Source organism: Mesorhizobium sp. M0016, from assembly GCF_040324035.1.
In the GTDB taxonomy this organism is placed as follows: Bacteria; Pseudomonadota; Alphaproteobacteria; order Rhizobiales; family Rhizobiaceae; genus Mesorhizobium.
Map to the genome: position 1 here is coordinate 280561 of NZ_JAMYVM010000002.1, position 54086 is coordinate 334646.

A 54086-nucleotide genomic window follows, 5' to 3' on the forward strand; every position below is an offset into this window, starting at 1 on the left:
AGGCCGCGTTCGATGGCTGCATTGAGGAACTTGACCACCTTGTCGTGGCCGCGTTTGGGGCCGCGTTCGTAAAACCGCGCGCCCATGTCCGGTATCCTGTCGGAGGCGCCGATCACGGTGCGTTGCGCCTGGATGACCTTGGCCGAGGTGATCTTCATCGACAGCACCTTGCCGAATTTCACCAGCGTCTGGCGCAGATCGTCGGCGCGGTCGAGCATGTCGTACATGTTCTTGAAGATGGTGCCGCGCTCTTCCTCGATCAGCGCCTCGAACAGCTCTTCCTTGTTGGCGAAGTAGACATAGATCGTGCCCTTGGAGACGCCAGCCTCGCGGGTAATGTCGTTCATCGACGCCGCTTCGAAGCCCTTGTCGATGAACACGCGCCGCGCGCCCTCGATGATCTGGCTGCGCTTGACCGGATCCTGGCCCGCCGCCGGGCGGCCGCGACGCGCACTATCCAGCACATCGCACGGATCATTTTCGACGTCGGGTAACGTGTCGGCCATTAAAGTCACACCTCGCGAAATAATTCGAACCGAGCGGTTCGATTGCTCTTGATATGGGCCTGCTTTAGCGCTATGTCAACGTTCGCATCGAACCGAACGGTTCAGTATAACACATTTTCCTTATGTAGCTACGGTAGCGAGATATCATGTCCTCGAACACGCCAACCACCGCCGAAGTCCGCCCCTTTCCCAACGCCAAGGTCTCGCCGGTTATCGAAGCGCCGGAAGCGCCCATCAAGCCTGCCGCCGAAGTTTTGGCCGAGGTGCCGGCCAAGAAGAAGCGGTCGGCTCGCTCGTTCATGCTGCCGATCATCGGCCTCGCTCTGCTCAGCGCCGGCGCCTGGTATGGCTATAATTACTGGACCGACGGCCGGTTCCTGATCTCGACCGACGATGCCTATGTCCAGGCCGACATGTCGTTCGTCTCGCCGAAGATTTCCGGCTATGTCGATCAAGTCAAGGTCTCGGAGAACCAGCAGGTCAAGGCCGGCGATCCGCTGCTGACGATCGACGACGGCGACTACAGAATAGCCGTTGCCCAGGCGGAGGCGCAGATCGCCACGCTGGCCAAGACGCTCGACCGTATCGACGCGCAGACCAAGGCGGCGCAAGCTTCGCTGCAACAGGCGCAGGCGCAGAAGGTCGCCGACCAGGCGGCAGCCGACAACGCCGCTCGCGCCCAGCAGCGCGCCGCGCAACTGGTCAAGACGCATGTCGGCACACAGGCGCAACTGGACGATGCCCAGACCGCTCTCGACCAGGCCAATGCAGCCCTCGTCGGCGCCGACGCGCAGATTGCAGCCGCACAGGCCAATATCGGCGTGTTCGAAGCGCAGCGCGCCGAATCGGCCAGCACGCTGGCTTCGCTGCGGCTGAACCGCGACAAGGCCGCGCGCGATCTGTCCTTCACCGTGCTCAAGGCGCCTTATGACGGCGTCGTCGGCAACCGCTCGGTCGAGCAGGGCGACCTCGTCAGCCCCGGCCAGAAGCTCGCCGTCGTGGTGCCGCTGGACAAGCTCTACATCGTTGCCAACTTCAAGGAGACGCAGCTGGCCAAGCTGGTGCCCGGCGAGAAGGTGCGGGTCTCGGTGGACGCCACGGACGGCCATGATTTCGAAGGCACGGTGTCGTCGCTGGCGCCGGCTTCGGGTGCGGTGTTCTCGCTGCTGCCGCCGGAAAATGCCACCGGCAACTTCACCAAGGTGGTGCAGCGCATCCCGGTTCGCATCGACGTGCCGGCCGATGTGCTGAAGGCCGGCAGGCTGCGCGCCGGCCTGAGCGTCGTCGTCGCCGTCGACAGCCGCACGGCTCCGGCCGCGGCGAACTGAGCGGCCGCAAGGGGATAACGCCATGGCAACCGCAACCATAACAGCAGGAGCGGCCCCTGCCATGCCGGCGGTACCGACGACCATCTCGACGCGCCGCCTCATCGCCTTCCTGGCGATGGTGTTCGGCATGTTCATGGCGATCCTCGACATCCAGATCGTCTCAGCCTCGCTGGCCGAGATCCAGGCCGGCCTCAGCGCCAGTTCCGATGAAATCCCATGGGTGCAGACCGCCTATCTGATCGCCGAAGTGGTGATGATCCCGCTGTCGGGCTTCCTCAGCCGGATGCTGTCGACGCGCGTGCTGTTTGCAGGCGCCGCGGCCGGCTTCACGGCGGCCAGCGCGCTGGCCGCGACCGCCACCAACATCGACCAGATGATCGTCTACCGAGCCATCCAGGGCTTTATCGGCGGCGGCATGATCCCGAGCGTTTTCGCCGCCGCCTTCACCATCTTCCCCCCGTCGCGCCGCGCCATGGTGTCGCCGATGATCGGCCTGGTGGCGACGCTGGCGCCGACCATCGGCCCGACCGTCGGCGGCTATATCAGCCATGCCATGTCGTGGCACTGGCTGTTCCTCATCAATGTCATTCCAGGCATTCTGGTGACGGTCACGACCTGGACCCTGATCGATTTCGACAAGCCCAATCTCGGCCTGTTCAGCAAGTTCGACTGGTGGGGCCTTGCCGGCATGGCGGCGTTTCTCGGCTGCATGGAATATGTGCTCGAGGAAGGTCCGAACCATGACTGGCTGCAGGAACAGGCCGTGTTCATGTGCGCCATCATCATGGTTGTCGGTGCGGCGCTGTTCTTCTGGCGTGCCTTCACCGCCGAGGAGCCGATCGTCGATCTCAGGGCCTTCACCAACGTCAATTTCGCCTTCGGTTCGCTGTTCTCCTTCGTTATCGGCATCGGCCTGTACGGTCTGACCTATCTCTACCCGGTGTTCCTCGGACGCATCCGCGGCTACGATTCCTTGATGATCGGCGAAGCCCTGTTCGTCAGCGGCCTGGCGATGTTCGTCACTGCGCCGATTTCCGGCATCCTGTCGAGCAAGATGGATTTGCGCATCATGATGATGATCGGGCTGTTCGGTTTCGCTGCCGGCACATGGTGGATGACGCATCTGACCGCCGACTGGGATTTCTGGGAATTGCTGATCCCGCAGATCCTGCGCGGCAGCTCGATGATGCTGTGCATGGTGCCGATCAACAACATTGCGCTCGGCACCTTGCCGCCGGACCGGCTGAAGAACGCGTCGGGCCTGTTCAACCTGACCCGCAACCTCGGCGGTGCGGTCGGCCTTGCCGTCATCAACACCGTGCTGATCGATCGCAGCGCCTTCCACTACGCCAGGCTGGCCGAGCATGTGGAATGGGGCAGTGCGGCGGCGCAGACCAAGCTGCAGAACATGACGCTCGACTTCCAGCAGACTCCCGGCCTCGACGCCACCAAGGCGGCGATCTCCAAACTGTCGGGCATGGTCCAGCAGCAGGCGTCGCTGCTGTCGTTCATGGACGTGTTCACCATGCTGACCGTGCTGTTCGCGACCATGGCGGTCTTCACCCTGGTCATCGCCAAGCCGGCGCCGCCCGCGGGCAGCGGTGGCGGAGGCCATTGAGCGCGCCGGATCCCCCGCCTGGCGCCCTCATGTGTGACCCCGGAAATCACCCCCGATTTCCGGGGTCACGCTTAAGCATCGATCGTTGTCAAGCTCCTTGGTCGAGGCGGCCCAAACCATTTGGTCAGCGAGTCGGTTAGCCCGGCTGCTTCAGGGCCGCCGACCCAGGCCACATAACCGTCAGGCCGGACCAGCACTGCGCGTGGGGCTTCGACTGCCCCCAGCACCGGAAGCTCCCATGCGCCATCGTAGCTGGCGTCGACCAGCTGAATCCGCTCCACCCACTGGCCGATACCAAAAGCGCCGGGCTCACCAAGATTAAGCAGCAGCGGCCGAGCGTCGTGCAGCAGGGCGAAAACCGGCAGCGGACCGGCAGCGGTGACGAGGTCGAGATCCGGCATGCGACGCCCCAGCAGCGGATGCCCCTCGCCAAGATCGTAGTGGATGTCCAGGCCGGACAACATGCCGGCAAAACGCTTGCGCGGCTCTTCCATGCCGAGAAGTTCCGACACTGTATCGCGCAGCGCCTTGGTGCGCTCGTCTTCGCGACGGAGCACGACCGACGCCATGGTGTTTTTCATCACACGCGCGGCAATCGGGTGGCGCTCTGCCTGGTAGCTGTCGAGCAGGCTTTCGGGCGCAGTTTTCCTGACCACTTGGGCGAGCTTCCAGCCCAGATTGACCGCGTCCTGCACGCCGGTCTGCAGCCCCTGTCCACCGTCCGGTGGATGCACGTGCGCGGCGTCGCCTGCCAGCAGCACCCGCCCCTTGCGGTATGAGGCTGCCTGCCGGGTCATGTCGGTGAAGCGGGCCAGCGATGTTGGATTGTGGACGCCGTAATCGGTGCCGTAGACGGCAATGAGCGCCTCGCTGAGCTCATGCAATGTGGGCACGCCGCCGGCCCCGACCTCGCGTTCGGTCACCAGCACCCGCACCGTACCGTCTTCCAGTCTGCTGAGGCCGTGAATTCCGATGGCATCGCGGTGGATACCCCATTGCGGCTCTTCCGTTACCTCGATCTCGGCGATCAAATTGCTGGTTGTCGGCTCGGAACCGGGGAACTCGATGCCCGCCGCCTTGCGCACGAGGCTTCTGCCGCCGTCGCAGCCGACGAGATAATCGGCACGAAGCGACCCGCCATCGCTCAGCGCGACATCGACGCCGCCGCCATCCTGCACCAAGCCTGTCACCTCGCGGCCACGGTAGAACGTGACGCCAAGCTCCTCGACCCAGTCAGCAAGGATGCGCTCTATGTGCTTTTGCCACAGCGCCAGCCCGTAATTGTGGCGGGTGGGGAAGTCGCTGATATCAAGCGAAACGCCGACGAAGCCTGCGACCTGTGCGGTCTGGCCTTGCGACAGGAACCGATCGGCAATGCCGCGCTGGTCGAAGATCTCGATGGTGCGCGAATGCAGGCCGCCCGAGCGCGCGCCGGCGAGGTCCTGGTTCTCGCGCCGCTCGACGATGGCGACATCGATGCCGGCCAGGGAAAGCTCGCCGGCCAGCATCAACCCGGTCGGGCCGCCGCCGGCGATCACCACGGAATGGGATATTCGCGGCCGGTCCGCATCAACACCGTCGGTCGATTTGGCGGTCGATTTGGGCTCGCCGTCGCGAGCCCGTGCTTCAGTTCGTTGCATAGGTTCTGGCCCTCTCGTTAAGGGCTGCGGAATCTACGCATAAAAAGCCGTCTGCCAATTCTTGAAGTTGACTGTTTTCGCCCCATTTCAAGAGATAGGAGGCGGTCGTCACACCGGCGCCAAATCCCCAATCCCGCTAAAAGACGCCGAACGGTCAGGCAGTGGCCGGCTTGAAGCTGAGCGCCACGCCGTTGATGCAATGGCGCAGGCCGGTCGGCGCCGGGCCATCGTCGAAGACATGGCCGAGATGGCCGCCACAGCGGCGGCAGTGGACCTCGGTACGCGTCATGCCGAGCGAACGGTCCTCGGTCTTGCCGACGGCGTTGGCAATCTCCTGCCAGAAGCTCGGCCAGCCGGTGCCGGATTCGAACTTGGTCTCCGAGGAATAGACCGGCAGGTCGCAGCCGGCGCAGGCGAAAATGCCCTTGCGGTGCTCGTTGAGCAGCGGGCTGGTGCCGGGATATTCGGTGCCTTCCTTGCGCAGCACATTGAAGGCTTCATCCGACAGGATGGCGTGCCACTCGGCGTCGGTCTTGGTGACCTCGAAGGTTTCGGCAGCTCTGGCGGACTGGGTTCCGCCCAAGCGTAGCGTTGCCAAGGCGCCGGCGACGGCCGCAAAGGCGACGCCACTCAAAAGCAAGTCGCGACGGTGCATGACGGAAATCCTCCTGCGGATCATTTTGCCAGATTTGGCCGCCACTGGAAAATCAAAAGCCGGTGACGGTTGCCCTGCAAACCGAACGCTCCAAGCCGGCTCCGCGTTTTGTGGCGGACGGCGTGGAGCGCTCGGAAGATTGCGCGGCCCGCGAAGGGGGAGCCGCGCAATCAGAGAGCTTACCGCCTGTTCGTCGGCGGCAGGGGCTTTGTTACATCTTCGGCAGCAGGACCTTGTCGATGACGTGGATGACGCCGTTCGACTGCTCGACATCGGCGATCGTGACATTGGCGACATTGCCGTTCTCGTCGGCTACGGTGACCTTGCCGCCATCGGCCTTGAGCGACAGCTCGCAGCCGCCGACCGTCTTGACCTTGTGGGTGCCGCCATCGGCCTTGGCCATCGAGGCGACATCGGCGCCCATCGCCTTGGCGCCGATGACATGGCAGGTCAGGATCTTGGTGAGCTTGTCCTTGTTCTCGGGCTTGAGCAGCGACTCGACCGTGCCAGCCGGAAGCGCGGCGAAGGCCTCATTGGTCGGCGCGAAGACGGTGAACGGGCCGGCGCCCTGCAGCGTCTCGATCAGGCCGGCAGCCTTGACGGCGGCGACCAGTGTCGTGTGATCCTTCGAATTGACGGCGTTCTCGACGATGTTCTTGTTGGCGTACATGGCGGCGCCGCCAACCATCGGATTCTCGGCATAGGCGATTGTGGCGAGGGCGGAGACGGCAATGGTACCGGCGAGCAAAAGGGTGGCGATTCTACGCATAGTGTTCGAACTCCTCGGGGTTATTGTTTCCTCTTTCGGAACAGAGGAGATACGAAATAGAACTGCCTGAGTTTCCGCGCGCCGGGAAAAATTTCCTTTATTTTGTCGGCGAATTAATCTCCCAGATCGAACCTCTAATCTCCAGCAGCGTATCCAAAACGAAAACAGCGGAAGATGTACTTCCGCTGTCTTCATTGTCACGTCATGGTTTTACGATCTATCAGATGCCCTTCAGGTCGCCCGCGGCAACGACCGGTCCGGTCGGCTGTCCCGTCGTCGAACCGCCCGTCGGCTCGACGCTGACAGCAAGCACGGCGCCTTGCGCCAGCTTCTGCTGCACGGCCGGGGTAACCGGGATATGGGCGACCTGGCCGGCGGGGATGACGCCCATCGAGACCGGCGCATTCTTGCCTTCGATCATCCACAGTTCGAAGTCCTTGCCGGCGGCGCGTTCGCCCGAAACCAGCGACAGGCCGACATCGCGGCGGGAAGCGTCGTAGACGACAAGGTATTTGACATCGCTGCCTTCGGCAGCCAGCGAGGCGACGAGGCGCTCCTGCGGCACGACGACCGGCGACCTGACGTAAGGCACGGCGACATAGAGCACCAGGGCCGCGAGAGCCGCTGCGGTGAGGCCGCGCCAGAAGCTAAGGCTGGACCACAGGCTGCCGCTCGGGGCCGTCGTCGACGCCGCGGTGGAGGAGAACAGCCGGCGATCGATAGCCGGCTTGATGGTGGCCGGCGGCTCTACCTCAGCATAAGCGGCAGCCATCGGCGAGAGGTTTACTTCCCAGGAATCGACGAGACGGGCAAAGCCGGTCTCCGCGTCGATGCGTCCGGAGGCTATCTGGCGCTCATCCGCCGGCAGCACGCCGAGAACGTATTCGGCTGCGAGCAGGTCGTCGCCTCCACGTTCCGGTCCATTTTCTTCTGCCAGGGTCATCTTTCCAGACATTCTCTAAGTTTCAACAGGCTGCGGCGCAGCCATGTCCGCATCGTGTTGAGCGGAACCTTGTGACGTTCCGCGAGCTCGGCGTAACTTTCGCCGTTCAAATAAGCACCCCGAACGGCTTGCGCCCGGTCTTGTTCCAACTCTTCAAGGCACTGATAGATGCGCTCGGATTCACCGCCCGCAACAACCATAGCCTCTGGCCCCGGACCGGGGTCAGCCACGTCGAGCGCGGCATCGATATCGGCAGCGGGCTTGCGTCGCGACCGGATGCGATCAATCGCATGATTGCGTGCTATGGCCACCAGCCAGGAGATTGGGCTTAGATCGGAAACAGCGAAACGGTCCGCCTTCGTCCACACTTTGACGAAGACCTCTTGCAGCGCTTCTTCCGCATCTCCGCGATCCTTCAATACACGAAGGCACACGCCGAAAAGTTTCGCACTGGTTTGCCGGTAAAGCAGATCGAACGCAGTCCGATCCTTCATCGAGGTCCGGACAATCAGGGTGGAGATATCCTGAGGCGTCATACGGACAAGCTAAGCGATCACGATTTATTTGCAAAGGCAGAAATCTTGTTGTCCACGCAATCGATGTCCGCGCCCGATCGCCAGTAATCGCCGGTCGGTTGCCAAGGAAATCGGCTGTCGTTAGCCTCCCGCAGATAGGGGAACAGCAATGTCGGCCGAACGGATGCTGTGGGAGAACGATGCGACCGGCTTGGCAGAGCTGTTGCACAGAGGCGAGATCTCGCCGCCAGACCTTGTCGATGCTGCGATCGCGCGCGCCGAGGCAACCCGATCATTGCGCATCCGCCGCTTGCCTGAGGCGCCATGGACCCGAAGGGGGCCGACGAGCTCATCGAAAACCTGCTCGACAAATTGCATTTGACCCGTCTCTTAGAGATCAGATCCTTGTTTGGGCAATTGATGGACAAGAGCCTGTGGTTCACCACTGGCCGGCGATCCAGAATGTCAGCGGCCAGCCGTCGATCGCGCTGCCGGTCCATGTCACCGATGCCGGCCTGCCGCTCGGCATCCAGGCCGTCGGCCGCCCCGGCGACGAGCAGGACGCTTTTGTCGCTTGCTGCGCAGATGGAGAAGGTTTCCGGGTGGCTGACGCGGCGGGCGCCGCTCAAGGTGCCGGCCTGATCCGGCAGATTTCATCATCGTGATAGCAAAGCTGTTTGCGGCCTGGGCCAATTCCCGCTAAGACGCCGCCGTCCTTACCCACATCCAGGGAACCATGCCGATGACGGAGATCACCGCCACCGCCGAAATGCAGGCCGCCCTGCTCTCGCGGGCCCTGCCCTATATGCAGCGCTACGAGCACAAGACGGTGGTGGTGAAATATGGCGGTCATGCCATGGGCGATATCGAGCTCGGCAAGGCTTTCGCCCGTGACATCGCGCTGCTGAAGCAGTCCGGCGTCAACCCGATCGTCGTCCATGGCGGCGGGCCGCAGATCGGCGCCATGCTGGCCAAGATGGGCATCGAATCCAAGTTCGAAGGCGGACTGCGCGTCACGGATCAGAAGACGGTCGAAATCGTCGAGATGGTGCTGGCCGGTTCGATCAACAAGGAGATCGTCGCGCTGATCAACGCCGAGGGCGAATGGGCGATCGGCCTGTGCGGCAAGGACGGCAACATGGTGTTCGCCGAAAAGGCGCGCAAGACCATGATCGACCCGGATTCCAACATCGAGCGTGTGCTCGATCTCGGTTTCGTCGGCGAACCGGTCGAAGTCGACCGCACCCTGCTCGACCTGCTGGCGCGCTCCGAAATGATCCCGGTGCTGGCGCCGGTGGCGCCCGGCCGCGATGGCCATACCTACAACATCAATGCCGACACCTTCGCCGGCGCCATCGCCGGCGCCTGCCAGGCGACGCGCCTTTTGTTCCTGACCGACGTGCCCGGCGTGCTCGACAAGAACAAGAAGCTGATCCACGAGCTGACGGTGGCCGAAGCCAAGGCGCTGATCAAGGACGGCACGGTGTCGGGCGGCATGATCCCCAAAGTCGAGACCTGCATCGAGGCGATCGAGCGCGGCGTCGAAGGCGTCGTCATCCTCAACGGCAAGACGCCGCATGCGGTGCTTCTGGAACTGTTCACCGAACACGGCGCCGGCACGCTAATCGTGCCCTGATCGGCAACTGGCTTGGCGGCCAGTTGGTCGGCTGGCCAGCCCTTAGGCAGGCTGGGGCAGGCGCGCGATGACCTTTATCTCGAAGTCGAAGCCGGCTAACCAGTTGACGCCGACCGCCGTCCAATTGGTGTAGGGCGGTTCACCGAACACCTTCAGCCGAACGGCATCGATCACGGGCCATTGCGTTGCCGGATCGGTGTGGAAGGTGGTCACGTCGACTATATCGTCGAACGTGGCGCCCGCTGCTTTCAGCACTGCCGCGAGATTGTCGAAGGCAAGCTGGACCTGCTTTTCGAAGACAGGTTCGGGCGACCCGTCCTCGCGGCTGCCGACCTGGCCCGAGACAAACAAAAGATCGCCCGATGGGATTGCAGCAGAATAGCGATTGATCTCGTAGAGAGCCTGCCTGCCGGCAGGAAAGATCGCGTCACGTTTGGTCATTTTCACTCCATTGTCCGGGACACTCACATACGTCCCGTATGCATGAGGTGGGTACATACGCCGCGTATGTCAATACGCATACGGTACGTATCTATGAATGGCAGCGAGCCGGTCAGGTGCCGGCCGAGATCGCGACAGCCGCTTCGGCCGGCTTGAGCGGCGGGCGCATGACGACCATGGATTCCTCATCGGCATCCTGCGGCGCGCCCCAGAACTCAGCCAGCGTCGGACCATCCTTGAGGCGGCGGTCGCGGGCCAGGAAACCCCAGACCTCGCGGAACCACACGCGGCGGCCCATTTGGGTGTACCAGCGCATCGAATGGCGCTGTTCGGGATCGGGGTGGAAGAGAATGCGCGCCAGCGCCTTCGGCCGCGACTGCACCGCGACCTCGATCAGCTTGACCGAGAAGAACAGCATCCACGGTTTCAGCCGGGTCATCTGCAGCACCTGGTGCTTGTAGTCCCACAGCCGGGCATCCGTCTGGATCACCTTGCGGTCCTTGGCGATGCGGAAGAACGGCGTCCAGCGGTGCGGCGTGACATAGAGCGCCTGGATCTGGTCGGGGTCGTAGGCAAGCAGCTGGCGAAAGCCGCGCCACAGATCGCGAAAGGTCTCATCCTCGAACCCCGCCACCCAGGTCGCCATGGACAGTATGCCATGCTGGCGGAGCAGCCGGATCGCCTCGCGGTCGGATGAGGTGCTGCCGCCCTTGCGGATCAGTTGAAGCGTCTGCTGGTCGGTGTTTTCCATGCCGAGCAGCCAGCGGATGACGCCGGCCTTGCGATAGAGGTGCAGGATGTCGGCATCGCGCACGATGTCGTCGGCCCGGGTCGAGCCGACGATCAGCACCGGCACGTTCTCGGCGATCAGCGCATCGAGAAAGGCGCGCCAAACCTTCTTCGATACGGTCGGGTTTTCGTCGGCGAGGTTGATCAGTTCGACGCCGTGCTGGCGGTGCAGCCAGGCAATCTCCTGCGCAAATTTTTTGGGGTCGCGGTGCCGCCAGCGGGTCCAGAAACCGCGCTGGCCGCAATAGTTGCACAGATGCGGACAGCCCCGCGAAAACTGCATGACCACGGCGCGCTTGCCGCCCCAATAGCTGTAGCGGCGGTGATCGATCAGCTCCCAGCCGACGCGGTACTCGTCCAGATTGGCAGTGGTCCCGGCCGGCCGCGTCGCGAAGGGGCGGCCGAGATCGTCGCGATAGGCGATACCCGCGACATCGCCCAGCGGCCGGCGATTGTCCAGTGCCACGACCAGGGCAAGGATGGTTGCCTCGCCCTCGCCGCGCACGATGAAGTCGAAGACATCGCTCGCCGCCAATATGTCGCGCCAGTGATAGGTCGGGAACACGCCGCCATAGATCACCAGCGTCGCCGGCTCGAGCGCCTTGACCATGCGGGCGATCGCGAGCGCGGTGGGATGCGCCGAGGTCGAGCCGGAGTGGCCGATCAGGATGCAATCGGGCTGGCCGCTGAGCGCATCGCGCACCAGAGTTTCCAACGGCATCGGCCCGAATTCGGCATCGACCAGCCGGACTTTATGGCCGGCGTCGATAAGCGGGCCGCCCAGTGCCAGCAGGCCGAGCGGTGGCAGATGGTCATCGGGCACGCGGCTGCCGATGGCGGTGTGCGGCGGATTGATCAGCACGATGTTCATGACGGACCTTTGAGCGACGGTCCGCATGGCGTAGCCGGCGTTTCAGTTTCGCATTTGGGCTCCGTTCAGCAGTTTGCGTGCAGCTTTTCCGCAGAAATGGCGGTGCGTGTCCTACCGCCTGAGGTGGGCGAGCGGCACGTGGCCCGGGCCCTTGATGTTCTGCAGCACCAGCTGGGTGTGAACGTCGCGCACGCCGGCAAGGCGCATCAGGCGGTGCATGACGAAGGCGTTGAGTTCGTCGACCGACGGCACCATGACGTGCAGCAGGAAATCGTGGTCGCCGGTCATCGTCCAGCATGACGACACTTCGTCCATGCGTTGCACGGCGGCGATGAAGGTTTCGGGCGAACCGTCGCTGTGGCTGGTGAGCCGCACCTGGATGAACACCTCGACCATCAGGCCGACGGCGCGGCGGTTGAGCACGGCGGCAAAGCCCTTGATGATGCCGGCCTCCTGCAGCGCCTCGAAGCGGCGGGCGCAAGGCGTCGTCGACAGGCCGATCTCCTGCGCCAGTTCGGACACGGGCTTGCGTCCATCGCGCTGAAGCACATCCAGCATCTTGATCTCGAAATCGTCGAACTGAGGCATTTTCACTCTCTTTCAGCTTCTGCTTGGTGATTTTTACCTCAAATCATGGACCCAAGCCATCATCAAAGCTGAATTGCCTCGCCGGCCGCCGCTAGACTCTGCGGACAGATTCAAGTGTCACGATCAGGGGAGAAGAACCATGACGACGATGAGCGTTGCCGAATATGCCCGTGATTGCGCGGCGCAAGGCCTGCGTGGCGACTATTCAGTGTGCCGTTCCGATTTCACCGTGGCGCAGGGCTATGATTACAGCGCCGACGAACAGGCGGTGTGGCGCACGCTGTGCGACCGGCAGACCAAGCTGACGCAGAAGCTGGCGCACCATTCCTATCTCGATGGCGTCGCCGCACTCGGCCTGCTCGACAAGATCCCGGATTTCGGCGCGGTCTCAGACAGGCTGCGCAAGCTGACCGGCTGGGAAATCGTCGCCGTGCCTGGCCTCATCCCGGCCGCGCCCTTCTTCGACCATCTCGCCAACCGGCGCTTTCCGGTGACCAACTGGCTGCGCACCAAGGACGAGCTCGACTACATCGTCGAACCCGACATGTTCCACGACTTCTTCGGCCATGTGCCCATCCTGACACAGCCGGTGTTTGCCGACTTCATGCAGATGTATGGCGAAAAGGCTGAGAGCGTGATTGCGCTGGGCGGTGACGAGATGATCACCCGGCTCTACTGGTACACCGCCGAATACGGGCTGATACAGGAGGAGGGCCAGAAGCTGAAAGCTTTCGGCGCCGGGCTGATGTCGTCGTTCACCGAATTGCAGTTCGCCGTCGCGAGCCCGGACGCGCACCACGTGCCCTTCGACCTCGAAACGGTAATGCGCACCGGTTACGAGATCGACAAGTTCCAGCGCGCTTATTTCGTGCTGCCGTCCTTCGACGTGCTGCGCGATGCGTTCCGGACCGCCGATTTCAAGGCGATCGTTGCCCGCCGCAAGGGGCAGCCGACCCTGGATCCAGCGACGGTTTAGCAAATCCTGAAGGGTTTGCGCGGCACCTATCCCCACCCTTAATCCTCCCCACAAGGGGGAGGGAGATCTCGTTGGCGCTGATTTCCGAGGGTTTCGACACCAAGGCATGGGTAGCGCCGGTAGAAATCCTGTCGCGCCGTTCGCTTTTTTGACAATCAGACGGTGATGACTTCGTCACACCGGGGGGATGACTTCGTCACACCGTGATTACTTTGGTCAGATGGTCGCCTAGCCGGCAGGCAAGTGCGGTGATCGTCGTCGTCGGGTTGCATTCGCCCGACGTGCAGAATACCGAGGAACCGCCGACATAGAGATTGTCCATGCCGTGCACCTTGCAGTTGGCGTCGACCACGCTCTTGGTGACATCGGTGCCCATGCGCGTGCCGCCCATATGATGGTGGCCGGCCAGTTCCTCATCCGTCGGGTAGTCCTCGCCATTGGTCAGCCAGTCCATGATGCGGACGCGGCCGAGGTCCTTCTCGATCAGCGTCGTTCCGAACAGCTTGAGCCCCTCAAGGATGGTGCGGCGCTCCAACGGCGACTTCTTCCAGTGCAGCTCGATGCGCGGCACGCCGGCACGGTCGACATCGGTCTTCGACAATTCGATATGGTTCGAGGCCAGCGGCGCCTGTTCCCAGGCGACGTAGAGCTGGGCGGCGCAGCGCAGGTTCTGGCTGAGCTGGTAGGCGATCCATTCGGCGGCCTCGGGCGCGGTGCAGGCGAGGTCGGCAATCAGGCTCTTGACGCCGGCATAGGGCGTCTCGATCAGGCGTATGCCGAAATTCATGATCTGCAGCCGCTCCATGGCGGCGAGCGTCGGCGAGAAGAACGCCTCGTTGACGGCATCAACCTCGAACTCCCTGTAATCGGCCAGGATGGCATTGCCGCCCTCGAAGGTCGGGTGCTCCATCCAGTAGCGGCCAAGTGCCGTGGCGTTCGGCACCACGCCGCCATTCGAGCGCTGGTTCGACCATAGAAGCAGCCGCGAATTCTCCAGCCCGCCGGCGCAGACGATGAAATAATCGGCGCTGAAGGCGCCGGCATCCTTGCCGTTCGACCACAGCCTGGCGCCGGTCACTCGTTTGCCGTCCCCGGCAAGTTCGGTGGCATAGGTGTTGAGCACGAGCGCTATGTTCTTGCTCTTGTCGACCTCGTCGGAGAATTTCTCGCCAAATCGCACGGCCGGGCTCTTGATCAGCTGCACCCAGCGTATGTCGTCTGAAATCGGCACATCGGGCTTGAAGTCGGGAAGCTCGAGTATGTCGTGCACCTCGGACAGATAGGGCTCGATGTCGGTCCGGGCGATTGGCCAGCCGGTGTCCGGCGCCCATGCCTTGGGCTCAAAGTCCTGCTTGTCGAGCACGCGGCACCAGCCGGCCCAGTGGTTCGACGACCCGCCCATGAAGCGCAGCCGGGTGATGTCGAGATCGAAATATTGATCGCCGACCGTGGAGCCGCGGTAGAAATCCTGCGACTCGTCGCTGAATTCGCGTGCGCCGGCCTCCAGCACCACGACCGGAATGCCGGCGGCGCTGAGCTTTCTGGCAATGGTGGTGCCGGCCGGCCCGGAGCCGAGAATGCAGACCTTGGGCTTGAAATCCGAGGCTCGAAACGCCTCATAGCTGTCGAAGATCATGCCAGGTCGCTCCGCTTCAGGATCCAGCCATTGACCACGACGATCTCGTCGGGATCGGACGGGGGGCGGTCGCTGTCAGGCTGCTTGCGAAAAAGCTGTAGCGCCGGCATCGCAATCAGCGCCTGCACGATGGTGCGGCGCGATATTTTCCTGATGAAGAAACTCATGACACGTCTCTGGATGGGGGCTTCGATCCACGCATGGCGTTCCCTGAACGGCACACGTACCGGCCAGACATGCCATTCCCGTGCCAAGCCTTGCCTATAAACGAGTTACAACCCGGTAAACGGCGCAGTTGCGTGGAAACAATGTTGGCGATCCGTTAACAGCCCCACCACCAACACCTCAGGCAGCTTCGGAAATATCCCGGTCTAGGATCGACAAATTGCGGCCGCGGTGCTTGGCCTCGTAGAGCCGGCGGTCGGCGGCGCGCATCAGGTCCGAGACATCGGCATCTTGCGCACAGGTGATGCCGCCGATCGAGACGGTCAGCGGCACCGTGCGCTCGTCGACCGGACGAAAGCGGACCAGCTCGACTTCACGGCGGATGCGCTCGGCCACGCGCCGGGCTTCGGCTTCCGTAGCGCCGACCAGGAAGGCGCCGAACTCCTCACCGCCAATGCGGCCGAGCACGTCGCCGCTGCGGACGCCGCGCTCGATGGCGCTGGCGATCAACACCAGTGCGTCATCGCCGGTCAGATGGCCGAAACTGTCGTTGATCGCCTTGAAATGGTCGGCGTCGATGATCAGCAGCGCGCCGCGATCGGATTTGCGCCGCGAGCCGTCCAACGCGGCAAAGAAGCTCTCGCGGTTGAGCATGCCGGTCATGTCGTCGCGGCTCGCCTTCGCCGACAGGCGCCGATGCGCGGCGGCGAGCTGGGCATGCGCGCGGGCGAGATCGCGATGCGCGTTTTTCAGTCGGTCGCTCTGCCAGAAGGTGCTGGCGCAGGCGATCCAGGCGAGCGCCAGCGGGCACACCGTCGATGTCAGCCAGACAGTGCGGTCGACCGGAAAACCCATGGCGGGAACGATGATCAGCGTCAGCAAAAGCGAGATGGCTACCGAGCCGAATGCGACCGCGGCGGACTTTAAGACTATGCGACTCATCGCTGGCTCCCACTGAACCGTCTCTGTGCCAGCAAGCCCTGAAGGCCACCTTTCCGTGATGGCTAAAATTTGAATGGTGAGCCCATTTTTACAACTCTAGATGCACATAGGTTGTGGATAAGCTCTACATCAGAAAGGGGTTCGAACGGCAGATATTTCATGCCATAAGGACGCCATGACCACGCTGCCCGATCCCGCCCGCTTCGCCCATGTCACCGACTGGGTGTTCGACCTCGACAACACGCTTTATCCGCACCATTCGAATCTGTTTTCGCAGATCGACGTCAAGATGACGGCCTATGTCGGAGAACTGCTCACGCTGCCGCGCGAGGAAGCGCGCAAGCTGCAGAAGGAACTCTATCTCGAATATGGCACGACGCTGAACGGGCTGATGACGCGCCACGGCATCGACCCCGACGATTTTCTCGAAAAGGTGCACGACATCGACTATTCGTGGCTGGTGCCGGATCCGGTGCTGGGCACCGCCATCCGCCAGCTGCCCGGCCGCAAGTTCATCTTCACCAATGGCGACCGCAGGCACGCCGAGCGCACCGCGCGCCAGCTCGGCATACTCGACCATTTCGACGACATTTTCGATATCGTCGCCGCCGGGCTGACGCCGAAGCCGTCGCGGCAGACCTATGAGAAGTTTGCCGAACTGCACGCCGTCACCGGACACAATGCGGTGATGTTCGAGGATCTCGCCCGCAACCTCGAGGTGCCGAAATCACTGGGCATGACCACGGTGCTGGTGGTGCCGCGCAATTTCGAGCCGACCTTTGCCGAGATCTGGGAACGCGATCCGGCCAATGAGGACGACGTCGATTTCGTCACCGACGATCTCGCGACGTTTCTGACGGGGATAGTGGAGGGGGTAGAGGAATTGAGGAGCTGAAGAATTGAAGAACTGGTGAAAGGGAGACCGATCCGGACCTCCTTTTCCTCAATTCTTCAGTTCTTCAATTCCCGGTTCCCCTACTCCCCCAACTTGTAGAAGCGGCTGATGATCCCCCAGGCCTCGTCGGCGGTGTCGACAAAGTCGATGATATCCTGGTCGCCGGGCGTGATGGTGCCTTGTTCGGCCAGGAAATCGAGGTCGATCGCGCGCTGCCAGAACGCCTTGCCGAACAGGATCACCGGCACGCGCTCCATGCGGCCGGTCTGGATCAGCGTCAGCGTCTCGAAGAATTCGTCCATGGTGCCGAAGCCGCCCGGAAACACCGCGACGGCCTTGGCGCGCATGACGAAATGCATCTTGCGGATGGCGAAATAGTGGAAGTTGAAGCACAGCTCCGGGGTCACATAGGCGTTCGGCGCCTGCTCGTGCGGCAGGACGATGTTGAGGCCGATCGACGGCGCGCCGACATCGTCGGCGCCGCGATTTCCCGCCTCCATGACGCCTGGACCGCCGCCGGTGACGACGACGAATTCGCGGTAGTAGGACGTGGCCGATTGCTGTGAGCAGAGGCGGGCGAATTTGCGCGCCTCCTCGTAATATTTGCTGTTTTCCTCGAGGTTTTTCTTCTGCGTCTCGTTCTTGGCGGCCCAGGCCTCGCCGCCGGGCTCGGGAATACGCGCGCCGCCGAACAGGATGACCGTCGAGCGGATGCCGCGCTCGGCCAGGATCATTTCGGGCTTCAAGAGCTCAAGCTGCAAGCGCACAGCGCGCAATTCCCGGCGCGTCATGAAGTCGGGATCGTTCCAGGCCAGCCGGTAGGTTTCGGCGCGCGTCTGCGGCGTGTCGGGAACGCTTTTCGAGCGCTCCAGATCCTCGTCCGAATGCGGCAGCGGCGTCCATCCCGCCTTTTCCATAGGAGTCATATGCTTTCTACCCGTCCCAACAGTTCACTTGCGCCGTCCCATGGCGCACGCGCGATTGACCCCCAATACGCCTTAACATAGGGTCCGCGCGACTTTCAAAACAAGGTTAAGGCCGACGGCCTTAACAGCGTGGTAACGGAGCGAATTCATGTCGAAGCCTGATCTGGCCAGCCTCGAAAAGACGATCGAGAAGGCCTTCGAGGAGCGCGACACGATTTCGACCGCGACCCGGGGCGAAACGCGCGACGCCATCCAGTCCTCACTCGACCTGCTCGACCGTGGCACCGTGCGCGTTGCCGAGCGCCAGGCCGATGGCAAATGGCATGTCAACCAATGGCTGAAGAAGGCGGTGCTGCTCTCGTTCCGGCTCTATCCGATGGAGATCATCAAGGGCGGCCCCGGCCAGGCGGTCTGGTGGGACAAGGTGGCGTCGAAGTTCGACGGCTGGAGCGCGGTCGATTTCGAGAAGGCAGGCTTCCGCGCCGTGCCGTCTTCGATCGTGCGCCGCTCGGCCTATGTCGCGCCGGGCGCGGTGCTGATGCCGTCCTTCGTCAATGTCGGCGCCTATGTCGACAGCGGCACCATGGTCGACACCTGGGCCTCGGTCGGCTCCTGCGCCCAGATCGGCAAGAATGTGCACCTCTCGGGCGGCGTCGGCATCGGCGGGGTGCTGGAGCCGATGCAGGCCGGCCCAACCATCATCGAGGACAATTGCTTCATCGGCGCGCGCTCCGAAGTGGTCGAGGGCTGCATCGTGCGCGAAGGCTCGGTGCTCGGAATGGGTGTGTTCATCGGCCAGTCGACCAAGATCGTCGACCGCGCCACCGGCGAAGTGTTTTATGGCGAGGTGCCGCCGAATTCGGTCGTCGTCGCCGGCTCGATGCCGGGCAAGGCCTTTCCGAACAACGAGCCGGGCCCTGGCCTCTACTGCGCCGTCATCGTCAAGCGCGTCGATGCCAAGACCCGGTCGAAAACCTCGATCAACGAACTGCTGCGTGATTGATCCTGTCCGAGCAACCAGAGCGCTCCAGATTGCCCAACACACCACCACTTCCCTGGCTTTTCTTCAGCCTCTCAGGGCGCGTCAGCCCAAGTGCCTACGTGCTCGCCGGGCTGCTGCTGGTGCTTGCACAGTTTTTCCCGCTCTACCAGTTGTCGAGACTGGAACCCGGCACCGCAACCAGCCAGAACTGGGCACTTGTGTTCTGGGTCGTTTTGCTGATCTCGACATGGTCGAGCTTTGCGGTAACCGCAAAGCGGTTTCATGATTTCGGCAAGCCGACTTATTACGCGTTGATCTCTCTTATCATCGGCCCCATTCTTCTCATCGTTCTAGCGTGTTTCCGCGGTGACCCCGGTCCGAACCGCTACGGCAAACGCAGCAACGCGCCGGCTGAACCATGAGCGCCGACCGGATATCTCGCCATGCGCTACCGCACGCTTGATCCGAAACTGATCATCGACACCGCCGAGCGGCTGGAAGAGCGCGTCGCCGAGCGTTTTCCCGATGCCGGCCTGCGCGGCGTCGCCGCCGAACTGGTGTCGCTGTCGCGCGACCTGGCCAAGGCGGCGCAGGCGCTGGAAGCGCCGATCTGGTGGCTGCGCGGCGCCATCGTTGCCGCTGTTGCCGCCGGCGCGCTGATCTTCCTATTCGTCGGCACCATCCTGCCGCTCATCCATATCTCGCAGGCCGACGATGCGGTGCAGTCGGTGCAAGGCATCGAAGCCACGATCAACATGATGATCCTTGCCGTGCTCGGCCTGCTGGCGCTGATCCGCACCGAGGAGCGCATCAAGCGCAAGCGGGTGTTTCGCCAGTTGCATGGGTTGAGATCGCTGATCCATGTCATCGACATGCACCAGCTGACCAAGGATCCGGCAGCATTGTCCGCCAATTTCAGGCCGACCGCGCATTCGCCGGCTCGCATCACCAATGCCGCCGACCTGGCGCGCTACCTCGACTATTGCTCGGAAATGCTGTCGATCACCGGCAAGATCGCGGCGCTGTTTGCGCAGTCGGTCAATGACGATGTGGTCATCGACGGCGTCAACGACGTCGAGAACCTGGCGTCCAACCTGTCGCGCAAGATCTGGCAGAAGATCACGCTGATCGAGAACCACCCGGCGGCGCAGCCCCTGCCGGCGCCAGGCCCGGCGAGCAAAGCGCCGGCTCCGAGGCGCGCACCAAAGCTGTGACGCGGCGGGCCCACGCGCCTGTTTTCGGGCTATGCGGGCCAAGGCCCGAGGCTCGCGGCAAGTAGACTATCCAGTGACGGCTTCCGGCGTCAGCCCGGGTGAGCCGCGCTTTTCCCGCTCGGCCTGCCGCACCAGCGCGGTGACCCGCTTCAGCAGAGGCGCCGGCGTGCCGGCCTTTTCGGCGAGGCTCAGGACGGCCCCCTGCAGGTCACCGATCTCGGTCGGCCGACCGCGCTGGAGGTCGTCCCACATCGACGAGCGCGCCTGCGGGTCGATCGCGAGCATGCGGCGGGCGACCAGCCGGAACAGCCAGTCCGGCAGCCGGAGCAGTTTCGGCAGCAGGCCGGGACGCAAGCCGCCGATCCGCGCCGGCGCGATATGTAACGCCTTCATCGCCGCCAGGGCCTCGTCGATCTGACCGGCCAGGATCCGCCGCCAGCGGCGGTCGGCAAGTTCGCTCGCCAGCGGCAGGCCGGACAAGGCGACAAGCGCGTTGTTGAGGTTGATCAGCAGCTTGCCCCACTGAACGGCTTTCATGTCGGGATGGGTTTCCACGCCAAGCCCTTCGACATCGAGAAGGCCGGCAAGGCCGGTCACGCCAACTTCGATCATGACCTTGCCGTCGCTGGCGCGATGCACGTGAAGCGGCAAATTGCCTATGGCCGACTGGACGACATTGAACGGCACCATGCCGGCGAGCACAGTCCGTCCACCGAGCCCGGCGCGTAACCGGTCGGCATTGCCGACGCCGTTCTGCAGGCTGACCACCACGACATCGCCGCGCGCATGTCCGGCAACAAGCGACGCCATCTCGTCGGTAGCGCCGTTCTTGACCGTCACCAGCACCACGTCGGCGCTGGCGAGGGCAGCGGCGGGATCGGTGGTGACGGACTCCGGCCGGATGGATCGGTCGCGACCATCGACATCGGTGATGCGCAGGCCACCGCCCAGCAAGGCCGTCGCGATGCCTGGCCGCGCCAAAAACACCACCTTGAGTCCGGCCAGCGCCAGGCAACCGCCGACATAGCAGCCGATGCTGCCGGCGCCGGCAATGGCGATGGTCTTTTCGGCGTTGGCCATGCGATTATCTCGTGTTGGCCTGCACTATACGACAGGAAAACCATAATGTCGGCGGCAGGACCGGTCCTCATCTCTGGCCGTGACAGGCCTTTCGCTTTCGACTATCGCTTTGCCCATGAAACTGCCGACCGATCCCGCCGCCAACCTCGCGACCCTCATACGCTGCGCCTCCGTAACGCCCGCCGAGGGCGGCGCGCTGGCTGCCCTGGAAGGCATGCTGAAGCCGCTCGGCTTTTCCGTCGAACGCCCTGTGTTTTCCGAAGACGGCACCCCCGACATCGAGAACCTCTACGCGCGTCGCTCCGGCAACGGGCCGCATCTGATGTTTGCCGGCCATACCGACGTGGTGCCGGCGGGCGACGAGGCGTCGTGGACGCATCCGCCCTTCGCCGCCGAGATCGCCAAGGGCGAGATGTATGGCCGCGGCGCCGTCGACATGAAGGGCGGCATCGCCTGTTTCATCGCCGCCGTGGCGCGCCATGTCGAGAAAAAGGGTGGTCCGAAAGGCTCGGTCTCGCTGCTGATTACCGGCGACGAGGAGGGGCCGGCGATCAACGGGACGACAAAACTGCTCGACTGGGCGGCGGCCAAGGGCGAGAGATGGGACGCCGCGATCGTTGGCGAGCCGACCAATCCGGACACGCTCGGCGACATGATCAAGATCGGCCGGCGTGGCTCGATGTCGGGCAGTGTCACGGTCAACGGCCGCCAGGGCCATGTCGCCTATCCATTGCTCGCCGACAATCCGGTGCGCGGCCTGATCAGCCTGGTCGACGCCTTGCTGTCGCCCGTCTTCGACAAGGGCACGAAGGATTTTCAGCCGACCAATCTGGAAGTGACCTCGATCGATGTCGGCAACCCGGCGACCAATGTCATTCCGGCCAAGGCGACAGCCACCTTCAACATCCGCTTCAACGACACATGGACTGCCGAGACGGTGCAGGCCGAGATCCATAACCGCCTCGACCAGGCGGCGAAGCGCAAGAAATACCGGACCGGCAAGACGCCGGTCGACTACGAGCTGATCTGGCGCGACCGGCCGAGCCATGTCTTCCTGACGCGCGACGACAAGCTGATCGAGACGCTGCGCGGGTCGATCAAGGCGACAGTCGGCAAGGAGCCGGCGCTGTCCACCTCGGGCGGAACCTCGGATGCGCGTTTCATCAAGGACTATTGCCCGGTGGTCGAGTTCGGCCTGGTCGGCAAGACCATGCACATGGTCGACGAGCGCGTCGCACTGGCCGACCTCGAGACGCTGACCCAAATCTACCAGCGCTTCATCGATGACTGGTTCGAGCAGGGCTGATCATGCTTTCGGTTGACGAGACCTCTTCATCGCTTAACGGCGCCTGGCGGCTGATGCTCGGAAAGGCCGACGGCTTGCGGCTGCTCGACCTTTCGGCGGACGGCTTCTGGAATTCCTTCTTCGCCATCGTCGTCGCCGCGCCGGCGATGATCGTCGGGTGGGTCGGCACGGCCAACGAGATCGGCGATCCCAATGCGTTCGCCGGTCGGCTGGGCATGTTGGTTCGCCTGGCGACCGTCGACCTCGGCTCGTGGCTGCTGCCCCTGTTTGTGCTTGCCCTGGTCGCATCGCGCGCCGGCATTGGCGACCGCTTCGTCCACTATGTCGTCGCCAGCAACTGGGCGTCGGCGATCACCGCCTGGATGCTGCTGCCTTCAGCGCTGATCAGGCTTTTCCTGCCGTCCGGCAACCCGGTTGCCGAATTGGTGTGGCTGGTTCTGGTGGTGCTTTCGCTGGTACTCTCCTGGCGGATGACCAACGCCGCGATCGGCAAGGGCGCGGCTGTCGGCAGCGCCGTGTTCGCAGGCATGTTGGTGGTGTCTCTGGCCGTGTTGTTCGGCCTGGTGGCGCTGCTCGGCATCACTGTGCCGACCGCCGCTCCGGCCTAGAACTTTTCCGGATAGTCTACACCGACGAGAAAAAGCCCGTCGGGCGGCGCCACCTGGCCGCAGGCGGCGCGGTCTTGCGCCGCGAGCGCGGCCTTGAGGTCGGCGGCGGTCCAGCCGCCGTCGCCGACGCGTTTCAGCGAACCGACCATGGAGCGCACCTGGTTGTGCAGGAAAGAGCGCGCCGAGGCCCTGACTTCGATCAGGTCGCCCTGGCGGCTTACATCGAGCAGCTCCAGCGTCCGCACCGGACTGTTGGCCTGGCATTGCGTCGAGCGGAAGGTGGTAAAGTCATGTCGGCCGAGCAGGACTTTCGCCGCTTCGTGCATGGCGTCCGCATCGAGCCGCTTCGGCACCCACCAGACCTTGCCCTTTTCCATCGCTGCAGGCGCGCGCCGGTTGAGGATGCGGTAGAGATAGTGCCGTCCGCGGGCCGAGAAACGGGCGTCGAACTCATTGGGGACAACCGTCGCCTGCAGGATGGCGATGCGCGCGCCCGCCGCCTGCAGGTGCGCGTTGACGGCGTCGCGCACCTTGTCGTTTGGCCATGCCTTGGCGAGGTCGACATGCGCCACCTGGGCGGTCGCATGCACCCCGGCGTCGGTGCGGCCGGCGGCGCGTATCCGCACCGCCTCACCGCAGAATTTCTCGATCGCCTGCTCTATCGCCTGCTGCACCGAAGGCTGATCCGCCTGGTGTTGCCAGCCGGCGAAGAGGCTGCCGTCATATTCGATATCGAGACGAAAACGCGGCATACACCCTTCGTTCAGGCGGCGAGTGCGGTAAAGGCCTGGGCGTAGACCAGTTTGCCTTTTTCGGGTGCGTCACCCCAGGCCAGCGCCTGCAGCGCTTCGCCCTGATATTCGCTCTCGAACTTTTCGGCCCGCGCATGATTGTAGCCGAAGCGGCCGTAATAGGCCGGATCGCCCAACACAACGGCGAGCGTCTCGCCGGCATCCCTGAGGCGGATATGCGCCTCGCGGATCAGCGCACCGCCAATGCCCGAGCCGTGGAACGAAGGTTCCACCGCCAACGGCGCCAGCGCCACGGCTGCAAACTGCTTGCCGCCGTTCTGAACGAACAGCCTGGAAAACAGGATGTGGCCGACCACCTGGCCGTCTTCTTCCGCCACCAGTTCGACAACGGCGTCGCCGCCGGTGACCAGAGCGTCGACCAGCCCGGCCTCCGCCTGCTGGCCGAATGCGTGTTCCTCGACGAGGCGTATAGCCTCGCGGTCCCGCGGCGTCGCGCCGCGTATCGACATCATGCTCATGAGAACTTCATTCCTTTTTCGATCTTGGCCCCGCGCAGAAACTCCTGCGCGGCAGCAGGCTTTCCGCCCGCCCGTTGAACTTCGACCAGCCTGACCGCGCCCGACCCGCAGGCGACCGTCAGCCGGTCATCGAGAATTCCTCCCGACTCGCCCATGCTTTCAGAAAGCGTACCTTCCAAAAGCGTCGAGCGAAGCAGTTTCAGCCGTTCCGTGCGGCCGCCGATGTCGGCCTCGCACCAGGCGCCCGGGAATGGCGACAGGCCGCGAATGTGATTGTGGACCTCCGCAGCCGGGCGCGTCCAGTCCACACGTGTCTCCGACTTATCGATTTTCCTGGCGTAGGTCACCCTGTCAGCCGCCTGCAAAGTCGATGCCAGGGTATTTGTCTCCAATCGGGACAGCGCTTCCACCATCAGCGTGGCAGCAATATTCATCAAGCGGTCGTGCAGATCGCCGGCGGTCATGTCGGGCTCTATGGCGCATTTTTCAACCAGTGCCACCGGACCGGTGTCCAGGCCCTCTTCCATGCGCATCACCATCATGCCGGTTTCGACGTCGCCGGCCATAATGGCGCGCTGGATGGGAGCTGCACCACGCCAACGCGGCAAAAGCGAGGCGTGGCCGTTGAGGCAGCCGAGGCGCGGAGCCTCCAGAATACCCTTCGGCAACAGCAAACCATACGCGACGACGACCGCGACATCGGCACGCAACGCATGGAAAGCAGCTTGCTCGGCCTCGCCCTTCAGCGACAGCGGCGTGCGCACTTCGATGCCCAGCCGCTCAGCCTCGCGCTGCACCGGCGACGGTGTCAGCTCCAGCCCGCGGCGGCCCGCGGCGCGCGGCGGCTGGGTGTAGACGGCTGCTATCTCGTGCCCGGCCTCGGCAATCGCGCGCAGCACCGGCACCGAAAACTCCGGCGTGCCCATGAAGATGACGCGAAGCGGCATCTTCCCTATCCCACCAGCTTGCCCGGCGCCTTGTCCTTGGCGAGCTTCTTGAACTTCTTGACCACCATGTCGCGCTTCAGCTTCGAGATGTGGTCGATGAACAGCACACCGTTGAGATGGTCGATCTCGTGCTGCAGGCAGGTCGCCATCAGGCCTTCGGCCTCGATCTCCTGCAGCTTGCCGTCGCGGTCGAGATATTTCACGCGCACCGAGGCGGGACGCTCGACCTCGGCGTAATAGTCCGGGATCGACAGGCAGCCTTCCTCGTAGACCGAGCGAGCGTCGGCGCTTTCGAGGATTTCGGGATTGATGAAGACATGCGGCGCCGGCGGCTCGTCTTCCTTGGCGAGGTCGATGACCAGCATGCGCAGCGGCTCGCCGATCTGGATTGCGGCCAAGCCGATGCCCGGCGCATCATACATCGTCGCCAGCATGTCGTCGGCCAGTTTGCGCAAAGGCGCGTCGACGCGTTCGACCGGTTTGGAAACCTGGCGCAGGATAGGATCGGGAAGGATGATGAGCGGCTTGATCGACATGGCGCCTCACCTAAAACGTCGCAGGAGAAGCGTCAACCGGTGCGAATCGGTCTCGTTCACGTTTTGATCTGTGCCAGGTCTGCGAATCGGCTATGCTGGCGGGATGAACGACCTGAGCACCATCCTTTCCGAATCCGTTGCCCGGCTTGGCGCCACGACGATCACGCTCGGCCATGCACTGGCCCTCGGCGCGCTGGTGTTTCTCGGCCTGTTCCTGGCGCTTGTCGTGGCGCTGTGGCGATCGGCCAAGGCGCGCACCATCGCCGCGGCGGAAGCCGCCGACCACGCCCGCGACGCCGAGGCGCGGATGGCCGGCATTTTGCAAAGCCAGGCCGAGATGCAGGGCCGCATGGGCGCCATCGCCGACGTGTTCGGCGCAAGGCAGGCCGAACTCAACCAGTCGATCGGCCAGCGCCTCGACGCCATGACCGGCAGGCTCGGTCAAACCATGACCGAACAGACCAAATCGACGCATGAGAGCCTCGCCAAACTGCAGGAACGGCTGGCGGTCATCGACACCGCGCAAGGCAACATTCAGTCGCTGGCCGGCCAGGTCGTGCAATTGCAGGCGATCCTGTCCAACAAGCAGACGCGCGGCGCCTTCGGCCAGTCGCGCATGGAGGCGATCGTCGCCGACGGCCTTCCGATGGGCGCCTACGAGTTCCAGGCAACGCTGTCAAACGGCAGCCGTCCCGACTGCCTGGTCAGGATGCCGAACGGTGCGCCGCAGCTTGCCATCGACGCCAAGTTTCCGCTGGAAGCCTGGAACGCCATCCGCGCCGCCGATGGCGCCGAACAACAGAAGATCGCGGCCCAGGCTTTCCGCCGCGACATCGAAATTCACGTCCGCGATATCTCGGAAAAATACCTGATCCAGGGCGAGACGCAGGACACCGCCTTCATGTTCGTGCCGTCGGAATCGGTGTTCGCCGAAATCCACGAGAATTTCGACGCCGTGGTCCAGAAGGCGCACCGGGCGCGTGTCATCATCGTCTCGCCGTCGCTTTTGATGCTGTCGATCCAGGTCATCCAGGCCATCCTCAAGGACGCCCGCATGCGCGAACAGGCGCATCTGATCCAGGGCGAGGTGATCCGGCTGATGGAGGACGTCGCGCGCGTCGACGAACGCGTGCGCCGGTTGCAGACGCATTTTGGCCAGTCGGCCAAGGATATCGACGAGATACTGGTGTCGACGTCGAAGGTGACCAAGCGCGGCCAAAAGATCGAAGCGCTGGAGTTTGGCGAAAGCGAAGCCGAAGTGCGCGGTGGCGGCCCCGCCAAGGCCGAAGCCGGGGTGCGGGTGGCGGATTCCAAGACGGGGCAGCTCAGGCTACGTGTCGTCGAAGGCGACGATTAAAGCGCGTCGCGCTGAACGGATTCATACAACGCGCTTTAAAAGTCTTTGTTTTGATGCATGTCGTTGTCCCAGAACCGCGGCACACTTCTGGGCGCCATGCATTAGACCGTAGCCACGATCACGTGCGCCTGGATCTTGGCCGCAACCTCGCCGCTGCCGTGTCTGGCTGCAATCACGGACGCGGCGTGATCGGTTGCGGCTTCCAGTTTTCCTCTAGCCTCGATTTCGTTGCGAAGCGGAGTTCCCTGGCAATAGGCAACCGCCGGAAGGAGCGGCGAGGAGGCACGGCTTTGTTCGGCCCTCGTGTCGATCACCACACGGGAGAAACCTGCGGCTTCCAACTCGCCGCGGATCAATGCAGTGTCATTGTAGCCGTGCGGCGTGCGGGCGAGAAAGCGGGGCGGATCGTTCGGAAAAATCTCCGCAAGAGCATTCGTCACATCATTGGCGAATACATTCTCTTCGATGCGATCCCACACGTTGAACAGGAAATGGCCGCCGGTCTTCAGGACCCGCTTTGCTTCGCGATAGCCGGCGGCTCGGTCGGGAAAGAACATCGCGCCGAACTGACAGCAAACGAGATCGAAAGCCGCATCTTCGAACGGCAGCGCCAGAGCATCCGCCTGACGCCATTGTATGCGACTGTCGGGAGCTTGTCGCGAGGCCGCGTAGTCGAGCATAGGCTGGTTCAGGTCGGTCACGACATAGCTTGCGCCCGGAGACAGTTTTGGAGCCAATGCGCGGGTGACAACGCCGGTGCCGGCGGCGACTTCCAGGACGGCGCCGGGCGACAAGGACGCTGCCCGTCGTGCCAAATCCACGGCGAACGGCTCGAAGATCAACGGCACCATGTAGCGGTCGTAGTTTTCCGGAATCGAGCCGGCAAACACTTTGTCCGTTTCCGACATTGCTATCCCCGCCATCCGTTTGATGGGTAGCCTAGCACATTATTGGCTGGTTTGGGCCGCGTTTAACCGGGAGGCAGGTGCTACTGCGCCTCTACGATGCTTACGCCCTCGAATTCCGGAAGCCAGTGCAGGGCCGATCGGTGCCATTTCTGTTGGGTCGGAACGAGATCCTCGCGTTGCCGCGCGGTCCCCGCCCTGATCCCATAGACCTTCGGCCCGTCGCCAACCGACGTTGCGTAAAGATGCGAACCGCAGTCGCCGCAGAACGCCTGGGCACGCTTGGCGCCGCTCGATCCCGTCTTGATATAAACCTTCGGTGTGCCCTTTGTGATCCTATAATGATCCTCAGGCGCGGGAACAGTGACACGAAAGGCGGTACCGGTCAGTTGCTGGCAGTCGGTGCAATGACAGATAGAGGTCTTTTCCGGGTCGACGTCTGCTTCATAAGTTATGGCGCCGCAATGGCACCCACCATCGATTTTCATGGTTGATTCTCCGAAATCCGTCGGGTGATCTTAGCGGGACCAGGCGATGGGACCAACGGTGCACTGCTGGTCCAGAACTAGTCCGACGCCGCCTCGACCTGCTTGCGCCGGTGCTCCCACGTTCCGGTCGTCTGCGGCTTGACGAACAGTCTGGTGATCTCCGGCATTTCTTTTTTCAAGAGCGCCTCGATGCGCTCGACACAGGCTTCGATCTCAGGCGCCGTCAGATGGTCCTCGAATTCGATGCTCAGCCCAGCGACGATCTGTTGCGGGCCGAGATGGACGGTGAGAACGCCGTTGGCCCGCTGCACTGCCGGATCCTGCTGGGCGCTGGCCAGCACCTTGGCCTGCACTTCCGGCGAGGCGGGCTCACCGATGAGCAATCCCTTGCTTTCGCGCGCCAGAAAGATGGCGGTGGCGCCGAGGATCATCGCGATGCCGATCGAGGCGACGCCGTCGAGTTCGGGCATGTCGAGGAGTTCGGCCGCCAATATGCCGGCGAAGGCGACGAACAGACCGAGCAGGGCGGCGCTGTCCTCGAACAGGATCGTGTAGACGCTCGGATCCTTGCTCGATTGCACGGCCTGCAGCCAGCCTTGGTTGCCCTTCTGCTGGCGGAACTCCTTCAGCGCCACGTACCAGGAGCTGCCCTCGAACAGCATTGAGAGGCCCAGCACAATGTAGTTGATTTTGGGATTGGCGACCGGCTCAGGCGCCATGATGTGGACAACGCCTTCATAGAAGGACACGCCGGCGCCGAGCGCAAAGACGAGCAGGGCGACAATGAAGCTCCAGAAATACAGCTCGCGGCCATGGCCGAGCGGATGCGTGCGGTCCGGCGGACGGGCGGCGCGGTGCATGCCGTAGAGCAGCAGCCCGCCATTGCCGGTATCCACCAGCGAGTGCACGCCTTCCGACAGCATCGCCGAGCTGCCGGTGAAGAAGGCGGCGACGAATTTGGTAACAGCAATAGCTAGATTACCGGCGAGCGCCGCGTAGATGACCGTCTTCGGCCCGGCATGTGCTGCCATGCTGTCCCTCCAAGGAACCTGATGTAACGCCCCTGAGCTCCACAGGCATCACAACGCACGAATCGCCCGGTCGTTCAGGGTCTTGTAGGCCAGCTTGCGAAAAGACGCCCCTATTCGATGATCTCGTCCGTCCACACCTTGAAACCAGCCAGCGTGCCCGGTCCGAAGATGTGGGTGAGCGGCACGTCGGCGGCGTCGCGGCCCGACGCGATCAGGATGCGGCCGATGCGCGGCGAATTGTTGCGTGGATCGAAGACATGCCAGCGGCCGCCGAGATAGACCTCCATCCAGGCTGCGAAATCCATGCTCGCCCAAGGTTTGGGCAGGCCGATGTCGCTGATGTAGCCGGTGCAGTAGCGGGTCGGGATATTGAGCGCACGGCAGAAGGTGACCGCAAGGTGGGCAAAGTCGCGGCAGACGCCGCTTTGCTCGCGATAGGCTTCGGCCGCGGTGCGCGTCGGTCGGGCATTGCCGTAGCTGAAGACGATGTGGTTGTGGACGAAATCACAGACCGCCTGGACGCGGGCAATACCGAGCGGAGTGTGCCCGAACAGCCGCCAGGCTTCGCTGGCCAGCAGATCGCTCTCGCAAAAGCGGCTGGGCAACAGGAACAGCAATGTGTCCGACGGCAGGTCGCGCACCTCATGCTGCCAGGCCATCAGGTCGCCCATCTCGAAGGTACCGGGGTCGCGGATTACCGAATCGGTGCCGAAGGTGAAGCGTCCGGGCGGGGCGACGAAACGGTTGCACCAATTGCCGAAACTGTCGCGGTAGCTCTGGATCGGCACCGGCGGGTTGGAGGTCAGGAAATCCGGGCGCTCGAGATCGGAGGCCCTGGAGTAGTGGACGTTGAGCATCGCGATGAGCGGCGTTTCCTGCGGAAAATCGAAACTCATCTCGCTGCCGATGCGGATTCGCATTGTCGTCCTGACCGCACTTCCTGATCATCGCCGGGCGAAGGCATGGCCGATGCTGCAGTGCGAAGGCAACCATGGCACGGACCGGAATGGTTTACGAGCAAATTAGAAACCGGTTGAAAGCGGCCCGCCGGCGCCGGCGACGGACGCCCGCCCCCTTGCAGTCCGGCGTTTCTCTTGTTTCACTTGGCCTCCCAGCAACTGGAGGAACGAATCATGGCTAAAGGTGCGATGAAGGCGGGCAAGGAAGCTCGCAAGCCGAAAAAAGACGCCAAGAAGCCCGCCGCGGCTCCGGCACTCAAGGCGCCGCCCGTCAAGGCGATGAGGCTCAAGGAAAAGTAAGCCCGCCTTAGGTCGTCAATATCTTGGGACGGTTGAGATCCGGGCAAACCGTTTCGGCGCAGATTTTGACGCCGGCGGCATGAACGATGCTGCCGGCGTTTTGTTGATCGGACCGGCGCAGCCGCTTATACCGAAGCGGCGAGGACGACCTCGCGCCTTTCTCAAAAGTCCGGCCGGGACGGCCCGCCATGCTCATGGAATGGAGTGCATCCCGATGTCGTGGATTTTTCTGTTTTTCGCTGGTCTGTTCGAAATCGGCTGGGCGATCGGCCTCAAATACACCGACGGCTTCTCGAAGCCGTTGCCGACGGTGCTAACCGTCGCCTCGATGATCATCAGCCTGGGCCTGCTTGGCCTGGCGCTGAAGACGCTGCCCGTCGGCACGGCCTATGCGGTGTGGACCGGCATCGGCACGGTCGGCACGGCGCTGCTTGGCATCTGGCTGCTGGGCGAGCCTGCGACGGCCATCCGGCTCGCCTGCATTGCGCTCATCGTCTGCGGCATTATGGGGCTGAAGCTCGCCGCCTGAGCTCCGAGGCATCAAACCCTTAAATTAGGCAAACGCCTTCAGGGCCGCTGCAAGGCGACCCTGATGTCCGATCGTTTCGATCGAAGCGTTAGCGGGCGGAGAAGCCCGGAGGCGTCCTGCCGGTACGCTGCTTGCGCGCCGCATAGCGTGCGTCGCGCTTGGCCTTGCGTTCGGCTTCGTCGGCCAGCAAACGGGCGATGCGCTCGTTTTCTTCGGCTTCCTTGATCTTCGCTTCAGCCTGCGCTGCCTCTTCGGCCGCAATACGCGCCGCTTCGGCTGCTGCCTCGCGCTCGGCCTTCTCGACCGCCTCGCGTGCCAGCTTTTCCTGCTTCAGCCTGGCCTTTTCGGCCTCGCGTATCTCGCGAGCCTCAAGAATCGCCTTGCGTTCGGCCTGTTTGGCCAGAACCGCAGGATCATCAGCCGCCGGCTTTGACTTGAAGCGCTCCAGAAGCGCCTTCTTTGCCTCGTTCGCGGCATTGCGCCGCTCGAAAATGTCTTTTTCCCTGTAGATAGCCAAGTCCACTTCCCTGAAGTCAATTCGCGACGCTTACATACGCGCGAAAACCGAGAGTTCAAGCGCCAAAACGGTATGCCAGCCATGAAAGTTTATGCTGTTGCAGCCGGGAGACGCGTTTTCCCTGAAACAAAGCCGGCCGAAACCGACATGCACTGTTCACCATCCGCCCCTCTGGCGGCCGGGGCGGCTCGCCGCTACCTCTAGCGGCAAATCAGAACATTTGGATGACATGCCATGGAACTCGGTCTCTACACTTTCGCCGACGTCAGCCCGGAGCCCGGCCCCGGCGCGATCGGCCCGCATCAGCGACTACGCAATCTGATCGAGGAGGTCGAGCTGGCCGACCAGGTCGGCCTCGACGTCTTTGGTCTGGGCGAACATCACCGCCCCGACTATGCCGCGTCCGCGCCGGTGGTGGCGCTGGCCGCTGCCGCCGAACGCACCAAGCGCATCAAGCTGACCAGCGCGGTCACCGTGCTGTCCTCCGACGATCCGGTGCGCGTCTTCCAGCAGTTCGCAACGCTCGACCTTTTGTCGGGCGGCCGGGCCGAGATCATGGCCGGGCGCGGCTCGTTCATCGAATCCTTCCCGCTGTTCGGCTACAATCTCGAGGACTATGACGAGTTGTTCGCCGAAAAGCTCGATTTGCTGCTGGCCATACGCGACAGCGTCAAAGTCACCTGGTCCGGCAATCTGCGCGCGTCGATCAATGACCGCGGCGTCTATCCGCGGCCGCTGCAGGACAAATTGCCGATCTGGATCGCAATAGGTGGAACGCCGCAATCTGCGGCGCGCGCGGGCGTGCTCGGTTTGCCGCTGGCACTGGCCATCATCGGCGGCGAGCCGGCGCGGTTTGCACCGCTGTTCGACATTTATCGCGATGCCGCAAGGCGGGCCGGTACCGACCCCTCGGGCCTTGCCACCAGCATCAATGTGCACGGCTTCATCGCCGGCACCACTGAACAGGCGGCCGACGATTTCTATGGCCCGCAGGCCGAAGTGATGAACCGCATCGGCCGCGAGCGCGGCTGGGGCCCGACCTCGCGGGCGCATTTCGATCAGTCGCGTGGTCCGAACGGCGCGCTGTTCGTCGGCGATCCGGAGCAGGTGGCGGAAAAGATCGTCGCCCAGCACAAGATCTTCAACAATGACCGCTTCCTGCTGCAGATGGCGATCGGCGCCATGCCGCACGCCAAGATCATGAAGGCGATCGAACTGTACGGCACCAAGGTGGCGCCGATCGTACGCAAGGAGACCGCCAAGCCCGGCGTCGCCGTCGCAGCGCCAGCCGCCTGAGCGACGGGCGGCCCGGATTGAGGGCCTTGCCGGCTAACGGAACCTTGGGCTTGCAGAGGCGTTTCCGTCAGGGGAAAGCACCAATTGCGGTGCGCCGCTGAGGGAAAATCATGAAAGCCGAACCCGCCGCTTTGGGTGCTGGCCTTGCCGAGACCGAAGAGGCGAGAGTTGTGGCGCGTGCCGACACGCATCTGATGCGTTCGCTGCTCATCGGGATCTTCCTGTTCATGGCCATCTACGCGCTGTATTTCGCGCGTGCTTTCTTCATGCCGGTCATCCTCGCCTTCCTGCTGACGCTGACGCTGACACCAATCGTGCGCTTCCTGCGCAAGCGCGGCATTCCGGAAGTGGTTTCGGCGACAATGTTGGTCGTGCTGTCGATCTGCGTCTTCGGCGTTGCCGGCTATCTGCTCAGCGGCCCGGTCATCGACCTTCTCAACAACACCTCGTCGATCGGCCAACAACTTACCGAACGGCTGGCGCAATTGCGGCGTCCGCTCGAGAGGATCATGCAGATCTCGCATCAGATCGAACAGATGACGGAGACCTCGCAGGAGCCGGGCATCCAGAAGGTGGCGATGGCGCAGTCCGGCGTCCTGTCGGCCGCCGCCAGCAACGTCCTGTCGGCGGGGACAAGCCTGACCATCATCTTCGTGCTGTCACTGTTCCTGCTGGCGTCGGGCACGATGTTCTATGAGAAGATCATCCAGTCCTTCGCCAGCCTCAGCGAGAAGAAGCGGGCCTTGCGCGTCGTCTATGACGTCGAGCGCGAAATCTCGCATTATCTGCTCACCGTCACCGTCATCAATGCCGGTCTCGGCGCGGTTATCGGCCTTGGCCTGTGGGCGCTCGGCATGCCCAACCCGCTCGTCTGGGGAACGATGGCGGCGCTGCTCAACTTCCTGCCCTATGTCGGCGCGCTGATCACCATCGTGCTGGTCAGCGTCATTGCGATGATCAGCTTCGACTCGATCACCTACGCCCTTTTGGCGCCGGGCTTCGTGCTTTTGTGCGACATCGTCGAAGGCCAGTTCGTTACGCCGATGGTTGTCGGCCGACGCCTCGAGATCAACGCCGTGGCGATCTTCATCGCCATCGCCTTCTGGTCCTGGCTTTGGGGCTTTGTCGGCGCGCTGATGGCGGTGCCGCTGCTGGTCGTCGTCAAAGTGTTCTGCGATCATTTCGATGGCCTCAGCCATGTCGGCAATTTTCTCGCCGCACAGCAGACGGCCGTGGTGGAGGAGGAAGCGGCCGAAGAGAACGGAAAGGCCGCGCCATAAGCTTGCCGCGCCTGTCCGTCATCTCGCATTTTTGTCTTCAGGCGGAGTGCCTATATCGAGCCGGTCAACCCGGACCCTCCGATGAACGATGCCTCCTTCGACCTCGACGCCTATTTCGACCGCATCGGCTATCGCGGCCCGATCGATGCTCCGCTCGGCACGCTGAGCGCGTCGCATCGCCAGCATCCGCAGGCGATCCCGTTCGAGAATATGGACCCGCTGCTTGGCACCAGCTCGACATCCTCATTCCCGACCGCGCCTTCGAAACCAGGGTCAGGCAGTTGAACATCGTAAAGGCTTGAGGCCCATGACCGCACTTTCCGTTCTCGACCTGTCGCCGATCGTCGAAGGCAGCGACGCCTCGCAATCGCTGGCAAATTCGCTCGACCTGGCCCGCCATGCCGAGCGGCTCGGCTACAAGCGCTACTGGCTGGCCGAGCACCACAACATGCCGGGCATCGCCAGCGCGGCGACCGCCGTCGTCATCGCCCATGTCGCCGACGGCACCAAGACCATCCGCGTCGGCGCCGGCGGCATCATGCTGCCCAACCATGCGCCGCTGGTGATTGCCGAGCAGTTCGGCACGCTGGCGGCACTGCACCCCGGCCGCATCGACCTCGGCCTCGGCCGGGCGCCCGGCACCGACATGGGAACGGCGCGTGCGCTGCGCCGCAATCTCGAGGCGTCAGACAATTTCCCCCAGGATGTCGTCGAGCTGATGGGCTATTTCCAGCCGGCCGCGGAAGGCCAGCGTATCCACGCCGTGCCCGGCGAAGGCCAGAAGGTGCCGGTCTGGATCCTCGGTTCCAGCCTCTATGGCGCGCAGCTCGCCGCCATGCTCGGCCTGCCCTATGCATTCGCCTCGCATTTCGCGCCGGCCGAACTGGACCATGCGCTGGAGATCTACCGTTCGCGCTTCCAGCCTTCGGAACAGCTGGACAAGCCCTATGTCATGCTCGGCCTCAATGTTTTCGCCGCACCAACCGACTCTGAGGCCAAACTGCTGTTCACCTCGCTGCAGCAGGCCTTCGTCAATCTGCGCACCGGGCGGGCCGGCCGCCTGCCGCCGCCGGTCGAGGGCTATGACCAGACGCTCGAGCCGATGGCAAAAACCATGATTTCGCAGGCGCTGTCCTGCGCCGTCGTCGGCTCTCCCGAAACCGTCCGGCAAGGCATAGACGCGTTCGTGCGCCGCACCGGCGCAGACGAGCTGATGGTGACCGCGCAGATCTTCGACCATGCGGCACGCGTGCGCTCGTTCGAAATCCTGGCCGAGGCGCATAAATCGCTGTCGCAGGCCGCGTGACGCTTTTGCCTGTGTCTGCTGTGGGCAGGCGCCTTCCTCAGCCAGGAGCCGCCTCTCTCACGCATAGGTGACGTTTTCTTGTGGTTTCGAAGCCCTGACTGGGCGCTTCGCCGGGGGATCGGGCAGATCCTGGGGTTTTGAGCGCGGTTTGAGCACATCCGGGCCGCCGGGCGGCTGTTCAAAGGCGCCAAGCGCGGCGCGGTGGATGCCATGCGCAGAATGCTTGCGCCCGATGCCGCCTGTTCTTATATACGCGCCAAGCCGCCCAGTGCCGGAATGCCGGTTGCCGGAGCGGAATTTCTTGTGAACAGGGGCTTTCGTCGGAACGCCTTACGGGTCCTGAGAGCCTGCTTAGCGGAGAGACTAGAAAAATGGCAAAAGTAATCGGTATCGATCTCGGCACCACCAACTCCTGCATCGCCATCATGGATGGCAAGGAGCCCAAGGTCATTGAAAATGCGGAAGGCGCGCGCACGACGCCTTCCATCGTCGCCATCTCGGGCGACGGCGAACGTCTCGTCGGCCAGCCGGCCAAGCGCCAGGCGGTCACCAATCCTGAAAACACCATCTTTGCGGTCAAGCGCCTGATCGGCCGCCGCTATGACGACCCGGTGACGGAGAAGGACAAGAAGCTTGTCCCCTACAAGATCGTCAAGGGCGACAATGGCGATGCCTGGGTCGAGGCCGGCGGCAAGAAGCAGTCGCCCAGCCAGATCTCGGCCATGATCCTGCAGAAGATGAAGGAAACGGCGGAGGCCTATCTCGGCGAGAAGGTCGAGAAGGCGGTCATCACCGTTCCGGCCTATTTCAACGACGCCCAGCGCCAGGCCACCAAGGACGCCGGCAAGATCGCCGGCCTTGAGGTGCTGCGCATCATCAACGAGCCGACGGCTGCAGCACTTGCCTACGGCCTCGACAAGAAGGATGGCAAGACCATTGCCGTCTATGACCTTGGCGGCGGCACGTTCGACATTTCGGTGCTCGAAATCGGCGACGGCGTGTTCGAAGTGAAGTCGACCAATGGCGACACCTTCCTCGGCGGCGAGGATTTCGACATGCGTCTCGTCGAATACCTGGCGGCCGAGTTCAAGAAGGAACAGGGCATCGACCTGAAGAACGACAAGCTTGCGCTGCAGCGCCTCAAGGAGGCGGCTGAAAAGGCCAAGATCGAGCTGTCGTCGACGACGCAGACGGAAATCAACCTGCCCTTCATCACCGCCGACGCGACCGGCCCCAAGCACCTGACGCTGAAGCTGACCCGTGCCAAGTTCGAGCAGCTGGTCGACGATCTCGTCCAGCGCACCATCGAGCCCTGCAAGGCGGCGCTCAAGGATGCCGGGCTGAAGGCTGGCGAGATCGACGAAGTGGTCCTGGTCGGCGGCATGACCCGCATGCCCAAGATCCAGGAGATCGTGAAGCAGTTCTTCGGCAAGGAGCCGCACAAGGGTGTCAACCCGGATGAAGTCGTCGCTTTGGGCGCCGCCATCCAGGCCGGCGTGCTGCAGGGCGACGTGAAGGACGTGCTGCTGCTCGACGTGACGCCGCTGTCGCTCGGCATCGAGACGCTGGGTGGCGTGTTCACCCGCCTGATCGAACGCAACACGACCATCCCGACCAAGAAGAGCCAGGTGTTCTCGACCGCTGAAGACAGTCAGTCGGCCGTGACCATCCGCGTCTTCCAGGGCGAGCGTGAAATGGCTGCCGACAACAAGGCGCTCGGCCAGTTCGACCTGGTCGGCATTCCGCCGGCGCCGCGCGGCGTGCCGCAGATCGAGGTCACTTTCGACATCGACGCCAACGGCATCGTCAACGTTTCGGCCAAGGACAAGGGCACCGGCAAGGAGCACCAGATCCGCATCCAGGCCTCTGGTGGCCTTTCGGACGCCGACATCGAGAAGATGGTCAAGGACGCCGAAGCCAATGCCGAGACCGACAAGCAGCGGCGTGCTTTGGTCGAGGCCCGCAACCAGGCCGAGGCGCTGGTGCACTCCTCCGAGAAGTCGCTGAAGGAATATGGCAACAAGGTTTCGGAAACCGAGCGCACGGCGATATCGGAGGCTATCACGGCGCTGAAGGCTGCTGCCGAAGGCGACGATGCCGCCGACATCGAGGCCAAGTCGCAGACGCTTGCCGAAGCATCCATGAAGCTCGGCCAGGCCATGTACGAAGCTTCGCAGAAGGAAGCGGCGGAAGCCGACGCCAAGGCGGACGCGGCCAAGGATAGCGACGTGGTCGACGCCGATTTCGAGGAAATCGACGAAAACGACGAGAAGAAGAAGTCGGCCTGACCGGTTGACGGCAAATAAAGCGGAAAGCCCGGCGCAAAGCCGGGCTTTTTTGCAACCCTCGCTGAAAAAGTGCGGGCCTTGCCGAAAAAGTCACTGAAAAACACAGGCACAAGCGCGCCGGCCCTAGCATCCGGGCAGCACCGCTCCTAAATCGAGACAACGTGCCGGCAAACGACGCAACATGCATCAAGACGTTGAGCATCCGGACTGCGGGAAAAGATGAAAGCTGATTTCTACGAGACGCTGGGCGTGCAAAAGGGCGCCGACGAGAAGGAGCTCAAGAGCGCTTTCCGCAAGCTGGCCATGCAGTTCCATCCCGACCGCAATCCCGGCGATCACTCATGCGAGCATAAGTTCAAGGAAATCAACGAAGCCTACGAAACGCTGAAGGACCCGCAGAAGCGCGCGGCCTATGACCGTTTCGGTCACGCCGCCTTCGAGCAGGGCGGCATGAATGGCGGCGCGCAAGGTTTTGGCGCCGGCGGCTTCGCCGACATTTTCGAAGATATTTTCGGCGACATGATGGGCGGGCGCCAGCGCCGCTCGTCGGGCGGCCGCGAACGCGGCGCCGATTTGCGCTACAATATGGAAATCACGCTGGAAGAAGCGTTTGCCGGCAAGACCGCGCAAATCCGCGTGCCGGCCTCGATCTCATGCACGGAATGCTCCGGGACCGGCGCCAAGCCCGGCACCCAGCCGGTGACCTGCTCGATGTGCCATGGCCACGGCAAGGTACGAGCGACGCAAGGCTTCTTCTCGATCGAGCGTACCTGCCCGCAATGCCAAGGCCGCGGCCAGACGATCAAGGACCCGTGCCCGAAATGCGCCGGCCAGGGCCGCGTCACCGAGGAACGCTCGCTGTCGGTCAATATCCCGGCCGGCATCGAGGACGGCACCCGCATCCGGCTTGCCAATGAGGGCGAGGCGGGCCTGCGCGGCGGCCCATCGGGCGACCTCTATATTTTCCTGGCGGTGAAGCCGCATGAATTCTTCCAGCGCGACGGCGCCGATCTCTACTGCAAGGTGCCGATATCGATGACGACGGCCGCCCTTGGCGGCTCGTTCGAGGTGACGACGCTGGACGGCAGTCAGACCAAGGTGAAAGTGACCGAAGGCACGCAGAACGGCCGCCAGTTCCGCCTCAAGGGCAAGGGCATGCCGGTGCTGCGCCAGCCCAATGTCGGCGACCTCTATATCCAGACCGCGGTCGAAACGCCGCAAAACCTGTCGCGCCGCCAGCGCGAGTTGCTGGAAGAGTTCGAGCAGCTGTCGTCGAAGGACAATTCGCCCCAGTCGAGCGGCTTTTTCGCCCGCATGAAGGACTTTTTCGAATCCTTCGGCGAGCACTGAACCCAAGCCAAGGCCGCCACGCTTCCCGAACGTCATCAACATCTTATGCCAGATCGCGCCTTGCCTTGGACCTGTTAGCTGCTAAGTAGCGTTCGGGGAGTGTTGAGGAGAACTTGCATGGCACGTGGTCCGGGATTGCGGAAGGCGCTGGCGGAAAAGTTCGACGACGAACTCAAATTCTTCAAAGGCTGGATCGACAAGCCGAAGTCGGTCGGTTCGATCGTGCCGACAAGCTCCGTCACCGCCCGCAAGATGGCTTCCATCGTCAATCCGAAGTCCGGCCTGCCGGTGCTTGAAGTCGGCCCCGGCACAGGCGTCATCACGCGTGCAATCCTCGCCCAGGGCGTTAAGCCCGAAAACCTCTACGCGGTCGAATATTCCACCGATTTCGTGCGCCATCTGCGCCAGCTCTATCCCGGCGTCAACGTCATCGAGGGCGATGCCTTCAATCTCAACGCCACGCTTGGCGAGAAGAGCGGTATGGTTTTCGATTCCGTCGTCTCCGGCGTGCCGCTGCTCAATTTCCCGGTCGCACAGCGGATCGCCTATATTGAAAGCCTGCTAGACCGCATCCCGGTTGGACGGCCGATCGTGCAGCTGACCTATGGGCCGTTGTCGCCGATCCCGCCCGGCCGCGGCAATTACACGGTCAAGCATTTCGACTTCATCTTCCGCAACATCCCGCCGACGCAGCTGTGGATCTACCGGCGGGAAGCGCATTAGCTGGTATTGGGGGCGGGAGAAGTCTCTGGCGCCTTGTAGAGGATCGACGTCTCCCGAAGGAAGCTCGATTGAGGGTCGATCCACATCCTTGACTGTTATCCGCCTCGCAAACTCGTGGCGACTTCTCTGATCGCCGCGCACATGGCCCGCACGGCCGTTGCTTCGGCGCTGCTGGAGAACAGAAGCAGCAGAGGCCGACGCGCACGCGGCTCCAGAGGACGCCTCGCGACGGTTCGCTGCCAATCGGCCGGAAACGCCAGGCCTGGCGCAATCGACAAACCGCGCCCGGCCCCAACCAGAGCAAGCAGCGCCGCCATATCGCTCGCCGACAGGATGACAACTGGCGCAACGCCAAAATCCTGGAACAATTCGGCAAGCATTGGTCCGCAGCCGCCGCTCGACATGATGAATGGCTGGCCGTCGAGAGCGCGGATCGGAAATGACCCGCCTTGGACTGAGTTCTTTTGCGATGACGCCACAAAGAGTTCGTCGTCGACAAGTTCCTCGGCTTGGCAATTGCCGGCGATGTAGGACAGTCCAATATCGGCGGCACCGCGATCGACCCACTCCGCCACCTCGGTATCCGTGCCCAAGAGCAGTTCGACAGCAAGCTCCGGGTGCCGGACGGAAGTAATGTTCAACGCATATGGAGCAATCTTTACCGAGGCGCTGCTGACCAGCGCGAGCCGTACTCTGCCTTTGATGGAGTGTTCCCGTAGGCCGGCAAGACGGCCTAAAGCATGCAAAGCGGCGCGCGCCGCATCCAAAGCCGCCTCGCCGGTTGCGGTGAAAGCGACACCGCGCCGATCACGTATGACGAGGGGCGCGCCAACGATCTCCTCCAGCGCCTTCATTGCATGGCTTATGGCCGATTGAGAAAGACAGAGCCGCTCGGCGGTTTTCGTGAAGCTGCGCGTCTCGCTGAGCGATGTCAGGACGCGCACCATTGTGATGTTGATATTAGCTTTGTTCATGGCTGCCGAATATCTTTCATTTCGCTCATATTAAAGGGCGCTGTAGGTTTGTGAAGATGAGGGAAACGACCCTCGAAATCGCGGCGAGCGGCTTCCTGGCCTCTCTGGCATGCAGGCGTGCGGTACGACGAGCCTGAAATTGGAGCTTCGCATGAGCTACCTTCCGCAATTCCTGACACTTGCTTCAGTGTTCCTGCTCGGCGCCATGAGCCCGGGACCCGATTTTGTAGCCGTGACTTCCCATGCGCTGATCAGCCGTCGCGCGGGGTTCCATGTGGCGCTTGGCATTGCCGCAGCGATCATGGTGTGGGCGGCTCTCGCGATGTTTGGCCTGGGCCTCGTGCTGACGCAGATTGCATGGGCTCACCTTGCCGTCCGGATCGCCGGCGCCGTGTATCTCGGTTACCTGGGCAGCAAGATCCTTTTGTCGGCTTGGCAGGCGCAGCCACCGCTGGCCGTCAGTGGCGCAGAGACTACGGCTCCCTGGCGAAGCGGCTTCGTTGTCGGAATTACAAATCCGAAGACGGCCGCCTTCTTCGCGAGCCTGTTCATATCGGTATTGCCGATGCAGGCTCCGATCTGGGTCCAGGCAGTGTCCCTGGCCATAATCGGGCTGGTCGCGATGGCGTGGTTTGGGCTTGTCGCGCTAATGTTCTCCACAAGAAGGGTTCGGTCGGTATATGGCAGCGTCCGCAGGCCGATAGATGCCTTGCTCGGAGTTGCACTCATCGCGCTGAGTGCAAGAATTGCGGTCACCCACTAGCAATAGCCCAGCTGCTCGGCACACCTTCGCGCGCTTGCCCCCCGATCGTTTCCGTTTTTTGGGCCAGTGCGTTGATTTGCGCAGCCTCTGGCTGTACCTGTCCGGGAACAAGAGTGGCCAATGGCTGTGATCGCGAAAATCCTCGTCTTCGCCGGCTCGGTGCGCAGCGGCGCCTTCAGCGGCAGGACCGCCGATGTGGCGCAGAAGGAGCTGGCCATGCAAGGCGCCGAGGTGACGCGCATTTCGCTGGCCGACTATCCGCTGCCGATCATCGACGAGGACCTCGAAAAGGAAAAAGGCGTTCCCGACAACGCCGTGAAGCTCGGCCGGCTGATCGCCGCCCATGACGGGCTGCTGATCGCGACGCCGGAATATAATGGCTCGATCCCGCCACTGCTCAAGAACACGATCGACTGGGTAAGCCGGGTGCGCCTCGATGGCGGCTGGCCGGTGAGGCCATTTGTCGGCAAGGTCGCCGGCCTGTGCTCGTCTTCGAACGGACATTTCGCCGGGATCCGCTGCATCAACCATCTGCGCGCCGTGCTGGTGCGCTGCCAGCTGGAGATGGTGACGCCGGAATGCTCGGTATCCGATGGCGGCAGTGCCTTCGACGGCGACGGCAATTTCAGGGATGATAGACTGACCAAATCGATGGAGCACCTATGCCGCACGCTGATCGAAACCTCGCGCATGCTATCGACCCGGACCGGGGCATGATTTCCACAGCCATGCAGGCCCATACCATGAGAGACAGGCTGATCGTCGGCCTCGACGTGCCGACGGTGAAAGAGGCCGAACAGGCGGTGCGCGAACTCGACGGCGTCGTCTCCTTCTACAAGATCGGCTATCAGTTGGCCTTCGCCGGCGGGCTCGACTTCGCCAGGGAGTTGGCCAGCGGCGGCACCAGAATCTTCCTCGACATGAAGCTGCTCGACATCGACCACACGGTGGCCAAGGGTGTCGAGAACATCGTGCGCATGGGCATGACCATGCTGACCATCCACGCCTATCCCAAGGCGATGCGGGCCGCGGTGGAGGCCGCCAGGGGCAGCGACCTGTGCCTGCTGGCGGTCAGCGTGCTGACCTCGATGGACGAGCAGGACGTGATCGACGCCGGCTATGAATATGACCCGCACACGCTGGTGCTGAGGCGCGCCGAACAGGCGCTGCATGCAGGCATGGGCGGCGTCGTCTGCTCGGCCGAGGAGGCGGAAGCGGTGCGCCGCATCGTCGGACCCGACCTGGCGGTGGTGACGCCGGGGATACGGCCCAAGGGCAGCGACCATGGTGACCAGAAACGCGTGGTGACGCCCGGCCAGGCGATCCGCAACGGCTCCAGCCATCTTGTTGTGGGCCGGCCAATCGTGGCGGCAAGCGACAGGCGCGCGGCGGCGGAAGCCATACTGGAAGAGATGCGCGCCGCGTAACGAGGAGAAGAAAATGCGCAAGGGATACTGGATAGCCCGCGTCGATGTGCGCGACGCTGAAGGCTACAAGGACTATGTCGCTGCCGCCAAGCTCGCTTTCGACCGTTTCGACGTGAAGTTCCTTGCCCGTGGCGGTGAGCATGAAAAGGCCGAGGGGCCTGGCCGCGCCCGCAATGTCATTATCGAGTTCGAATCGCTCAGCGCGGCGCATGACTGCTACCACTCGCCGGAATACCAACGCGCCGTCGCCATCCGTCAGAAAGTGGCCGATGGCGAGATCGTGCTGGTCGAGGGTATCTGACGCGCGAAGCTGCTCTGCTCAGTGCGGCGCTTCCTCCTGCGCCAGCACCTCCAGTTGATGGCGGTGCCCCGACAGCTCATAGCCGACAACAGTGACGGCCGGCGCTAGCGTGAGTAAGATGAGGCAGACCGCCATGTCGACGTCGGCAATGGCGGCGATGATGCCAAGTGCGACGACCGCAGCCGTTCCCGCCAGCAGCCAGACGTGGAGGGGATCGAAGCGCTGGACGAGATAATAATACAGCGCATAGATCGCCCCCAGGAACACGCCTAGCGGAATGGCGACTGACAGCAGGGTCGCTACCGGGCCGTTATGGGTCTTGTGCTCGATGAAATAGGCCGCGACATGCAGCCCGGCGCCGGTGGCGACGATGGCAGCGACGATCACCATCTGGCCATAGCCCCAGACGAAGGAACGGCTGCGGTGCTGGTGCAGCACCGTCCCCGAGGGCAGCATGTAATAGACCCACCACATGCCGAAGGTGAGACCCATTCCGGCAATGCCGATCAAGGCGGCATCGAGGTTCCAGCCCTGCTCCTCGACCACGGCCGACAGCGTCGCCAGCGTGCCGATCACCCCTTCGCCCAGCGCGATAATGGCGAACAGGCTGTAGCGCTCGGCGACGTGATGCGCGTGCCAGGGCGTGCCGCCATCCCGGCGTTCGGCGATGACCGGTCCGGCAAGCTCGATGAGAAGCAGGACCGCGCCGAAAGCCAGGCTCGTCGCCAGCGAGAAATCGACCAGGATCTGCACCACCCAGCCGATCTGGGCGATCGCGATGGCGATGGCATAGGTGAGACAGGCACGCCGCCGCCCAAGGTCCTGCCGCGCCGCGCGCAGCCATTGGAAGATCATGGCGACGCGCATGATGACGTAGCCCAGCACCATGACCGAATTGTTGAGGTGTTCGCCATGCTCGATCGAGGCGAACATGCGCGGCAGGCCGATGGCCAGCACCAGCACGCCGATCATCTGCACCATGGTGACGAGGCGGAAGATCCAATCGTCGGTGTCATAGGCGGAGGAAAACCAGGAGAAATTGATCCACGCCCAGCAGATGGCGAAGCTGGCAAAGCCGAAGCCGATCAGCGCCGCCGCGTAGTGGCCCTCGGCCAAGGCATGCGCCAGTTGCGACGAGGCAAGGCTGAAGGCGGTGACGAAGGTCAGATCGAACAGCAGCTCGAGCGGCGTGGCGACGCGATGCGCCTCATGCGGATCGCGCCCGGTCATGCGCCTTATGTGATGATGGAGGGAGCTTGCTGGTGTGCTCATAGCGCGGCCTTGCCTGAGGACTGTCCCGCGACACTAAAGGTGGAGCAAAAGCCGTCAAGGCGCGGTAGGTCGCGCTGGTCCCTCGACCGTTCAGATCGCCTGTCGGTTCAGTCGGTTCGCCGCCGTCTCGGCAACCGCATCGGCCAGCGTCATGCCCCATTGCATCAGGCAATAGGCGCGGAAATCGAAGCAGGGCAGGCCGGGACAGACCTCGAACTCGATGAGGTGGACATGGTCGTTAGCCTCGACCCTGAAATCGAGGGAAAACACGTCTCGCAGGCCGAGCCCGCTGACCAGCCGCTCGGCGATGCGGCGGATGGTTGCCGCGGCTGCCGGCTGGGTGTCGGCAACCGCCTCCAGCACCGGCTCGCTGTATAGTCCAGCCGCCTTGGCGGCCTCGCCGGTGTCGCCGTAAAGCGCCATCGAGTCCGCCATGGTCTGGAAATCGCCGCCGGAGTCGACGAATGCAACGCCGAGCGCTTCCGCCCCGGCATCCGTTTGCAGCCCAAGGAAGCTGGCGCGGACATTGCGACCGCCGACATAGGGCTGGACGACGACATCGTCGCGATAAGCGGCATAGACCCGCCGGCTAAGCTCCAGCGCATGGGCCAGGTCGTTGCAGCGTGAATCCGGCCAGATGCCTACCTTGGAGCCGAGCCGGTTCGGCTTGACGAACCAGCCGGCTTCCGAAGCTGGCGGGTCGGCCAGCCAGCGGCCGTCGCGGGCCAGGCCTGCCTGCGGCGCCGGCAGGCCGAGCGCGCAAAGCACGGCGCCGGAACGGAACTTGTCCTGGCAAAGCGCGAACAGCGCATCGTCGGCTCCGATGGTTCTAAGCCCATTCAGCCTGGCAAGTGCGGGCGCTGCAGCACCGCGGAAATAGGCAATGCCGTCGGTCAGCGTCCAGACCAGCGTGGTTGCGGGATCGGCCTTCGCCAGCGCGCTTGCCGCATCGTCGAGTGCAACCGGCATAAAGGCGAGGCCGCGCTTTTCACAAGTGGTCGCCAGTTGATCGAACTCAGGAGCGAGATCGGTCGACTGCGCCAGATAAGACGAGATTTCCAAGGCGCGCTCGGCGGGAAAGCCGTCGGCGACCAGCCTGTCGAAACAGGCCTTTTCCGGCTCGTGGACGAGGATCAAGGTCGGGCGCGGCATGGGTCAACGCTTCTCGGTGATGCAGCCACACCATCGCACGGCCAATGCGATCGGCTTGCGCGAAATCGACCCGCGCCCGACGCCTGCACGACAACCGGTACGCTCAGGCGATCAGCACGCGCGGCTCGAAGCGGCCGTTGACGGGGATGTCGAGCAGGAAGGTCATGCCGGCCTGTGGGTCAAGCTTGCGCTGCTTGTCGTCCTTGCCTTTCCAGGCCGAGGTCACCGCCAGCCGATCGGCCTTGGCGCCGACAAAGGCCGGGCACGAGGACTGCCCCGCCGGCGTGGCAATTTCGCGCAACAATGTGCCGTCCGGCGCATAAGCCTTCACCGCCTTGCCGCCCCAGACCGCGTTCCACAGCACGCCGTCGCGGTCGACGACCGAGCCATCGACATAGCCCTTCGACGAGCGATGGTCGACGAACACTTTGGACTCGCCGATCGGCAGACCCGTTGCCGGATCGCAGGCGACGCGCATCAACAGGCCGGTCGCGGTATCGGTGTAGTAGGCGATCGTTCCATCCTGCGAGAAACAGATCGAGTTCGACACGGTGATGCCGGTGTAAAGCGTGCGCAATTCTCCCTTGAAGAACCAGTAGATGGCGCCCGCGCCCTTCTCCTCGCCCTTGCCCATCGTGCCGACCCAGAAGGCGCCACAAGGGTGGACGCGCGCATCGTTGGAGCGGGTCAGCGCATTGTCGGCCTCGATGGGCGTATGCAGCGTCAGCTTGCCGGTCGAGACGTCGCGGACATGCAGGCCGGTCTCGGTGGCGATGAGCTGGCGATTGTCGTCGATAATGGCGATGGCGCTGGCCATCTGGCCGAGCTCATGGACCTTCCGCGCGCCGGACGTGACACCCTGCTCCAGCAAAAGCCCGTTGACGATGTCGAACCAGAACAGCGTGTCGGTGGCGGGATCGTAGCTCGGCCCCTCGCCGAGTTCACAGACATGGTCCGAAAAAACCGAAACGTTTCCCATCATGCCGCTCCGCCGAAGGCCGCATCCCAGGCCGTCACCGCCGCCCGGGCGCGCGAGGCCACCTCGTCGACGCTCATACCAGGTTTGAACAGGCTGGAGCCAAGACCAAAAGCAGTCACCCCAGCGGCTTTGTAGCCGGCAAAGTCTTTGTCCGAAACGCCGCCGACGGCGCCGACCACGGTATCGGCCGGCAGCACGGCCCGCATCGCCGAAATGCCGCTAGGCCCGAGCACGCTTGCCGGGAAGAATTTGAGCGCCGAAGCCCCAAGCCTAATCGCCTGAAAAGCTTCGGTGGGGGTGAACACGCCTGGCATCGTCACCATGCCATGGTGCATGGCGCGGGCCATGACTTCGGCATCGATGTTGGGGCTGACCAGCAGCCTCCCGCCGGCCTTGGCCAGGGCGTCGACATCGGCTGAAGTCAGCACCGTGCCGGCGCCGACCAGCGTTGTCTTGGGCAATGCGGTGACAATGCTGGCGATCGATAAAAACGGCTCCGGCGAATTGAGCGGCACCTCGATGGCTTCGATGCCGGCGTCAAACAGCGCCTGGCAGATGGCAACCGCCTCGCTGGGTTTGAGGCCGCGCAGAATGGCGATAAGACCACGCTTGAGCTTCGGGAAGGGGGCGGTCTGGGTCACGCTGTCACTCCACTCTGGTGAGTCATTTGGCGATCATGCCATTTTCCCGCGCTGCCTCGATAAGGCCGGCACGCACCGCCTCGTCGGCGTCGACCGTCCTGACGGCAAGCCCTGCAACGTCGAGCGCCTGGCGGTAGAGGGCTGCTAGCGACCCCGAGGCGACCAGCACGATTGCGGTGGTGCTTTCGCCATAGCGGCGGCCCGCCGAGGCGATCTCGCCGCCGATCAGCAGGCCGGACAGGCAAGCGGCGGCATCGTCGGCCTTGAGGTCCTGCAGCAGGCCGGCGGCGCGGATCGAGAACAGCCGCGAGGTGACATCGCCGCCCTCGGCCAAAGCCTTGCGGCACCATTCCTGGAAGAACGGATTGTCCGGAATGACCGGCTTCGGGCTCTCGCCCAGCGAATGGCGCAGGATCGAGTGAGTGGCCAGCACCGAAAACAGCTCGCCGGTCGGCCAGGTGCAGAAGCCGTCGACCGCGCCGTCTTCGACCAGAACCCATTTCGAATGGGTGCCGGGCATGCAGACGAGATGGCGACCTTTTGCCGGCAAACCGGCGCCGGCAAGCTGGGTTTCCTCGCCGCGCATTACGTCCGGCGCATCTTCCAGGCGCTGCGCCAGGCCAGGCACGATGCGGATGTCGCGGCGCTGGCCGGGAATGCGGGCGGCCCCCGCGAGGATGGCACTGAGCGGCGCCGGCAGGGTGACGTAAGGCGCTTCCAGCCAACCCTGGCGCGAGCCGGCCATGCCGCAGATGATGACCGGCAGTGTGTCAGGTGCGCCGAGCGCCGCCAGATGGCCCTCGAGGATGGTCGAAAAGCCTTTTTGCTGCGCGGTGATCAACCCATCATCGCCGCGACGCTCGGCAAGCACCCCGCCCGCCTCGTCGACCAGCCAGACCCGCATGCGGGTCGTGCCCCAGTCGACGGCGGCGACTGCTGGCGTGCCTTTTGCCGGATTTTGATTCACCGGGCTCACAGGAAACCCCCGTCGACGATCAACATCTGCGCCGTCAGCATACGCGAGGCGTCGGAGGCCAGGAACAGCACCGTGCCGACGATGTCGTCGGGCTGCATGACCTGCTTGATGCATTGCTTGGCGACATGGGCGGCGAGCCTCTCCTCGGTGACCCAGAGTTCCCTTTGCCGGTCGGTGATCACCCAGCCCGGCGCAATCGCATTGACGCGGATGCCGTCGACCCCAAGCTTGCCCGCGAGACCTTTGGTGAGGCCGAGTATGCCGGCCTTGGCGGCGGTGTAGGCCGGCATATCGGGGTGGTTGATGAGATAGGAGGTCGAGGTGAAGTTGATGATCGACCCGCCGCCGGCCCGCTTCATGCCCGGCGCGACCGCCTGTGCGGTGAAGAAATGCGGGCGCAGATTGACGGCGAGATTGTTGTCCCAGAACTCGACGGTAACGTCGGCGACCTCGTGGCGTTCGTCCCAGGCGGCATTGTTGACCAGCACGGTGACGTCGCCATGCGCCTCAGCCGCTTTGGCGGCCGAAGCGCGCAACGCCTCGACGTCACGCAAATCGGTCTTGAGGTAGAGCGGTCGCCGGCCAAGTTCTTTTTCGACGCGGTCGGCAAGCAGCGTGCTTGGGCCATCGGCGATGTCGATGAAGGCGACATGGGCGCCCTGGCGAACGAAGCCCTCGGTCAGTGCCGCACCAATTCCAGAACCGCCGCCGGTGATCAGCACCGAGGCTCCCCTGAGGTCGGCAAAATCGGCCGATGGCATCATATTTTTCTCTCCCGATCCGGACGGCGCGCATCCTATCCAGCCAAGTCCGGGGAGCAAGGGCGAAAACGGCGATTTGTTTGGCTTATGTCAGACAAAAGGACGCAAGATGGCGGCCACAGTCGATCTTGGCTCGCACCGCTGACTTGCTCGACGCAGGCAAGACCGCCGGTCAGACTGCCTTGGCGTAGAGGGCGCCGCGATAGGAATCGCGGAGGTAGCCGAGCGTGGCGTCGGCATCGACCGGTTTGCCGAAGAGATAGCCCTGTCCGCCGGCGCAGCCGAACTGGACGAGGCGGTCGGCCTGCGCCTCCTCCTCGATGCCTTCGGCGACGACATCCATGCCGAGCCCTTCGCACATGGCCAGAATGGCGCGGATGATGTGTTCCGACGGGCGGTCGTCGAGGATCGAGGAGACGAAGGCGCGGTCGATCTTGAGCTTGTCGAAATGGAATTCGCGCAAGCGGCCGAGCGAGGACTGGCCGGTGCCGAAATCGTCGAGCGAGACTCGGATGCCGACGCGACGCAGGTCCTCGACGATCTTCTCGGCCGAGGCCGGATCGTTCATCAGGCCGGTTTCGGTGATCTCGATCTCCAGCCGTCGCGGATCGAAGCCGGTGCGGTCGAGGATCGACAATATGTGCAGGCCGGTGTTCTGGTCGACGAGCTGCGAGGGCGACAGGTTGAAGGACAGGAACAGGTCCTTCGGCCAGCTGCGCGCCGCTTCGGTCGCCTTGCGCAGCACCAGCTGCGATAGCGGGCCGATGATGCCGCGCTCTTCGGCGATCGGGATGAACACGGTCGGCGGCACCACGCCGAGGTCGCGATCGGTCCAGCGCGCCAGCGTCTCGAAGCCGATGGTGCGGCGGGTGGTCAAATCGACGATGGGCTGGAAATGCGGTTCGACCTCACCGGCCGAGACGGCACGGCGCAGCGCCTGTTCGATGCGGGTGACGCGCTTGGCCGCCTCTTCCATTTCGCGGGTGTAGACGACGACGCGGCCACGGCCCGAACGCTTGGCGTGGTAGAGCGCCGTTTCGGCCTTGTTGACGAGGATTTCCGTGGTTTCGTCGCCGGAATAAAAGAGCGAGCAGCCGACCGAGGCCGAAAGCCTGGCGGTGCGTTCGCCGACATCGTAGGGCGCCGACAGGATTTCGATCATCATGCGCGACTTCTCGGCCGCCGCCTCCTCCGAGAACACCATCGGGTAGAGGAAGGCGAATTCGTCGGCGCCGATGCGGCAGACCGTAGAGTGGCTGTCCATCGAGGCGCGCAGCCGCATCGCCACCTGGATCAATATGTCGTCGCCGGCCTTGTGGCCGAACAGATCGTTGATCGGCTTGAAGCCGTCGAGGTCGAGAATGCCGACCGTGAACGGCGCGGGATCGTCCGCACGGTCGCTGATCAGGCGATCGACCTTGTCGAAGAAGCGGCGATGGTTGCCAAGCCCGGTCAGCGCATCGGTGAACGCCAGATCCGAGTTTTCCCTGCTTGCCTGCCCGGTGCCAAACGTCGTTTGCATCGGTATCCCTGTTTGTGACGCCCGAAATTTAGGCTGAGACTGGCAGCAAAGCGTTTAGGAAGCGTATCGCGAAATCGATTTTTCGCTGGCGAATGATGCTTTAGCGGACGCGGTAGAGTTCGACCGGGTCTCCGCGCGTTTCGGCCACCGGTTCGAGCCAATCGGGGACGCTTCCCTGCATAATCCCGGCCAGGAAGCCTTGCGGCGCCTTGGCGGCGAGCACCTTGCTTTCGGCGCTGCCGCGGCAGAGCGCCACAAGGCCGACTTGATGAGCCGCCGCGATCATCCTCGCCTGGTCCGCCGATCCGAGGAAGGCATCGAGCGCAAGCAGGTCGCCGGCGATGTTGCGATGATAGGGGCCGGCAAAGACGCGGTGCCCGGAATATGCAAGGATGGGCGAGCCAAGATTGGAAATGGCAAGCACCGTGGTGTCCGGCAGCCGGGCCAACGCCGCGAAGGAGGCCTTGCGCTCGCAGGACGGATCGCTGTCGGTGTCCTGTGCCTCGACCGAGACCTTGCTGGCCTCGAATACGCTCGACGTCGCGGCGGCAGCGCCGGCCCAGACGGCATTCGCCGACACCAGCCAGACCGCCGCCATGCGCAGCGATACGCTGCGCGCAGGGCTGATCCTCGCCCGTTCGCGCCAGCTTGCGATCCAGGCCGACAGCGGGATGACGGCAAAGGCGATCGAGAATGTCGAGCCGCGGACCTGCCAGGCGCTGACGATGAAGGCGCCGACCAGCAAGGCGCCGACGAGGCTGTCCTGGCGGCGCCATGGTCCGCGCAGGCGAAGCGCCATCAGCGCGATCGCCACCAGCGGCGTGACATAGCGCGCCGCCAGCGAGGCCGGCTCGCTGGCAGCAATACTGAACAGCGACTGCGCCTCGTCAATGTGATCGAGCCACAATTCCTTGAGGCGCGGATCGAGGTTTGCGTAGGGAGCCGCAAGGCATTGCGGAAACAGCGCCGCGACAACGGCGCCCAGCACAAGCGCGAGCAGGCTAAGCGAGATCAGGCGGCGGCTGGCCGTGCCATTGGACACCGTGAGCGACGTCACGGCGGCAAGCCCCAGTCCGGCGATTGCCGCGACGACGAATTGCACGGCCGAGAAGGCATCGCACTGCGGCTGGCCCATGGCCGATGGCGGGATGGTGGTGACGAAGACGAGGGCTGAAACCCCGGCAAAGCCGAGACCGAAATCCCTGGCGATCCGGCGTTCGCCGCCGGGATCGACGACGAACAGCAAAGCGATGCAGGCGCCGATGGTGGCGACATAGGGCGCGGTTTCCATGCCGACGGCCAGCGTCAGGGCCGCACACAGCCCGGAAATCAGCGCCGCCCAGCGACGCGCCGGCGCCTCGAGCAGCAGGCTGAGGCTGGCCAAGGTCAGCGTCAGCTGGACATTGTGATGATCGAGCGCACCCGGCAAGAAAATGCCGATGAAATGCAGCGCCGCCGCGCCGATAACGACCGCCGGCAGCACCGCGCCGACGCCGGCGAAGCTGCGCGCCGCACGGGCGAGGAAGAACACCGCCAGGCAAAACAGCAGCGCCGGCCACAGCACCTGCGCGATGGCCTCGGCCGTGGCCATGCTGCCGGTCAGCGCCAAGACGGCAAGGATGATGGCGGCGAGCGGTGCATCGACCAGCCGCGACCAGTGCATGACGAAACCGCCTTCCGGCCCCATCCTGTACTGATGCAGGTCGAACCAGCCCTGGCCGGCCAGCATGTCGCGAACCTCGACCAGCCGCAGCAGGCTGTCATTGTCGCCGCCGGCATTGCTCAATTCGCGAAAGCCCGTGGCGGCATTGACCGCCAGCACCACCAGCATGGCAAGCAGCGCCAGCGTCATATCGGACTTCCAGGAGGAAGCACCCGCCTTGGCTGCGTTCATCATCATGACCTTCGTCGGAAAGACTGCGGCCTTAAACCTAGCCTTAACAGCTTCAATAAATAGTAAAGTCGCCTGAGCGAGGCCGCATATGAGCGCGGCCGGAGGCTCCGCCGGGTGTCGGGAGACGGAAATGCCGCACGAAGTCCGCCATGAGCCGGCCATTGCCGTGCTCCTGCCTTGCTACAATGAGGAACTGACCATCACCGAGGTGGTGCGGCGCTTTCGCGAGACGCTGCCATCGGCCGAGATCTATGTCTATGACAACAATTCCAGGGATTTGACCGCGCTCAAGGCGCGCGCAGCGGGCGCCATCGTCGTCCGCGAGCCGCGCCAGGGCAAGGGCAATGTCGTGCGGCGCATGTTCGCCGACATCGATGCGGACATCTATCTGATGGCCGATGGCGACGGCACCTATGCGCCGGAAGATGCCTCGCTGCTGATCAACATCCTGCAGACCGAGCGCTGCGACATGGTGGTTGGCACCAGGCGCGGCGTCACCGACGATGCCGGCCGTTCCGGCCATGCCTTCGGCAACCGCATCTTCAACAGCCTCTACAAGCGGCTGTTCGGCGCCGACTTCACCGACATCTTCTCCGGCTACCGCGTCTTCTCGAGGCGTTTCGTCAAGAGCTTTCCCGCGGTTTCCGGCGGCTTCGAGATCGAGACCGAAATGTCGGTGCATGCCTCGCAGCTCAAACTGCCGGTGAGCGAGATCGCGCTCGATTATGGCCGCCGGCCTGAGGGATCGTCGTCGAAGCTGTCGACCTATCGCGACGGCGCCAGGATCCTGTGGATGTTCGCCATGCTGATGAAGGAAACGCAGCCGCTGCGCTTCTTCGGCGCCTTCGCGATTTTCTTCCTGGCGTCGAGCCTTGCCCTGATGACGCCGGTGCTGATCGAATTCGCCCAGACCGGCCTCGTGCCGCGCATGCCGACCTGGGTGCTGTCGGTCGGCCTGCTGCTGCTCTCGATGCTTGCGATGGTGACCGGATTGATCCTCGATTCGGTATCGCGCGGACGCGCCGAGCAGAAGCGCATTTTTTATCTCTCGGTGCCGTCGGGCCGGGTCGAACGGCGCGAACGCACTGGTGAAATCCCGAAGGCCGAACCGGGCAAGACGCCCCGGGCCGCCTGAGGCCGTGAGCCGGCTCGTCCGCTTCGTCCTGGCCGGCGGCGTTGGTTTCGTCGCCGATGCCGCGGCGCTCTGGCTGCTCTTGGCGGTGACGCCGCTCGGTCCCTTCGTCGCCCGTGTCCTGTCGATCGGCTTTGCGCTGTGCGTCACCTGGCAGATCAACCGGCACCTGACCTTTTCG

Annotated in this window: 60 protein-coding genes (2 of these 60 only partly in view); 27 read left to right on the plus strand and 33 right to left on the minus strand. The window is 63.5% G+C overall.

Annotation, left to right across the window (positions count from 1 at the left end; translation table 11 throughout):
- On the minus strand, nt 1-506 hold the 5' portion of the coding sequence (locus NKJ88_RS04165; protein WP_023681357.1) for a TetR/AcrR family transcriptional regulator. It extends 238 nt beyond the left edge of the window; 506 of the gene's 744 nt are visible here — the first part of the coding sequence; its start codon is at nt 504-506; its stop codon lies beyond the left edge, outside the window.
- 146 nt (nt 507-652) lie between these two features.
- Between NKJ88_RS04165 and NKJ88_RS04170 the strand changes: the two genes are divergently transcribed.
- Both NKJ88_RS04170 and NKJ88_RS04175 read left to right on the plus strand, forming a co-directional pair.
- Entirely contained in the window at nt 653-1834 is a 1182-nt protein-coding gene (locus tag NKJ88_RS04170) for an HlyD family secretion protein (protein ID WP_023687455.1), read from the plus strand.
- Nucleotides 1835-1856: 22 nt separating this feature from the next.
- Nucleotides 1857-3452, plus strand: a complete 1596-nt coding sequence (locus NKJ88_RS04175; RefSeq protein WP_023710411.1) for a DHA2 family efflux MFS transporter permease subunit — start codon at nt 1857-1859, stop codon at nt 3450-3452.
- A 71-nt stretch (nt 3453-3523) separates the two neighbouring features.
- On the opposite strand, the gene NKJ88_RS04180 is transcribed toward NKJ88_RS04175, so the two are convergent.
- From NKJ88_RS04180 to NKJ88_RS04205, 6 genes are all read right to left on the minus strand, one after another.
- Nucleotides 3524-5092 carry an FAD-dependent monooxygenase gene (locus NKJ88_RS04180; protein WP_032886001.1) on the minus strand — a complete coding sequence of 523 codons (1569 nt, stop codon included), beginning with the start codon at nt 5090-5092 and terminating at the stop codon, nt 3524-3526.
- A gap of 154 nt (nt 5093-5246) precedes the next feature.
- Nucleotides 5247-5747, minus strand: coding sequence for a peptide-methionine (R)-S-oxide reductase MsrB (gene msrB, locus NKJ88_RS04185; protein WP_023824004.1), 501 nt, complete (start codon nt 5745-5747; stop codon nt 5247-5249).
- 211 nt (nt 5748-5958) lie between these two features.
- Nucleotides 5959-6516 carry a fasciclin domain-containing protein gene (locus NKJ88_RS04190; RefSeq protein WP_023752344.1) on the minus strand — a complete coding sequence of 186 codons (558 nt, stop codon included), beginning with the start codon at nt 6514-6516 and terminating at the stop codon, nt 5959-5961.
- A gap of 220 nt (nt 6517-6736) precedes the next feature.
- Nucleotides 6737-7459 carry an anti-sigma factor gene (locus NKJ88_RS04195; protein ID WP_023736962.1) on the minus strand — a complete coding sequence of 241 codons (723 nt, stop codon included), beginning with the start codon at nt 7457-7459 and terminating at the stop codon, nt 6737-6739.
- Nucleotides 7456-7995 (minus strand): sigma-70 family RNA polymerase sigma factor, encoded by a 540-nt coding sequence (locus tag NKJ88_RS04200; RefSeq protein ID WP_023673234.1) that lies wholly within the window; start codon nt 7993-7995, stop codon nt 7456-7458. The genes NKJ88_RS04195 and NKJ88_RS04200 overlap by 4 nt, the downstream gene beginning before the upstream one ends.
- A gap of 120 nt (nt 7996-8115) precedes the next feature.
- Complete coding sequence (locus NKJ88_RS04205) at nt 8116-8352, minus strand: hypothetical protein (RefSeq protein WP_023696029.1); 237 nt, start codon at nt 8350-8352, stop codon at nt 8116-8118.
- Nucleotides 8353-8408: 56 nt separating this feature from the next.
- Here NKJ88_RS04205 and NKJ88_RS04210 point away from each other — a divergent pair, with 56 nt between their 5' ends.
- Complete coding sequence (locus NKJ88_RS04210) at nt 8409-8639, plus strand: amidase family protein (protein ID WP_023696030.1); 231 nt, start codon at nt 8409-8411, stop codon at nt 8637-8639.
- Nucleotides 8640-8716: 77 nt separating this feature from the next.
- Nucleotides 8717-9610 carry an acetylglutamate kinase gene (gene argB / locus NKJ88_RS04215; RefSeq protein WP_352443602.1) on the plus strand — a complete coding sequence of 298 codons (894 nt, stop codon included), beginning with the start codon at nt 8717-8719 and terminating at the stop codon, nt 9608-9610.
- Between the two features lie 42 nt (nt 9611-9652).
- On the opposite strand, the gene NKJ88_RS04220 is transcribed toward argB, so the two are convergent.
- From NKJ88_RS04220 to NKJ88_RS04230, 3 genes are all read right to left on the minus strand, one after another.
- The gene (locus NKJ88_RS04220; protein WP_352443603.1) at nt 9653-10051 is read right to left on the minus strand and encodes a RidA family protein; all 399 of its coding nucleotides are present in this window, start codon (nt 10049-10051) and stop codon (nt 9653-9655) included.
- Nucleotides 10052-10163: 112 nt separating this feature from the next.
- Nucleotides 10164-11711: a magnesium-protoporphyrin IX monomethyl ester anaerobic oxidative cyclase gene (gene bchE, locus NKJ88_RS04225; protein ID WP_023703792.1), complete on the minus strand. Its 1548-nt coding sequence runs from the start codon at nt 11709-11711 to the stop codon at nt 10164-10166.
- Nucleotides 11712-11822: 111 nt separating this feature from the next.
- Entirely contained in the window at nt 11823-12299 is a 477-nt protein-coding gene (locus tag NKJ88_RS04230; RefSeq protein WP_023687465.1) for an Lrp/AsnC family transcriptional regulator, read from the minus strand.
- Nucleotides 12300-12438: 139 nt separating this feature from the next.
- Between NKJ88_RS04230 and phhA the strand changes: the two genes are divergently transcribed.
- On the plus strand, nt 12439-13275 hold the full coding sequence (gene phhA / locus NKJ88_RS04235; RefSeq protein WP_023687466.1) for a phenylalanine 4-monooxygenase: 837 nt from the start codon (nt 12439-12441) through the stop codon (nt 13273-13275).
- 196 nt (nt 13276-13471) lie between these two features.
- Here phhA and NKJ88_RS04240 read toward each other — a convergent pair whose 3' ends face one another.
- The 3 genes from NKJ88_RS04240 to NKJ88_RS04250 all read right to left on the minus strand — a co-directional run bounded on the left by NKJ88_RS04240 (nt 13472) and on the right by NKJ88_RS04250 (nt 16018).
- A complete protein-coding gene (locus tag NKJ88_RS04240; RefSeq protein ID WP_352443604.1) occupies nt 13472-14911 on the minus strand; it encodes a GMC oxidoreductase in 1440 nt (479 codons plus the stop codon).
- Nucleotides 14908-15078 (minus strand): hypothetical protein, encoded by a 171-nt coding sequence (locus tag NKJ88_RS04245; RefSeq protein ID WP_023687468.1) that lies wholly within the window; start codon nt 15076-15078, stop codon nt 14908-14910. The genes NKJ88_RS04240 and NKJ88_RS04245 overlap by 4 nt, the downstream gene beginning before the upstream one ends.
- Before the next feature lie 178 nt (nt 15079-15256).
- Nucleotides 15257-16018 (minus strand): GGDEF domain-containing protein, encoded by a 762-nt coding sequence (locus NKJ88_RS04250; RefSeq protein WP_023681345.1) that lies wholly within the window; start codon nt 16016-16018, stop codon nt 15257-15259.
- Between the two features lie 175 nt (nt 16019-16193).
- Here NKJ88_RS04250 and NKJ88_RS04255 point away from each other — a divergent pair, with 175 nt between their 5' ends.
- Nucleotides 16194-16913: a pyrimidine 5'-nucleotidase gene (locus NKJ88_RS04255; RefSeq protein ID WP_023687469.1), complete on the plus strand. Its 720-nt coding sequence runs from the start codon at nt 16194-16196 to the stop codon at nt 16911-16913.
- 80 nt (nt 16914-16993) lie between these two features.
- On the opposite strand, the gene NKJ88_RS04260 is transcribed toward NKJ88_RS04255, so the two are convergent.
- The gene (locus tag NKJ88_RS04260; RefSeq protein ID WP_023681343.1) at nt 16994-17839 is read right to left on the minus strand and encodes an LOG family protein; all 846 of its coding nucleotides are present in this window, start codon (nt 17837-17839) and stop codon (nt 16994-16996) included.
- Between the two features lie 148 nt (nt 17840-17987).
- Between NKJ88_RS04260 and dapD the strand changes: the two genes are divergently transcribed.
- Genes dapD through NKJ88_RS04275 form a run of 3 tightly spaced genes read left to right on the plus strand, consistent with a single transcriptional unit; the run spans nt 17988 to nt 20035 of the window.
- The gene (gene dapD / locus NKJ88_RS04265) at nt 17988-18842 is read left to right on the plus strand and encodes a 2,3,4,5-tetrahydropyridine-2,6-dicarboxylate N-succinyltransferase (protein WP_023673222.1); all 855 of its coding nucleotides are present in this window, start codon (nt 17988-17990) and stop codon (nt 18840-18842) included.
- Entirely contained in the window at nt 18839-19243 is a 405-nt protein-coding gene (locus NKJ88_RS04270) for a DUF805 domain-containing protein (RefSeq protein WP_081725464.1), read from the plus strand. Before dapD ends, NKJ88_RS04270 begins: the two co-directional genes overlap by 4 nt.
- A 21-nt stretch (nt 19244-19264) precedes the next feature.
- Nucleotides 19265-20035 carry a hypothetical protein gene (locus NKJ88_RS04275; protein ID WP_023752346.1) on the plus strand — a complete coding sequence of 257 codons (771 nt, stop codon included), beginning with the start codon at nt 19265-19267 and terminating at the stop codon, nt 20033-20035.
- Between the two features lie 66 nt (nt 20036-20101).
- Here NKJ88_RS04275 and NKJ88_RS04280 read toward each other — a convergent pair whose 3' ends face one another.
- Nucleotides 20102-21115, minus strand: coding sequence for a 2-dehydropantoate 2-reductase (locus tag NKJ88_RS04280; RefSeq protein WP_352443605.1), 1014 nt, complete (start codon nt 21113-21115; stop codon nt 20102-20104).
- A gap of 115 nt (nt 21116-21230) precedes the next feature.
- On the opposite strand from NKJ88_RS04280, the gene dapE reads away from it, so the two are divergent.
- Together dapE and NKJ88_RS04290 are read left to right on the plus strand one after the other, a co-directional pair.
- Nucleotides 21231-22421, plus strand: a complete 1191-nt coding sequence (dapE, locus tag NKJ88_RS04285) for a succinyl-diaminopimelate desuccinylase (protein WP_023696037.1) — start codon at nt 21231-21233, stop codon at nt 22419-22421.
- 2 nt (nt 22422-22423) lie between these two features.
- Nucleotides 22424-23029 (plus strand): hypothetical protein, encoded by a 606-nt coding sequence (locus NKJ88_RS04290; protein WP_023696038.1) that lies wholly within the window; start codon nt 22424-22426, stop codon nt 23027-23029.
- On the opposite strand, the gene truA is transcribed toward NKJ88_RS04290, so the two are convergent.
- From truA to def, 4 genes are read right to left on the minus strand one after another with little or no spacing between them, the layout of a single operon-like run.
- A complete protein-coding gene (gene truA, locus NKJ88_RS04295) occupies nt 23026-23781 on the minus strand; it encodes a tRNA pseudouridine(38-40) synthase TruA (protein WP_023696039.1) in 756 nt (251 codons plus the stop codon). The genes NKJ88_RS04290 and truA overlap by 4 nt on opposite strands.
- Before the next feature lie 11 nt (nt 23782-23792).
- Nucleotides 23793-24299 (minus strand): GNAT family N-acetyltransferase, encoded by a 507-nt coding sequence (locus tag NKJ88_RS04300; protein ID WP_023728813.1) that lies wholly within the window; start codon nt 24297-24299, stop codon nt 23793-23795.
- Nucleotides 24296-25246 (minus strand): methionyl-tRNA formyltransferase, encoded by a 951-nt coding sequence (gene fmt, locus NKJ88_RS04305; protein WP_023805804.1) that lies wholly within the window; start codon nt 25244-25246, stop codon nt 24296-24298. The genes NKJ88_RS04300 and fmt overlap by 4 nt, the downstream gene beginning before the upstream one ends.
- 5 nt (nt 25247-25251) lie before the next feature.
- Complete coding sequence (gene def / locus NKJ88_RS04310; RefSeq protein WP_023673213.1) at nt 25252-25782, minus strand: peptide deformylase; 531 nt, start codon at nt 25780-25782, stop codon at nt 25252-25254.
- 103 nt (nt 25783-25885) lie between these two features.
- On the opposite strand from def, the gene NKJ88_RS04315 reads away from it, so the two are divergent.
- A complete protein-coding gene (locus NKJ88_RS04315) occupies nt 25886-27139 on the plus strand; it encodes a DNA recombination protein RmuC (protein WP_352443606.1) in 1254 nt (417 codons plus the stop codon).
- 101 nt (nt 27140-27240) lie between these two features.
- Here the strand turns inward: NKJ88_RS04315 and NKJ88_RS04320 are convergent, their stop codons facing one another.
- From NKJ88_RS04320 to NKJ88_RS04335, 4 genes are all read right to left on the minus strand, one after another.
- Entirely contained in the window at nt 27241-28047 is an 807-nt protein-coding gene (locus NKJ88_RS04320; protein WP_023824010.1) for a class I SAM-dependent methyltransferase, read from the minus strand.
- 80 nt (nt 28048-28127) lie between these two features.
- Nucleotides 28128-28532, minus strand: a complete 405-nt coding sequence (locus tag NKJ88_RS04325) for a GFA family protein (protein WP_023673210.1) — start codon at nt 28530-28532, stop codon at nt 28128-28130.
- A gap of 77 nt (nt 28533-28609) precedes the next feature.
- Complete coding sequence (locus NKJ88_RS04330; RefSeq protein WP_352443607.1) at nt 28610-29563, minus strand: cation diffusion facilitator family transporter; 954 nt, start codon at nt 29561-29563, stop codon at nt 28610-28612.
- Between the two features lie 110 nt (nt 29564-29673).
- Entirely contained in the window at nt 29674-30483 is an 810-nt protein-coding gene (locus NKJ88_RS04335) for a transglutaminase-like domain-containing protein (protein WP_023687480.1), read from the minus strand.
- Nucleotides 30484-30696: 213 nt separating this feature from the next.
- Between NKJ88_RS04335 and NKJ88_RS04340 the strand changes: the two genes are divergently transcribed.
- The gene (locus NKJ88_RS04340; RefSeq protein ID WP_006200611.1) at nt 30697-30822 is read left to right on the plus strand and encodes a hypothetical protein; all 126 of its coding nucleotides are present in this window, start codon (nt 30697-30699) and stop codon (nt 30820-30822) included.
- 214 nt (nt 30823-31036) lie between these two features.
- On the plus strand, nt 31037-31351 hold the full coding sequence (gene sugE / locus NKJ88_RS04345) for a quaternary ammonium compound efflux SMR transporter SugE (RefSeq protein WP_023681326.1): 315 nt from the start codon (nt 31037-31039) through the stop codon (nt 31349-31351).
- Between the two features lie 88 nt (nt 31352-31439).
- Here the strand turns inward: sugE and NKJ88_RS04350 are convergent, their stop codons facing one another.
- Complete coding sequence (locus tag NKJ88_RS04350; RefSeq protein ID WP_023673205.1) at nt 31440-31868, minus strand: DUF6481 family protein; 429 nt, start codon at nt 31866-31868, stop codon at nt 31440-31442.
- 234 nt (nt 31869-32102) lie between these two features.
- On the opposite strand from NKJ88_RS04350, the gene NKJ88_RS04355 reads away from it, so the two are divergent.
- The 7 genes from NKJ88_RS04355 to pmtA all read left to right on the plus strand — a co-directional run bounded on the left by NKJ88_RS04355 (nt 32103) and on the right by pmtA (nt 40111).
- Entirely contained in the window at nt 32103-33164 is a 1062-nt protein-coding gene (locus tag NKJ88_RS04355) for an LLM class flavin-dependent oxidoreductase (RefSeq protein WP_023824013.1), read from the plus strand.
- A gap of 110 nt (nt 33165-33274) precedes the next feature.
- Nucleotides 33275-34444, plus strand: a complete 1170-nt coding sequence (locus NKJ88_RS04360) for an AI-2E family transporter (protein ID WP_023681324.1) — start codon at nt 33275-33277, stop codon at nt 34442-34444.
- An 81-nt stretch (nt 34445-34525) separates the two neighbouring features.
- The gene (locus tag NKJ88_RS04365; RefSeq protein ID WP_352443608.1) at nt 34526-34729 is read left to right on the plus strand and encodes a hypothetical protein; all 204 of its coding nucleotides are present in this window, start codon (nt 34526-34528) and stop codon (nt 34727-34729) included.
- Between the two features lie 22 nt (nt 34730-34751).
- Complete coding sequence (locus tag NKJ88_RS04370) at nt 34752-35750, plus strand: LLM class flavin-dependent oxidoreductase (protein WP_352443609.1); 999 nt, start codon at nt 34752-34754, stop codon at nt 35748-35750.
- 371 nt (nt 35751-36121) lie between these two features.
- On the plus strand, nt 36122-38038 hold the full coding sequence (dnaK, locus tag NKJ88_RS04375) for a molecular chaperone DnaK (RefSeq protein WP_352443610.1): 1917 nt from the start codon (nt 36122-36124) through the stop codon (nt 38036-38038).
- Between the two features lie 219 nt (nt 38039-38257).
- The gene (gene dnaJ, locus NKJ88_RS04380) at nt 38258-39388 is read left to right on the plus strand and encodes a molecular chaperone DnaJ (protein WP_023681322.1); all 1131 of its coding nucleotides are present in this window, start codon (nt 38258-38260) and stop codon (nt 39386-39388) included.
- A gap of 117 nt (nt 39389-39505) precedes the next feature.
- Nucleotides 39506-40111 (plus strand): phospholipid N-methyltransferase PmtA, encoded by a 606-nt coding sequence (pmtA, locus tag NKJ88_RS04385; RefSeq protein ID WP_023681321.1) that lies wholly within the window; start codon nt 39506-39508, stop codon nt 40109-40111.
- A gap of 95 nt (nt 40112-40206) precedes the next feature.
- Here the strand turns inward: pmtA and NKJ88_RS04390 are convergent, their stop codons facing one another.
- Complete coding sequence (locus NKJ88_RS04390) at nt 40207-41085, minus strand: LysR family transcriptional regulator (protein WP_023714464.1); 879 nt, start codon at nt 41083-41085, stop codon at nt 40207-40209.
- A 151-nt stretch (nt 41086-41236) separates the two neighbouring features.
- On the opposite strand from NKJ88_RS04390, the gene NKJ88_RS04395 reads away from it, so the two are divergent.
- From NKJ88_RS04395 to NKJ88_RS04410, 4 genes are all read left to right on the plus strand, one after another.
- Nucleotides 41237-41848, plus strand: a complete 612-nt coding sequence (locus tag NKJ88_RS04395; RefSeq protein WP_023714463.1) for a LysE family translocator — start codon at nt 41237-41239, stop codon at nt 41846-41848.
- Between the two features lie 120 nt (nt 41849-41968).
- Nucleotides 41969-42565 carry an NADPH-dependent FMN reductase gene (locus NKJ88_RS04400; RefSeq protein ID WP_023701964.1) on the plus strand — a complete coding sequence of 199 codons (597 nt, stop codon included), beginning with the start codon at nt 41969-41971 and terminating at the stop codon, nt 42563-42565.
- Nucleotides 42562-43275, plus strand: coding sequence for an orotidine-5'-phosphate decarboxylase (gene pyrF / locus NKJ88_RS04405; RefSeq protein WP_023701963.1), 714 nt, complete (start codon nt 42562-42564; stop codon nt 43273-43275). Before NKJ88_RS04400 ends, pyrF begins: the two co-directional genes overlap by 4 nt.
- 13 nt (nt 43276-43288) lie before the next feature.
- Nucleotides 43289-43576, plus strand: a complete 288-nt coding sequence (locus NKJ88_RS04410) for a DUF1330 domain-containing protein (RefSeq protein ID WP_023701962.1) — start codon at nt 43289-43291, stop codon at nt 43574-43576.
- An 18-nt stretch (nt 43577-43594) separates the two neighbouring features.
- Here the strand turns inward: NKJ88_RS04410 and NKJ88_RS04415 are convergent, their stop codons facing one another.
- From NKJ88_RS04415 to NKJ88_RS04450, 8 genes are all read right to left on the minus strand, one after another.
- Complete coding sequence (locus NKJ88_RS04415; RefSeq protein WP_023701961.1) at nt 43595-44806, minus strand: low temperature requirement protein A; 1212 nt, start codon at nt 44804-44806, stop codon at nt 43595-43597.
- A 132-nt stretch (nt 44807-44938) separates the two neighbouring features.
- Complete coding sequence (locus tag NKJ88_RS04420) at nt 44939-46000, minus strand: D-alanine--D-alanine ligase family protein (RefSeq protein WP_023701960.1); 1062 nt, start codon at nt 45998-46000, stop codon at nt 44939-44941.
- Between the two features lie 103 nt (nt 46001-46103).
- Nucleotides 46104-46979, minus strand: coding sequence for an SMP-30/gluconolactonase/LRE family protein (locus NKJ88_RS04425; protein ID WP_023701959.1), 876 nt, complete (start codon nt 46977-46979; stop codon nt 46104-46106).
- Nucleotides 46979-47620 carry a 2-dehydro-3-deoxy-6-phosphogalactonate aldolase gene (locus tag NKJ88_RS04430; protein ID WP_352443611.1) on the minus strand — a complete coding sequence of 214 codons (642 nt, stop codon included), beginning with the start codon at nt 47618-47620 and terminating at the stop codon, nt 46979-46981. The genes NKJ88_RS04425 and NKJ88_RS04430 overlap by 1 nt, the downstream gene beginning before the upstream one ends.
- 22 nt (nt 47621-47642) lie before the next feature.
- Entirely contained in the window at nt 47643-48587 is a 945-nt protein-coding gene (locus NKJ88_RS04435; protein ID WP_352443648.1) for a 2-dehydro-3-deoxygalactonokinase, read from the minus strand.
- Between the two features lie 5 nt (nt 48588-48592).
- Nucleotides 48593-49360: an SDR family NAD(P)-dependent oxidoreductase gene (locus NKJ88_RS04440; protein ID WP_352443612.1), complete on the minus strand. Its 768-nt coding sequence runs from the start codon at nt 49358-49360 to the stop codon at nt 48593-48595.
- Between the two features lie 169 nt (nt 49361-49529).
- Nucleotides 49530-50879, minus strand: a complete 1350-nt coding sequence (locus NKJ88_RS04445) for a putative bifunctional diguanylate cyclase/phosphodiesterase (protein ID WP_023681311.1) — start codon at nt 50877-50879, stop codon at nt 49530-49532.
- A gap of 100 nt (nt 50880-50979) precedes the next feature.
- Entirely contained in the window at nt 50980-52779 is a 1800-nt protein-coding gene (locus NKJ88_RS04450) for a GtrA family protein (protein ID WP_352443613.1), read from the minus strand.
- A gap of 124 nt (nt 52780-52903) precedes the next feature.
- Between NKJ88_RS04450 and NKJ88_RS04455 the strand changes: the two genes are divergently transcribed.
- The gene (locus tag NKJ88_RS04455; RefSeq protein ID WP_023821717.1) at nt 52904-53908 is read left to right on the plus strand and encodes a glycosyltransferase; all 1005 of its coding nucleotides are present in this window, start codon (nt 52904-52906) and stop codon (nt 53906-53908) included.
- Nucleotides 53909-53912: 4 nt separating this feature from the next.
- Nucleotides 53913-54086: the start of a GtrA family protein gene (locus NKJ88_RS04460; RefSeq protein ID WP_023821716.1), read on the plus strand. The gene runs 201 nt beyond the window's last position; 174 of the gene's 375 nt are visible here — the first part of the coding sequence; the start codon lies at nt 53913-53915; the stop codon falls past the right edge of the window.

Coding starts and splice junctions, on each gene's coding strand:
- NKJ88_RS04170 (WP_023687455.1), top strand. CDS start 653: ATGTCCTCGAACACGCCAACCACCGCCGAAGTCCGCCCCTTTCCCAAC.
- NKJ88_RS04175 (WP_023710411.1), top strand. CDS start 1,857: ATGGCAACCGCAACCATAACAGCAGGAGCGGCCCCTGCCATGCCGGCG.
- NKJ88_RS04180 (WP_032886001.1), bottom strand. CDS start 5,092: ATGCAACGAACTGAAGCACGGGCTCGCGACGGCGAGCCCAAATCGACC.
- msrB (WP_023824004.1), bottom strand. CDS start 5,747: ATGCACCGTCGCGACTTGCTTTTGAGTGGCGTCGCCTTTGCGGCCGTC.
- NKJ88_RS04190 (WP_023752344.1), bottom strand. CDS start 6,516: ATGCGTAGAATCGCCACCCTTTTGCTCGCCGGTACCATTGCCGTCTCC.
- NKJ88_RS04195 (WP_023736962.1), bottom strand. CDS start 7,459: ATGACCCTGGCAGAAGAAAATGGACCGGAACGTGGAGGCGACGACCTG.
- NKJ88_RS04200 (WP_023673234.1), bottom strand. CDS start 7,995: ATGACGCCTCAGGATATCTCCACCCTGATTGTCCGGACCTCGATGAAG.
- NKJ88_RS04205 (WP_023696029.1), bottom strand. CDS start 8,352: ATGCAATTTGTCGAGCAGGTTTTCGATGAGCTCGTCGGCCCCCTTCGG.
- argB (WP_352443602.1), top strand. CDS start 8,717: ATGACGGAGATCACCGCCACCGCCGAAATGCAGGCCGCCCTGCTCTCG.
- NKJ88_RS04220 (WP_352443603.1), bottom strand. CDS start 10,051: ATGACCAAACGTGACGCGATCTTTCCTGCCGGCAGGCAGGCTCTCTAC.
- bchE (WP_023703792.1), bottom strand. CDS start 11,711: ATGAACATCGTGCTGATCAATCCGCCGCACACCGCCATCGGCAGCCGC.
- NKJ88_RS04230 (WP_023687465.1), bottom strand. CDS start 12,299: ATGCCTCAGTTCGACGATTTCGAGATCAAGATGCTGGATGTGCTTCAG.
- phhA (WP_023687466.1), top strand. CDS start 12,439: ATGACGACGATGAGCGTTGCCGAATATGCCCGTGATTGCGCGGCGCAA.
- NKJ88_RS04240 (WP_352443604.1), bottom strand. CDS start 14,911: ATGATCTTCGACAGCTATGAGGCGTTTCGAGCCTCGGATTTCAAGCCC.
- NKJ88_RS04245 (WP_023687468.1), bottom strand. CDS start 15,078: ATGAGTTTCTTCATCAGGAAAATATCGCGCCGCACCATCGTGCAGGCG.
- NKJ88_RS04250 (WP_023681345.1), bottom strand. CDS start 16,018: ATGAGTCGCATAGTCTTAAAGTCCGCCGCGGTCGCATTCGGCTCGGTA.
- NKJ88_RS04255 (WP_023687469.1), top strand. CDS start 16,194: ATGACCACGCTGCCCGATCCCGCCCGCTTCGCCCATGTCACCGACTGG.
- NKJ88_RS04260 (WP_023681343.1), bottom strand. CDS start 17,839: ATGACTCCTATGGAAAAGGCGGGATGGACGCCGCTGCCGCATTCGGAC.
- dapD (WP_023673222.1), top strand. CDS start 17,988: ATGTCGAAGCCTGATCTGGCCAGCCTCGAAAAGACGATCGAGAAGGCC.
- NKJ88_RS04275 (WP_023752346.1), top strand. CDS start 19,265: ATGCGCTACCGCACGCTTGATCCGAAACTGATCATCGACACCGCCGAG.
- NKJ88_RS04280 (WP_352443605.1), bottom strand. CDS start 21,115: ATGGCCAACGCCGAAAAGACCATCGCCATTGCCGGCGCCGGCAGCATC.
- dapE (WP_023696037.1), top strand. CDS start 21,231: ATGAAACTGCCGACCGATCCCGCCGCCAACCTCGCGACCCTCATACGC.
- NKJ88_RS04290 (WP_023696038.1), top strand. CDS start 22,424: ATGCTTTCGGTTGACGAGACCTCTTCATCGCTTAACGGCGCCTGGCGG.
- truA (WP_023696039.1), bottom strand. CDS start 23,781: ATGCCGCGTTTTCGTCTCGATATCGAATATGACGGCAGCCTCTTCGCC.
- NKJ88_RS04300 (WP_023728813.1), bottom strand. CDS start 24,299: ATGAGCATGATGTCGATACGCGGCGCGACGCCGCGGGACCGCGAGGCT.
- fmt (WP_023805804.1), bottom strand. CDS start 25,246: ATGCCGCTTCGCGTCATCTTCATGGGCACGCCGGAGTTTTCGGTGCCG.
- def (WP_023673213.1), bottom strand. CDS start 25,782: ATGTCGATCAAGCCGCTCATCATCCTTCCCGATCCTATCCTGCGCCAG.
- NKJ88_RS04315 (WP_352443606.1), top strand. CDS start 25,886: ATGAACGACCTGAGCACCATCCTTTCCGAATCCGTTGCCCGGCTTGGC.
- NKJ88_RS04320 (WP_023824010.1), bottom strand. CDS start 28,047: ATGTCGGAAACGGACAAAGTGTTTGCCGGCTCGATTCCGGAAAACTAC.
- NKJ88_RS04325 (WP_023673210.1), bottom strand. CDS start 28,532: ATGAAAATCGATGGTGGGTGCCATTGCGGCGCCATAACTTATGAAGCA.
- NKJ88_RS04330 (WP_352443607.1), bottom strand. CDS start 29,563: ATGGCAGCACATGCCGGGCCGAAGACGGTCATCTACGCGGCGCTCGCC.
- NKJ88_RS04335 (WP_023687480.1), bottom strand. CDS start 30,483: ATGCGAATCCGCATCGGCAGCGAGATGAGTTTCGATTTTCCGCAGGAA.
- NKJ88_RS04340 (WP_006200611.1), top strand. CDS start 30,697: ATGGCTAAAGGTGCGATGAAGGCGGGCAAGGAAGCTCGCAAGCCGAAA.
- sugE (WP_023681326.1), top strand. CDS start 31,037: ATGTCGTGGATTTTTCTGTTTTTCGCTGGTCTGTTCGAAATCGGCTGG.
- NKJ88_RS04355 (WP_023824013.1), top strand. CDS start 32,103: ATGGAACTCGGTCTCTACACTTTCGCCGACGTCAGCCCGGAGCCCGGC.
- NKJ88_RS04360 (WP_023681324.1), top strand. CDS start 33,275: ATGAAAGCCGAACCCGCCGCTTTGGGTGCTGGCCTTGCCGAGACCGAA.
- NKJ88_RS04365 (WP_352443608.1), top strand. CDS start 34,526: ATGAACGATGCCTCCTTCGACCTCGACGCCTATTTCGACCGCATCGGC.
- NKJ88_RS04370 (WP_352443609.1), top strand. CDS start 34,752: ATGACCGCACTTTCCGTTCTCGACCTGTCGCCGATCGTCGAAGGCAGC.
- dnaK (WP_352443610.1), top strand. CDS start 36,122: ATGGCAAAAGTAATCGGTATCGATCTCGGCACCACCAACTCCTGCATC.
- dnaJ (WP_023681322.1), top strand. CDS start 38,258: ATGAAAGCTGATTTCTACGAGACGCTGGGCGTGCAAAAGGGCGCCGAC.
- pmtA (WP_023681321.1), top strand. CDS start 39,506: ATGGCACGTGGTCCGGGATTGCGGAAGGCGCTGGCGGAAAAGTTCGAC.
- NKJ88_RS04390 (WP_023714464.1), bottom strand. CDS start 41,085: ATGAACAAAGCTAATATCAACATCACAATGGTGCGCGTCCTGACATCG.
- NKJ88_RS04395 (WP_023714463.1), top strand. CDS start 41,237: ATGAGCTACCTTCCGCAATTCCTGACACTTGCTTCAGTGTTCCTGCTC.
- NKJ88_RS04400 (WP_023701964.1), top strand. CDS start 41,969: ATGGCTGTGATCGCGAAAATCCTCGTCTTCGCCGGCTCGGTGCGCAGC.
- pyrF (WP_023701963.1), top strand. CDS start 42,562: ATGATTTCCACAGCCATGCAGGCCCATACCATGAGAGACAGGCTGATC.
- NKJ88_RS04410 (WP_023701962.1), top strand. CDS start 43,289: ATGCGCAAGGGATACTGGATAGCCCGCGTCGATGTGCGCGACGCTGAA.
- NKJ88_RS04415 (WP_023701961.1), bottom strand. CDS start 44,806: ATGACCGGGCGCGATCCGCATGAGGCGCATCGCGTCGCCACGCCGCTC.
- NKJ88_RS04420 (WP_023701960.1), bottom strand. CDS start 46,000: ATGCCGCGCCCGACCTTGATCCTCGTCCACGAGCCGGAAAAGGCCTGT.
- NKJ88_RS04425 (WP_023701959.1), bottom strand. CDS start 46,979: ATGGGAAACGTTTCGGTTTTTTCGGACCATGTCTGTGAACTCGGCGAG.
- NKJ88_RS04440 (WP_352443612.1), bottom strand. CDS start 49,360: ATGATGCCATCGGCCGATTTTGCCGACCTCAGGGGAGCCTCGGTGCTG.
- NKJ88_RS04445 (WP_023681311.1), bottom strand. CDS start 50,879: ATGCAAACGACGTTTGGCACCGGGCAGGCAAGCAGGGAAAACTCGGAT.
- NKJ88_RS04450 (WP_352443613.1), bottom strand. CDS start 52,779: ATGATGATGAACGCAGCCAAGGCGGGTGCTTCCTCCTGGAAGTCCGAT.
- NKJ88_RS04455 (WP_023821717.1), top strand. CDS start 52,904: ATGCCGCACGAAGTCCGCCATGAGCCGGCCATTGCCGTGCTCCTGCCT.